Source organism: Caulobacter sp. DWP3-1-3b2 (assembly GCF_049896325.1).
Lineage (GTDB): Bacteria > Pseudomonadota > Alphaproteobacteria > Caulobacterales > Caulobacteraceae > Caulobacter.
The window spans coordinates 1-40,511 of sequence record NZ_JAFCUB010000035.1 but is presented as its reverse complement, the minus strand read 5'-3'; the positions used below and the strand labels follow the sequence as shown (position 1 = coordinate 40,511).

The 40,511-nt window shown below is 67.5% G+C and carries 41 protein-coding genes and 1 riboswitch; of the genes, 26 read left to right on the top strand and 15 right to left on the bottom strand.

The window, feature by feature from the left end:
• Window positions 1-142 precede the first annotated feature (142 nt).
• Window positions 143-1,303: a UDP-4-amino-4,6-dideoxy-N-acetyl-beta-L-altrosamine transaminase gene (pseC, locus tag ACP7AG_RS17695; protein ID WP_426032445.1), complete on the bottom strand. Its 1,161-nt coding sequence runs from the start codon at window positions 1,301-1,303 to the stop codon at window positions 143-145.
• 19 nt (window positions 1,304-1,322) lie between these two features.
• Complete coding sequence (gene pseB, locus ACP7AG_RS17690) at window positions 1,323-2,357, bottom strand: UDP-N-acetylglucosamine 4,6-dehydratase (inverting) (protein ID WP_426010098.1); 1,035 nt, start codon at window positions 2,355-2,357, stop codon at window positions 1,323-1,325.
• Window positions 2,358-2,474: 117 nt separating this feature from the next.
• Between pseB and ACP7AG_RS17685 the strand changes: the two genes are divergently transcribed.
• Window positions 2,475-2,882: a hypothetical protein gene (locus ACP7AG_RS17685; protein ID WP_426032441.1), complete on the top strand. Its 408-nt coding sequence runs from the start codon at window positions 2,475-2,477 to the stop codon at window positions 2,880-2,882.
• An 11-nt stretch (window positions 2,883-2,893) separates the two neighbouring features.
• Here ACP7AG_RS17685 and ACP7AG_RS17680 read toward each other — a convergent pair whose 3' ends face one another.
• From ACP7AG_RS17680 to ACP7AG_RS17670, 3 genes are read right to left on the bottom strand one after another with little or no spacing between them, the layout of a single operon-like run.
• Complete coding sequence (locus ACP7AG_RS17680) at window positions 2,894-3,334, bottom strand: nucleoside deaminase (protein WP_426032439.1); 441 nt, start codon at window positions 3,332-3,334, stop codon at window positions 2,894-2,896.
• Between the two features lie 32 nt (window positions 3,335-3,366).
• Window positions 3,367-3,792 (bottom strand): type II toxin-antitoxin system VapC family toxin, encoded by a 426-nt coding sequence (locus ACP7AG_RS17675; RefSeq protein ID WP_426032437.1) that lies wholly within the window; start codon window positions 3,790-3,792, stop codon window positions 3,367-3,369.
• Window positions 3,782-4,309 (bottom strand): DUF7662 domain-containing protein, encoded by a 528-nt coding sequence (locus ACP7AG_RS17670; protein WP_426010103.1) that lies wholly within the window; start codon window positions 4,307-4,309, stop codon window positions 3,782-3,784. The genes ACP7AG_RS17675 and ACP7AG_RS17670 overlap by 11 nt, the downstream gene beginning before the upstream one ends.
• A gap of 133 nt (window positions 4,310-4,442) precedes the next feature.
• Here ACP7AG_RS17670 and ACP7AG_RS17665 point away from each other — a divergent pair, with 133 nt between their 5' ends.
• Window positions 4,443-5,903 carry a pseudouridine synthase gene (locus ACP7AG_RS17665; RefSeq protein WP_426032436.1) on the top strand — a complete coding sequence of 487 codons (1,461 nt, stop codon included), beginning with the start codon at window positions 4,443-4,445 and terminating at the stop codon, window positions 5,901-5,903.
• A gap of 39 nt (window positions 5,904-5,942) precedes the next feature.
• On the opposite strand, the gene ACP7AG_RS17660 is transcribed toward ACP7AG_RS17665, so the two are convergent.
• Window positions 5,943-6,602 carry a CDP-alcohol phosphatidyltransferase family protein gene (locus tag ACP7AG_RS17660; RefSeq protein WP_426010107.1) on the bottom strand — a complete coding sequence of 220 codons (660 nt, stop codon included), beginning with the start codon at window positions 6,600-6,602 and terminating at the stop codon, window positions 5,943-5,945.
• A gap of 138 nt (window positions 6,603-6,740) precedes the next feature.
• Between ACP7AG_RS17660 and ACP7AG_RS17655 the strand changes: the two genes are divergently transcribed.
• Together ACP7AG_RS17655 and ACP7AG_RS17650 are read left to right on the top strand one after the other, a co-directional pair.
• Window positions 6,741-7,643, top strand: a complete 903-nt coding sequence (locus ACP7AG_RS17655; protein WP_426032434.1) for a phosphatidate cytidylyltransferase — start codon at window positions 6,741-6,743, stop codon at window positions 7,641-7,643.
• 2 nt (window positions 7,644-7,645) lie between these two features.
• Complete coding sequence (locus ACP7AG_RS17650) at window positions 7,646-8,296, top strand: lysophospholipid acyltransferase family protein (protein WP_426032432.1); 651 nt, start codon at window positions 7,646-7,648, stop codon at window positions 8,294-8,296.
• A 1-nt stretch (window position 8,297) separates the two neighbouring features.
• Here ACP7AG_RS17650 and ACP7AG_RS17645 read toward each other — a convergent pair whose 3' ends face one another.
• Window positions 8,298-9,245, bottom strand: a complete 948-nt coding sequence (locus ACP7AG_RS17645; protein ID WP_426032430.1) for a CPBP family intramembrane glutamic endopeptidase — start codon at window positions 9,243-9,245, stop codon at window positions 8,298-8,300.
• 119 nt (window positions 9,246-9,364) lie between these two features.
• Here ACP7AG_RS17645 and ACP7AG_RS17640 point away from each other — a divergent pair, with 119 nt between their 5' ends.
• Window positions 9,365-9,997: a TMEM175 family protein gene (locus ACP7AG_RS17640; RefSeq protein WP_426032428.1), complete on the top strand. Its 633-nt coding sequence runs from the start codon at window positions 9,365-9,367 to the stop codon at window positions 9,995-9,997.
• Between the two features lie 2 nt (window positions 9,998-9,999).
• A complete protein-coding gene (gene rsmD / locus ACP7AG_RS17635) occupies window positions 10,000-10,563 on the top strand; it encodes a 16S rRNA (guanine(966)-N(2))-methyltransferase RsmD (RefSeq protein WP_426032426.1) in 564 nt (187 codons plus the stop codon).
• A gap of 55 nt (window positions 10,564-10,618) precedes the next feature.
• Here rsmD and ACP7AG_RS17630 read toward each other — a convergent pair whose 3' ends face one another.
• Together ACP7AG_RS17630 and ACP7AG_RS17625 are read right to left on the bottom strand one after the other, a co-directional pair.
• Window positions 10,619-12,604 (bottom strand): AsmA family protein, encoded by a 1,986-nt coding sequence (locus tag ACP7AG_RS17630; protein ID WP_426032424.1) that lies wholly within the window; start codon window positions 12,602-12,604, stop codon window positions 10,619-10,621.
• Window positions 12,605-12,953: 349 nt separating this feature from the next.
• Window positions 12,954-13,346, bottom strand: a complete 393-nt coding sequence (locus ACP7AG_RS17625; protein ID WP_426032422.1) for a hypothetical protein — start codon at window positions 13,344-13,346, stop codon at window positions 12,954-12,956.
• A gap of 128 nt (window positions 13,347-13,474) precedes the next feature.
• On the opposite strand from ACP7AG_RS17625, the gene ACP7AG_RS17620 reads away from it, so the two are divergent.
• From ACP7AG_RS17620 to ACP7AG_RS17610, 3 genes are all read left to right on the top strand, one after another.
• Window positions 13,475-14,116, top strand: coding sequence for an HAD-IA family hydrolase (locus ACP7AG_RS17620; protein ID WP_426011275.1), 642 nt, complete (start codon window positions 13,475-13,477; stop codon window positions 14,114-14,116).
• Window positions 14,117-14,144: 28 nt separating this feature from the next.
• A complete protein-coding gene (locus ACP7AG_RS17615) occupies window positions 14,145-14,432 on the top strand; it encodes a 4a-hydroxytetrahydrobiopterin dehydratase (protein WP_426010122.1) in 288 nt (95 codons plus the stop codon).
• A gap of 208 nt (window positions 14,433-14,640) precedes the next feature.
• Window positions 14,641-15,426 carry an SDR family oxidoreductase gene (locus ACP7AG_RS17610; protein ID WP_426010123.1) on the top strand — a complete coding sequence of 262 codons (786 nt, stop codon included), beginning with the start codon at window positions 14,641-14,643 and terminating at the stop codon, window positions 15,424-15,426.
• Window positions 15,427-15,471: 45 nt separating this feature from the next.
• Here the strand turns inward: ACP7AG_RS17610 and ACP7AG_RS17605 are convergent, their stop codons facing one another.
• Window positions 15,472-16,029: an ActR/PrrA/RegA family redox response regulator transcription factor gene (locus ACP7AG_RS17605; RefSeq protein WP_426010125.1), complete on the bottom strand. Its 558-nt coding sequence runs from the start codon at window positions 16,027-16,029 to the stop codon at window positions 15,472-15,474.
• A 90-nt stretch (window positions 16,030-16,119) separates the two neighbouring features.
• Window positions 16,120-17,520, bottom strand: a complete 1,401-nt coding sequence (locus ACP7AG_RS17600) for an ActS/PrrB/RegB family redox-sensitive histidine kinase (protein WP_426010127.1) — start codon at window positions 17,518-17,520, stop codon at window positions 16,120-16,122.
• A 56-nt stretch (window positions 17,521-17,576) separates the two neighbouring features.
• On the opposite strand from ACP7AG_RS17600, the gene ACP7AG_RS17595 reads away from it, so the two are divergent.
• The 9 genes from ACP7AG_RS17595 (at window position 17,577) to mmcB (ending at window position 24,685) form a co-directional block, all read left to right on the top strand.
• Window positions 17,577-18,170, top strand: a complete 594-nt coding sequence (locus ACP7AG_RS17595) for an SCO family protein (protein ID WP_426032420.1) — start codon at window positions 17,577-17,579, stop codon at window positions 18,168-18,170.
• Between the two features lie 87 nt (window positions 18,171-18,257).
• Window positions 18,258-19,514 carry a polyhydroxyalkanoate depolymerase gene (locus ACP7AG_RS17590; RefSeq protein WP_426032418.1) on the top strand — a complete coding sequence of 419 codons (1,257 nt, stop codon included), beginning with the start codon at window positions 18,258-18,260 and terminating at the stop codon, window positions 19,512-19,514.
• 204 nt (window positions 19,515-19,718) lie between these two features.
• On the top strand, window positions 19,719-20,438 hold the full coding sequence (locus tag ACP7AG_RS17585) for a M48 family metallopeptidase (protein WP_426032416.1): 720 nt from the start codon (window positions 19,719-19,721) through the stop codon (window positions 20,436-20,438).
• Window positions 20,439-21,308: 870 nt separating this feature from the next.
• Entirely contained in the window at window positions 21,309-22,436 is a 1,128-nt protein-coding gene (locus tag ACP7AG_RS17580) for a ferritin-like domain-containing protein (RefSeq protein ID WP_426010135.1), read from the top strand.
• A gap of 87 nt (window positions 22,437-22,523) precedes the next feature.
• On the top strand, window positions 22,524-23,063 hold the full coding sequence (locus ACP7AG_RS17575; protein ID WP_426032414.1) for a lipocalin family protein: 540 nt from the start codon (window positions 22,524-22,526) through the stop codon (window positions 23,061-23,063).
• 8 nt (window positions 23,064-23,071) lie between these two features.
• Window positions 23,072-23,617, top strand: coding sequence for a lipocalin family protein (locus tag ACP7AG_RS17570; protein WP_426032412.1), 546 nt, complete (start codon window positions 23,072-23,074; stop codon window positions 23,615-23,617).
• Window positions 23,618-23,668: 51 nt separating this feature from the next.
• Entirely contained in the window at window positions 23,669-23,923 is a 255-nt protein-coding gene (locus ACP7AG_RS17565; protein WP_426032411.1) for a type II toxin-antitoxin system Phd/YefM family antitoxin, read from the top strand.
• The gene (locus ACP7AG_RS17560; RefSeq protein WP_426032409.1) at window positions 23,920-24,186 is read left to right on the top strand and encodes a Txe/YoeB family addiction module toxin; all 267 of its coding nucleotides are present in this window, start codon (window positions 23,920-23,922) and stop codon (window positions 24,184-24,186) included. Before ACP7AG_RS17565 ends, ACP7AG_RS17560 begins: the two co-directional genes overlap by 4 nt.
• Window positions 24,187-24,226: 40 nt before the next feature.
• Window positions 24,227-24,685: a DNA repair putative endonuclease MmcB gene (gene mmcB / locus ACP7AG_RS17555; protein ID WP_426032407.1), complete on the top strand. Its 459-nt coding sequence runs from the start codon at window positions 24,227-24,229 to the stop codon at window positions 24,683-24,685.
• Window positions 24,686-24,700: 15 nt separating this feature from the next.
• Here mmcB and ACP7AG_RS17550 read toward each other — a convergent pair whose 3' ends face one another.
• Window positions 24,701-24,985: a hypothetical protein gene (locus tag ACP7AG_RS17550; protein ID WP_426032405.1), complete on the bottom strand. Its 285-nt coding sequence runs from the start codon at window positions 24,983-24,985 to the stop codon at window positions 24,701-24,703.
• 78 nt (window positions 24,986-25,063) lie between these two features.
• Window positions 25,064-26,890, bottom strand: a complete 1,827-nt coding sequence (gene recQ, locus ACP7AG_RS17545) for a DNA helicase RecQ (RefSeq protein ID WP_426032443.1) — start codon at window positions 26,888-26,890, stop codon at window positions 25,064-25,066.
• Window positions 26,891-27,232: 342 nt separating this feature from the next.
• Between recQ and ACP7AG_RS17540 the strand changes: the two genes are divergently transcribed.
• Window positions 27,233-29,197 carry a transglycosylase domain-containing protein gene (locus tag ACP7AG_RS17540; protein ID WP_426010147.1) on the top strand — a complete coding sequence of 655 codons (1,965 nt, stop codon included), beginning with the start codon at window positions 27,233-27,235 and terminating at the stop codon, window positions 29,195-29,197.
• 168 nt (window positions 29,198-29,365) lie between these two features.
• On the opposite strand, the gene ACP7AG_RS17535 is transcribed toward ACP7AG_RS17540, so the two are convergent.
• Window positions 29,366-30,061 (bottom strand): MarC family protein, encoded by a 696-nt coding sequence (locus tag ACP7AG_RS17535; RefSeq protein WP_426010149.1) that lies wholly within the window; start codon window positions 30,059-30,061, stop codon window positions 29,366-29,368.
• Between the two features lie 87 nt (window positions 30,062-30,148).
• Here ACP7AG_RS17535 and pyrF point away from each other — a divergent pair, with 87 nt between their 5' ends.
• Window positions 30,149-30,838, top strand: coding sequence for an orotidine-5'-phosphate decarboxylase (gene pyrF, locus ACP7AG_RS17530; RefSeq protein WP_426010150.1), 690 nt, complete (start codon window positions 30,149-30,151; stop codon window positions 30,836-30,838).
• On the opposite strand, the gene ACP7AG_RS17525 is transcribed toward pyrF, so the two are convergent.
• Window positions 30,835-31,035, bottom strand: a complete 201-nt coding sequence (locus ACP7AG_RS17525; protein ID WP_426010151.1) for a DUF1674 domain-containing protein — start codon at window positions 31,033-31,035, stop codon at window positions 30,835-30,837. The genes pyrF and ACP7AG_RS17525 overlap by 4 nt on opposite strands.
• A 68-nt stretch (window positions 31,036-31,103) precedes the next feature.
• Here ACP7AG_RS17525 and ACP7AG_RS17520 point away from each other — a divergent pair, with 68 nt between their 5' ends.
• From ACP7AG_RS17520 to ACP7AG_RS17495, 6 genes are all read left to right on the top strand, one after another.
• Window positions 31,104-32,384 carry an RsmB/NOP family class I SAM-dependent RNA methyltransferase gene (locus ACP7AG_RS17520; protein ID WP_426032403.1) on the top strand — a complete coding sequence of 427 codons (1,281 nt, stop codon included), beginning with the start codon at window positions 31,104-31,106 and terminating at the stop codon, window positions 32,382-32,384.
• A 74-nt stretch (window positions 32,385-32,458) separates the two neighbouring features.
• Complete coding sequence (gene rpe, locus ACP7AG_RS17515; protein WP_426010153.1) at window positions 32,459-33,118, top strand: ribulose-phosphate 3-epimerase; 660 nt, start codon at window positions 32,459-32,461, stop codon at window positions 33,116-33,118.
• A gap of 9 nt (window positions 33,119-33,127) precedes the next feature.
• Entirely contained in the window at window positions 33,128-34,900 is a 1,773-nt protein-coding gene (locus tag ACP7AG_RS17510) for a heparinase II/III family protein (protein WP_426032401.1), read from the top strand.
• A 266-nt stretch (window positions 34,901-35,166) separates the two neighbouring features.
• On the top strand, window positions 35,167-37,584 hold the full coding sequence (locus ACP7AG_RS17505) for a TonB-dependent receptor plug domain-containing protein (protein WP_426032399.1): 2,418 nt from the start codon (window positions 35,167-35,169) through the stop codon (window positions 37,582-37,584).
• Window positions 37,585-37,723: 139 nt separating this feature from the next.
• A riboswitch (ZMP/ZTP riboswitch) is annotated at window positions 37,724-37,804 on the top strand.
• Between the two features lie 28 nt (window positions 37,805-37,832).
• Window positions 37,833-39,422 (top strand): bifunctional phosphoribosylaminoimidazolecarboxamide formyltransferase/IMP cyclohydrolase, encoded by a 1,590-nt coding sequence (gene purH, locus ACP7AG_RS17500; protein ID WP_426032397.1) that lies wholly within the window; start codon window positions 37,833-37,835, stop codon window positions 39,420-39,422.
• 117 nt (window positions 39,423-39,539) lie between these two features.
• On the top strand, window positions 39,540-40,289 hold the full coding sequence (locus ACP7AG_RS17495) for a dienelactone hydrolase family protein (protein ID WP_426032395.1): 750 nt from the start codon (window positions 39,540-39,542) through the stop codon (window positions 40,287-40,289).
• Window positions 40,290-40,511 lie beyond the last annotated feature (222 nt).

Here is a 40,511-nt window from a genome sequence, read left to right as displayed (position 1 = left end):
TTTCCAGGCGGCGGTCGCCAAACCGCCCCAGCAGCAGATCCATCGCCATCTCCCGTCAGATGAACCCAATGAATCAGAGCTCGTCCACTCGCTCAATCGAGATGTGTGAACCTGCTAGCTCGAAGAGAGAGGGTTTCGCGCACTACCGCCCCAACGCTCTCGCCAACGCCGCCACAACCCGCTCCACATCCTCATCCGCCATCGTCGGATACAGCGGCAGGGTCAAGCACCGGGCGTACCAGGCATCCGCTCCGGGCAGCTCCAGGGCGCCGTAGCGGGTCTGGTAATAGGGCTGGGTGTGGACCGGGATGTAGTGAACCTGGCTGCCGATCCCCGCCGCCTTCAGGGCCTCGACCACCGCGCGGCGGGTTGTGCCCACGGCTTCGAAGTCGATCAGCACGGTCAGCAGGTGCAGGGCCGGGTCGGACCAGGCGGGGCTCTCAGCCAGGCGCACGTGCGGGACCAGGACCGCCAGTTTTTCGGCATAGAGCGCCGTCAGCGCCCGCCGCCGCGACACGAAGCGGTCGAGCTTGGAAAGCTGCGAGATCCCCAGAGCGCAGAGCACGTCGGGGATGCGATAGTTGAAGCCCAGCTCCGGCATCTCATAGACCCACGGCGCGGCGCCCTCGGGCCGCACCATGCCGTGGCCGCGCAGGGAGCGAGCCCGCGCCGCCAGGGCCGCGTCGTTGGTGGTCAGCATGCCGCCCTCGCCGGTGGCCAGGGTCTTGACCGGATGGAACGAGAAGCTGGCGAAGGCCGAAAAGGCGCCATCGCCGACCCGGTGGACCACGCCGTCAAAGGTCCCCACCGAGCCCAGCGCATGGGGCGCGTCCTCGACCAGCACCGCGCCAATGCCGTCAGCCAAGGCCTTCAGGCCCGGCAGATCGCAAACGTCGCCGCGCAAGTGCACCGGCAGCACGGCTTTGACGCGACGGTCGCCCGCGCGCTTCAGCGCGTCGGCCAGGGTCTCGGGCGTCATCAGGCCGCTATCGGGATCGACATCGGCGAAGACCACCTCGGCCCCGACATAGCGGGCGCAGTTGGCGGTGGCCAGGAAGGTGACCGACGGCGCGATACAGACGTCGCCCTCGCCGACCCCCAGGGCCAGCATGGCCAGGTGCAGGGTGGCGGTGCCATTGGCCACGGCGACGGCGTGCTCGGCCCCGACCTTGGTCTTGAACGCGGTCTCAAACGCCTCGACGGTCGGGCCCGTGGTCAGAAAGTCGGCGCGCAGGGCAGCCGCCACCGCCGCCACGTCGTCGTCCTCAATGGTCTGACGGCCATAAGGGAGAAAGGGGGGCAGGAGCGGCAGGTCCGACACCTCAGGCCTTCTCGGCCAGCATGGCGTTAAGGCCGGTCTCGCTCAGCCAATCGTCATTGTTGTCGCTGCTGTAGCTGAAGCCTTCGTCCACCGGCTTGGCGCCATCGGCCGGGCCGAAACGGTCGCGAGGATATTCCACGAAGGTCGGCTCGATCACGTAGCGGTCTTCCAGCTCGACCGTGGCGCGGGCGTCGTCGGCGCTGATCATCATCTCGTGCAGCTTCTCGCCCGGCCGGATGCCGACGATCTTGACGCCGGCCTGGGGCGACATGGCCTTGACGAGGTCGGGCATGGTCATCGACGGGATCTTGGGCACGAAGATCTCGCCGCCGCGCATCAGCTCCAACGACGACAGCACGAAGGCCACGCCCTCGTTCAGGGTGATCCAAAACCGGGTCATCCGCGGGTCGGTGACCGGCAGCTCGGTCGCGCCTTGGCTCAGCAGGCGCTTGTAGAGCGGCACCACACTGCCGCGCGACCCCACGACGTTGCCATAGCGAACGACCGCGAAGCGCGTGCCGATGTCGCCCGACAGGTTGTTGGCGGCCACGAAGGTCTTGTCCGAGGCCAGCTTGGTCGCGCCATAGAGGTTGATCGGGTTGCAGGCCTTGTCGGTCGACAGGGCGACCACCTGTTTCACCTGGTTGGTCAGGCTGGCCCAGACCACGTTCTCGGCGCCCATGATATTGGTGTGGATGCATTCGGACGGATTATATTCGGCGGCGGGCACCTGTTTCAGGGCGGCGGCGTGGATGACGATGTCAACGCCGCGCAGGGCCAGGGTCAGGCGCTGGCGGTCGCGCACGTCGCCGATGAAGAACCGCAGCTTGCCATAGGTGGCGTCATCGAACTGCTCGCGCAGCTCCTGCTGCATGTCGCTCTGCTTCAATTCGTCGCGGGAATAGATGATGACCTTCCGCGGGTCCGACAGCCGCAGCACGGTCTCTATGAAGCGGCGGCCAAACGACCCGGTGCCGCCGGTCACCAAGATGACCTTGCCGTCCAGATCGAGGTTTTTCGGAGAAAAGCGCCCCAATTTCAATCTCCTGCGCGCCCGCCGCGAGGATCGTGGAGCGGGGCGTTTCATGGTTAACGCCCCTTTGTGCGCGCCAGACGTAAAGAGGACGTCAACCCCGTCGTGTCACAAGGCGTCATGCGCCGCGCCCTCCTGATCCCCGTCCTGTCGCTGCTGGCCGCCGCCAGCCTCGCCGCCACGCCCGCCTTCGCCGGCCACGGCAAGGAGGAGAAGGGGGCGCCCGTGGCCTATTTCGCCCTCGAAACGATCACCGCCACCACCATCCGTCGCGACGGCCGGCGCGGGGTCATGACCCTGGAGAGCGGCATCGAGGCCCTTGATCCCAAGGTGATGGAGCGCGCCAAGCAGTCCGAACCCCGCCTGCGCGCCGCCTTCGCCCAGGTGCTGATGACCTACACCGCCGGCATGCCGCGCGGCGCGGCGCCGAACCTCGACTATCTGGGCTCGCGGATGCAGGAGGCCGCCGACAAGGTGTTGGGCCGCAAGGGCGCCAAGGTGCTTCTGGGCTCGGCGATGGTGAATTAGGGCGCAGAGCCCTACTTCTTTCGCCGCGCCTTGAAGAAGCCTCGCAGCAGGTCAGCGCTCTCCTGCGCCATGACCCCGCCGGTCACCTCGGGCCGCCAGTGGCAGGTGGGCTGGGCGAAGAATTTCGGGCCGTGCACCACCGCCCCGCCCTTGGGATCCTCGGCCCCGAACACCACCCGGCCGATCCGTGCGTGGCTGATCGCCCCGGCACACATGGCGCAGGGCTCCAGAGTGACCACCAGGGTCAGGCCGGTCAGGCGGTAATTGCCCAAGCGCGCGGCGGCCAGCCGGATCGCGGTGATCTCGGCGTGGGCCGTGGGGTCATGCGCGCCGATCGGCCCGTTGCCGGCCGTCGCCACGACCTCGCCCGTCGCCGGATCGAGGATCACCGCCCCCACCGGCGTCTCGCCGCGCGCGGCGGCGTCGCGCGCGGCGTCGAGGGCCAGGGCCATGGCGGCTTCGTCGGTGAGCAGGGCGGCGATGGTCAGGACTCCGGGGTCAGGAGATGGACATGGGCGGAAAACCCGACATCCGCCGCCCGTCTGGCCAGCTTCGCGTCGGCGGTGACCAGACGGAGGCCCCGTCGGAGCGCCAGGGCCAAGTAGAGGCTGTCATAGGCGGAAAAGCCGCGGCTGGTCGCCAAATCATAGGCAGGTCCCGCCAGATCACCCAAGGACGCGACTTGGTCAATCAATCGGGGCAGCCGCTCGACAGCCGCGCGCGCATCCGCTTTCGAGGTCAGGCCACGCCGAACGAACTTCGTCGCGGCCGAAGCAAATTCGGCGAAGATCAGGTCTGGCGCAATTCGTCTCGCACCCAATCGCATAAAGGTCAGCGCCGCCGCCGATCCTGGCCCTGGAAGCAGCCAGTCAAGAGCGACCGAGGCGTCCAGCACGACCTCATCGCTCATCGCTGTCTCGATCCTCCCGGATCAAGTCGGCGCCGGAGATCGTGGACGGCGTTGACGCGTTCTGGAACCACTCGACCATCGCCACGAGCCGATCATTGGCCAATTGGTTCAGCAGGGTGACGCAGGCGCCGGCCCGGTCGCCGCCGTGCTCCTTGGCGTGCTCGTCGATCATCCGCAGGGCGCGTTCGCCCAGGGCGGCGAGCGGAAAGGTCACCATAGCGGGGGCGTCTTGCAGGAACGCCGCCTGCTCCTCGGCCACGCCGGCGGGCGCCGCTTCAGCCTTGACGAAGCCGACGGTTCGCGCCGCGCGATCGAGGGCGGCCGTCTTCCAGCCCGCGTCGAGCCATGCCGCCGCGTGCGAGTGTCCGGCGCGGGTGTTCGACCACCAGGCCGGGTGCTCATAGGCCGAGCGTGGCAGGCCAAAGCCCAGGATGCGTTCGATGTCCGCGAAATCGAGCCGGGTCTCGACCGCTGGGAACAGCCCTTCCAGATGGTGCTTCAGAGGCCCGTACTTCACTGCGCTAACTCCAGATATTATACTTAGTATATACTATTTCTGAACGCGGTCAAACTTGATCCGGGCCGCATTCAGTGCGCATTAGAAAGCTGCCCATCGTGAGATGCGCCTCTCCCCTTGAAGGACCGACGCCATGACCGAGAAATACCAGCCCCACCTGCATGACAACGCCGTCCCCGGTCAAGACGACGGCGAGGGCGGTTCGCGGATCGCCAAGATGCTGGCTCGGGCTGGCGTGGCCTCGCGGCGCGAGGTCGAGCGGCTGATCGAAGCCGGGCGCGTGGCGCTGAACGGCGAGGTTCTGACCAGTCCCGTCGTCAAGGTTCGCGCCGACGACATCCTCACGGTCGACGGCAAGATGATCGACGCGCCCGAGGCGACGCGCGTCTTCCGCTATCACAAGCCCACCGGGCTGATGACCACCCACAACGATCCCAAGGAACGCCCGACGGTGTTCCAGGCCCTGCCGCGCGACCTGCCCCGGCTGATCTCGGTCGGCCGGCTGGACCTCAATTCCGAGGGCCTGCTGCTGCTGACCAATGATGGCGCCCTGTCACGCGCCCTGGAAATGCCCAACAACGCCTGGGTGCGGCGCTATCGCGCCAGAGCGTTCGGCGACACCACCCAGGCCAAGCTGGACAGGCTGAAGGACGGCTGCACGGTCGAGGGCGTCCGCTACGGCCCGATCGAGGCCCGCCTCGACAAGGCCCAGGAAAAGGTCGGCGGCGGCAAGAACATCTGGATCACCCTCACTCTGAGCGAAGGCAAGAACCGCGAAGTGCGGCGCGTGCTGGAGTCGCTCGGCCTGAAGGTCAATCGCCTGATCCGCTTGTCCTACGGCCCGTTCGCCCTGGGCACGCTGATGCCGGGCCAGGTCGAGGAGGTCGGCCCCCGGGTGATCCGGGAACTGCTGGACGGCATCGTCTCCGAGGAGAACATGCCCAAGGGCGACAAGCCGCAGTTCATGGGCGTGGCCGATCCGATCAAGGCCGTGGGCACGACGGGCGGCGGCGAGATGCAGCGGCGCGGCGTGCCGCGCAGCAACAGGCTGACCCAGGTGTCGATCATCACCGAAGAGGAACCGGTGGAAGAGGCGAAGTTCGTCCGTAAGCCGGGCTGGGCCAAGCCCAAGAAGAAGCCGGTGATCGCTGGCCGCGAGCCCGTGAGGGCGGCCAAGAAGTCGCTCGACAGCAAGATGATCGGCCCCAAGCCGCTGTCCTACCGCGACGCCGCCGCCAAGCGCGTGCGCGAAAAGGGCATGGCCAGCAAGAACGCCGCCGACAAGCGCGCGGCCAGCGGCAAGACCGAGCGGCCCGCCAAGGCCGAGAGCGCTCCGTCTTCCAGGCCGCCGTCGAAGCCGAAGCTGGGCGCGCTGCGGGCCAATGGCTATAAGCCGCTGGACGCCAAGGGTTCGGGCAAGCCGGCCAGCAGCCCCGGCGCGCGTCCGGGGAGTAAGCCCAGCACGGTCAAGGCGACCGGCGCGACCAGGCCCGGCGAAGCGGGCAAGGTGTGGTCCAAGCCTGGGATGGCCAAGTCGGCCCCTCGTCCGGGCGGCAAGTCCAGCGGCGCCGGCGGACCACGCGGCAAGCGTTAGCGGATAGGACGGGGACCGTCCGCTCCCCGGCGCTGCGGGCTAGCCCTTGAGTCCCCGCACCAGGTTCCGTGTCCGCCGGACCACAGTGACCAGCGTCCCGATCGCGATGGCCGCCAGCCCCACGACGAGCACCTGCGCCTGGCCGCCCCAAAGGGGCTCAAACGCCGAGATCCCGCAGGTCACCGTCAGAGCGGCCATGCGATGCTGCTTGGCCATCGGGCCCGAGAAATCGGCGGGCAAGCCCAGGCCTCGGCCCAGTTCGCGGACATAGGCGGTCAGCACCGCCAGCACGGCGGCGATCCAACCCAGGGCGTCTGCCCCGACAAGCCCGGCCGTCTGGGCGCCGTAACCCGCTCCTGCCAGCAGGAAGATGTCGGCGACACGGTCGGGCAGTTCGTTCCACACCGGCCCGGCCTTGCTGGCCCGGCCGTGCTCGACCGCGACCATGCCGTCCAGCAGGTTGCACAGCAGCCGGCCCTGGATGCACGCCGCACCCAGGACCAGGCACGCGCCCCGAATGAACCCGTCGAACGCGCCGGACACCGCCAGCAGCGCCCCGCCCAGCAAGGCGAAGGCCACGCTCATCGCCGAGATGGCGTCGGGGGTGATCTTGGCGTCGGCCAGACGCTGGGCCAGGCGCCGGGCGAAGGCGGCCTGGCGCACCTTCAGCGGTCGGCGGTTGTCGAGGTCGTCGGTCATGCGGCGCTCCGGTGGTCGCGAACACGAACTAGGCTATAGCTAAACCCGATCGCCGCCAGGAGACGCAGGACCATTCTTCCGACCATCCGCGCCCTCATCGCCGCCCAACCGCCCGCCCTGCTCGCGGGCCTGGTCGGCGTGGTGATCCTGTTGGGGGTGGCCGGGATCGTCGCCGCAGTGCTCACGGCGCTGCGGCCGGACAAGTCCTATCTCGAACTGCGCCAGCGCATCGCCAGCTGGTGGGTGATGGTGGCCCTGCTAGCCGGGGCGCTGCTGGTGGGGTGGCAAGCCACGGTCGTAGTCTTCGCCCTGATCTCGTTCATGGCCCTGCGCGAGTTCCTGTCCCTGGCCCCGATCCGCAAGGAGGACCGTCCGGCGATCCTGGCGGCCTATCTGATCCTGATCGCCGCCTACGGTTTCGTCGCCGCCGACCAGTACATGTTCTATCTGGTGTTCATCCCGGTCTGGACCTTCCTGGGTCTGCCTTTCCTGATGGCCATGCTGGGGCAGACGCGCGGCTTTCTCACCACTGCCGCGACCTTTCACTGGGGCCTGGTGACCTGCGTCTACAACCTGGGTTTCGCCGCCTTCCTGATGCGCACGCCGGCCAGCGAACCCCTGCCGGCCGGGGCGGCTGGGTTGGTGTTCTTCCTGCTGCTGGTCACCGAGTTCAACGACGTGGCGCAATATGTGTTCGGCAAGCTGCTGGGCCGCCACAAGATCGCCCCCACCGTCAGCCCCAACAAGACCTGGGAAGGCTTCCTCGGCGGCTGGCTGGCGACAGCCCTGCTGATCTGGTTCGTCGGGCCGGTGTTCACCCCGCTGGCCGGGTTGGGCCTGCTGGTCGTCGCCGTGACCCTGCCGGTGGCGGGCTTCGCGGGCGATGTGACCATGAGCGCGGTCAAGCGGGACATCGGCGTCAAGGACACCTCCCACGCCATCCCCGGCCACGGCGGGGTGCTGGACCGCGCCGACAGCCTGACCTTCACCGCCCCGCTCTATTTCCATCTGCTGGCGCTGTTCGCCCTGGTGAAGTTCTGACCATGAAGGGCTGGTTGCGCTTCCTGTTGCTGATCCTGGTGGCCCGCCCCCTGGCGCTGTTCATGACGGGGGCCGATGTTTCGGGGCGCGAGCGCTTGCCACTGAAGGGACCGGCGATCGTCGCGGCCAACCATTCCAGCCATGTCGACACCCTACTGCTGCTGGCGATCTTTCCCTCCCGAGCCCTGGCGCGGGTGCGGCCAGCGGCGGCGGCCGACTATTTCCTCAGGGACCCGGTGATCGGCTGGTTCTCGCGCCACGTGATCGGCATCGTGCCCGTGGCGCGGCGCAAGTTCGGGCGCGACAAGGACGTTCTCGCGCCCGCCCGCGCGGCCCTGGCGGCCGGCGACATCGTCGTGGTGTTTCCGGAAGGCACGCGGGGCGACGGCGAGGGCGACGAGGGCATGGGTCAGTTGAAGAGCGGCGTGGCCCGTCTGGCCGAGGCCTTTCCCGACGCGCCGGTGACGCCGGTCTGGATCCAGGGCGCCGGCCGCGTGCTGCCCAAGGGCGAGACCATCCCCGTGCCGCTGAACTGCGCGGTGCTGGTCGGCGAGCCCCTGGCCTGGGAGGGTGACCGCCACGCCTTCATGACCAAGCTGCGCGCGTCGCTGCTGGCCCTGAGGGCCGAAGCGCCGCCCCTTCGCTGGTCTTAGCCTAGGCGACAGCCACCTGGCTCCACCGCCGCAGCGGCGTCCAGCGGGCGGCGATCTCGGCCATGGCGACGTAGCCGGCCAGGATCAGCGGCGCGAGGATCAGTACTTCCAGCGGAAAGGCGTGCGGCGGCTCGGGCTTCAGCGACATCGGCTGCAGGAACAGCAGGATGAGAATGTTGTTGGCGGCGTGGGCGCCGATGGCGAACTCGATGCCGCCCAGGCGCAGAACGCTCCAGGCCAGGCCGACGCCCATCGCCGCGCGGATCAGGTTGGCGTCGAGATTGGGATCGAAATGCACGGCCGAGAACGCCGCCGCGCTGACGGTCATCAGCACCCATGGCGAGCGTGTGTAGGCGCCGAGCACCTTCAGCATCCAGCCGCGGAACACCAGTTCCTCGGCCGCCGCCGCCAGCAGCAGCAGGACGACCGCGCCGACCGCATAGGCCGCGCGGCCCTCCAGGCTGGGACTGATGGTCAGGATCGGCGCGGTGATGGTCGCGGTCTTGGGATCCAGCGCCACCGACAGCAGCAGCAGCGGCCCGATGCCCGCCGCGAACAGGGCCAGGCCTAGCAGCGTCAACCGCCAGCGGAAGCGGGGCGCGGCGGTGACGTAGGAGCGAAGCCGCCGATGATGCAAGCGCGCCGCGACGGCGGTGAAGGCGGCCGCCATGCCGCCATTGGTGGCCGCCAGCAGGGCCAGGACGAACATCACCATCATGACGTCGCCGCCCAGCGGAACCCGACCGCGCAGGGCGTCCATCAACCGCGCCTCGCCCAGGCCCGCGCCGAACAGGAAAACCAGGAAGACCAAGAGTCCGGCGATCACGGCGGTCAGCAAGGCGGCCACGACGCCCAGCGGCAAGGTCAGCAAGACGCGGCTCACGCGCCGGTCGTCGGGGGTCAGGTCGTCCAGGAACGGTGACCGTTGAAGCTTTGCTAGCACCGTCATTCCCGTTCAAATCCTGGTTCACCGCTAGGCGTTCGCCGCGCGGGACGCAAGGCGCCCAACAGGCGACTTGCCGCGATGGCCGGAGCGCGGCACACATCGGTTCAAAGACGGGGTGCCCCATGACCAACATCGCAGACAAGGAAGAGCAGCACCTCCACCGTCTGATCCTGTTCTCGGACGCGGTGTTCGCCATCGCCATCACCCTGCTGGCTATCGAGATCCACCCACCCGAAGGCTGGGATGGCGAGGTCGGATCCTTCTTCCATCTAATGGCCGCCAAGCTGCAGTCTTATGCCGTTAGTTTCGCGACCATCGGCGTGCTGTGGATCAGCCACCGGCGAACCTTCTCCCGTCTGCGGCGCGCCGACGCCCTGCTGGACGTGCTGAACTTTCTGATGCTGGGGCTGGTGGCGCTGCTGCCCCTGGCGACGCAGCTGCTGTGGGGCGTGCACACGGCTGGGCCGCTGATCCTCTATGTCAGCCTGGTGGCTGTCATCGGCCTGACCCAGGGCCTCATCTGGACCCATGCGGCCTTCATCGGCAAGCTGGCAGAGCCGTTAGGCCTGGGCGTGCGGCTGTTCATCCTGCTGCGCGTGACGCTGCTGCCGGGCCTGTTTTGCGGCCTGTCGTTCCTCAGCCTCGGCACGCACACCCCCTGGGGGTTCCTGGGCATTGGGGCGATCAGCCTGGCCCTGGCCCTGATCGGCCGCCGCCTGCAGCTCAAGCCGGCGCCCCTGCCTTCCGAGGCCTAGGCATGCGCATCGTCTCCGGCCAGTATCGCGGCAAGGCCATCGCCACGCCGCCGGGCGCTGCCACGCGCCCCACCTCCGATCGAGCCCGCCAGGCGGTGTTCAACATCCTGGAGCACGCCGCCTGGGCTCCCGAGTTGCACGGCGCGCGGGTGATCGACCTGTTCGCAGGCTCCGGAGCCCTGGGCCTGGAGGCGATCTCGCGCGGCGCGGACTTCTGCGTGTTCGTCGAGACCGACGACGCGGCGCGCGGCGCGATCCGCGAGAACATCGACGCCTTCGGCCTGTTCGGCCAGACCAAGGTCCACCGCCGCGACGCCGCCGATCTGGGCCTGCGCCCCGCCAGCGTCGGCGCGCCGTTCACGATCGCCTTTCTGGATCCGCCGTATGCCAAGGGCCTGGGCGAGAAGGCCTTGGCCGAACTGATCGCCGGCGACTGGCTGGCGCCTGGCGCCATCGTGATGTTCGAACGCGGCCGCGACGAACTCGACCCGGCGCCGCAAGGCTTCGAGCGGCTGGACGCGCGCGATTACGGCGCGGCGCGGGTGTTCTTCTTCCGACTGGCCTAAAGAACCGCCGGGGACATGGCCATGGGCATGTCCCCGGCCGCACCCCGGCCCAACCCTACTTCTTGACCTTGGCCGGCGTGGTCTGGGTCACCTTCACCGGGGCGCCGTCGCCGCGGGCCTCGGCGACGAGGCTGGCGCAGTCGGCGTCCTTGGCGCCGCCGCCGGTGACGAAGGGGATGATCGCGGCCAGCGGGTTGACCAGCGTTCCCAGCACGGCGGCGATACCGCCCTGGGTCACCGCGCCGCTGGTGTCGAGCCCGACCTTGGGCGCCATGAACGGGCCCTTGATGTTGATCGGAATGAACAGCCGCACCAGGCGGGGCTTCTTGCTCTGGCCCTCGATGCGCAGGTCCAGCTTCTCGTTCTGCAGGTCGATCGTGCCCGTGCCCTTGGCCAGCACCACGCCGGTGTCGGCGACGATCTGGTTGGAGCGCATGATCCCGTCCTTGACCGTGAAGTCGGCGACGGCGCAGCGCACGCTGGTCTGGCGGTTGTCGCCCGACAGCAGCAGGATCAGGCCCTTGGAGGCGTTGACGCCCAGCAGCTCGGCGAAGGCCTGGCGCATCTCGCCCTTGGGCGACACAACCGTCACCTGACCATTGGCGCTGGACGCGGCGCGGTGCACCGAATTGCCGTAGCCGGTCAGCTTGGCGCGGGCCATCACCCCGCCCTCGATCGCCGGCTGCCCACCGCTCTTGATCGGAATGAAGTCCTCAAGCTTGGCGTTGGTCAGCCGCAGGTCGAGATCGGTGCGTGGCACCTTGGGATTGGCGTCGAGCCGGATCTTGCCGGCCAGATCGCCGCGCGAGAAGCTGAAGGCGATCGGGTCCAGGGTCAGCACGCCCTTGTCCAGCGTCAGGTCCAGGCGAACCTTCTTCAGCGGCAGGTTGGGCGCGTTCACGGCCAGGGCGCGGTACTTGACCTTGGCGTCCATGGCCTTGACGCGATCCACTTGCAGGGTGGCGTCGGGCAGAAGGCGTTGGGTGGCGTCGCGCTGTCCGGCCTCGACCTTCTGGCCGGCCGAGGCGGTCTCGCCCCTGCCCGTGGCCGGCGCGGCGCCGACCAGGCTGCCCAGGTCATCGAAGTCCAGCCGCTTGGACTGCAGGTCAGCCTCGAGATAGGGGCGTTCCTTGCCCATCAGCACGAACAGGTCGCCCGAGACGTCGCTGTCGCCGATGCGCCCGACAAGCTTTTGGAAATCGAAGCGCTCATCCTTGCGGCTTAGGTGGCCGCTGATCTTGTAGGGCGGGGTGTTGGGCAGGGTCAGGCCGGTGAGCGCGTACAGCCGGTTGAGGTCCGGACCCGAAACGCTGACCTGGGTTTCGAACCGTCCCAGGTCGAAGGGCTTGGTGATGTCACCCTTGGCGGTGACATGAGTCGGACCCGCATCGACCGTGGCGTCGAACGGATAGGGCCTGCGCGGCGAGATGTTGAGCAGCGGGCCGCCGGTGACCATGGCGGTGAACGGCGAGCGGTTCAGTTGGCCCTTGCCCTCCAGCACGAACTTGCCCCGCCCGTCGCCGGTCGCCTGTTCGTTGGAGCTGACCATGCCGTTGAAGAAGATGTCGCGCTGCTTGTCCTCGTAGCGAAGTTGGCCGTCATTGATGATGAAGTGCTGGATGGCCGGCAGCTTCAGCGGCTTTTTCGGGGCGTTGGGATTGCCGAACACCCAGTTGGCGCGGCCCGAGGCCTCGCGCAACAGGCGTACGTCGGGTCGATCGACGGCCAGAAGCGGCAGGATCACCTCGCCCTTCAGCAGGGGCAGGATCTTGATCTGCACCGCGATGCGGTCGACCTTGGCCATGGGCCGCCCGGCCTGATCCCCTGTCTTCGGCGCCCAATCGGGCTGGGCCACGCGCACGCCATAGGCCTCGACCTTGGGCGAGAACGACCAGGGGTGGACCCGCAGGTCGCCTTGGATGACCACTTCGCGGTTCAGCTGGGCCGAAGCCAATCGGCCCACCGGGCCTCGAAACCAGTTCCAATCGAAGAGGATCAGGAAGACGATGACGGCCGCGAACACCAGGGTCGCGGCGAGCATGCCGCGCCGCGCGCCAGGCGGCAGGCCGCGCCAATGCTTCACCGCCCTGTGATGCCAGGCGGGGTTTTGAGCGGACGTGATCGACGGCGTGGACAGGGCGGGAACCTCCGGTACCCGCCCACAACGCGCAGACGGGGGCCTTGTGTTCCGAACCCGCTCGAAAGCTGGCTTAGTAGACCAGCCTCGAGCTGCTGACGGCGACAGCCGCCAACACGAAAGCGACGATGGCGATGATCTCATATCGCTTGAAGAGCGGCCCGTTAGGCGATCGCATGATGGTAGTCCCCCCGTCCCGAATTGATGCGTCCAGTCCCCCCGGACGCAATCCTCGGGCCAAAAAATCGTGTTCCTATGGCTGCTTGCCTAGCCAGACCAGGAAGCCGTCGCCGTCGCGGCCCGCCACGCGGTAGCGACGATCGTTCGGCCCGGATCCCCACCCGGGCCGATATTCATAACCGTAGCGGCCGCCGCGTTCCGTCCGATTCTCGACGTTCAGCGGACGTCCATGCCCCCAACGATCGAAATCGCTCCAACCGCCGTCGCCCTCGCATTCCACCCGATCCCAACGATAGGCCCCGCCCGGACCGGTGACCCGGCGGGTGACGCATTCGCCCGAGCGCGTGTCGGGCGGCAATTGCTGGGGATCAAGGTAGAGGCCCGGCCGGTCCTGAGCCGTCGCGACGCCGGCACCGAAAGCCGGCGCGGCGAGCAGCAACAGCGAAAGGACGAGGCGGCGCGACATGCGGAAACTCCAGAAAGTTAACAAATCAGAAGCGTAAGGGGCGCGCTCAGGATTTCATCCGCGACGCGAGCGTTGCCATGAGATTTCTCCCGGCCTAGCGTGCGATTAAACAGTTGTTTGAGGGCGATATGGCGATCGAGGCGGTGATCTGGGATTTCGGGGGCGTGTTCACCACGTCGCCCTTCGAGGCCTTCGCGCGGTTCGAGGCTCAGCGCGGCCTGCCCGAGAACTTCATCCGCCGGGTCAACGCCACCAACCCCGACACCAACGCCTGGGCGCTGTTCGAGCGTTCCGAAATCGACGCCCCCGCCTTCGACGCCCGGTTCCTGGAAGAATCCGCGCGCCTGGGCCACCCACTGGCCGGCGCCGAGGTGTTGCCGCTGCTGTCGGGCGACATCCGTCCACGCGTGGTGGCGGCGCTGAAGACCTGCAAGGCGTGCTTCAGGGTCGGCTGCATCACCAACAACGTGGTCACCGGCCATGGCGCGGGCATGTCGGGCTCGGCCGACAAGGCGGCGGCGGTGGCGCGGATCATCGCTGAATTCGAGGTGGTGCTGGAAAGCTCGAAGGTCGGGGTGCGCAAGCCCGATCCGCGCATCTATCAGATGATGTGCGAGGCGCTCGGCGTCGCGCCGGAAAACTGCGTCTATCTCGACGACCTGGGGGTCAACTGCAAGCCGGCGGCAGCCTTGGGCATGACCGCGATCAAGGTCGCTACGGAAGACCAGGCGTTGGCGGACCTTGCGGCGGCGACCGGTTTGGCGTTCTGACTGGGGAAAGCCTTCCGCAGGAGCCGCCATGTCCCGCCCCGCCAAGATCGGCGCGCCCGCCGCCCTCGCCCAGCTGGAGGGCTGGGCCACCGTGTCCGACAAGGATGCGATCAGCAAGACCTTCCGGTTCGCGGACTTCAACGCCGCCTTCGGCTTCATGACCCGCGTGGCCCTGCTGGCCGACAAGCTCGACCACCATCCCGAATGGTTCAATGTCTACAACCGGGTCGAGGTGGTGCTCACCACCCACGACGCCGACGGGGTCAGCGACCTGGACGTGACGATGGCCCGGTTCATGGATGAGATCGCCGGCTGAGTTCCTCCCTCTGTGGGGAGGTGATCGCGAAGCGATCGGTGGGGGAGTTCTGGGATCGAAGCTCGTCGGCCTTGCGGCCTGCCAATCGCTTCCCCCTCCGTCGGCTGCGCCGACACCTGCCTCACAGGGGAGGACTTGCGTTTCCCCCTTCCTCCAGCCGCCCATCCGGTTCAAACTATCGTTTGAATTATAATTGGGAGGACGCCGAATGGCGCAAAGCATGGGCCGGGTCGCTGGCAAGAAGGCCTTCATCACGGGCGGCGCCCAAGGCCTGGGCGCGGCGGCGGCGCGTCTGCTGGCCGAGCACGGGGCCAAGGTCGCCGTGGCCGACATCAATTTCTCCGGCGTCCAGGCCGTGGCCGACGAGTTGAACGCCGCCCACGGCGCGGGCACGGCCTTCGCCTATGAGCTGGACGTCACCCAGGAAGACCAGTGGATCGAGGTTCTGGCACAGGCGGCCGAGGCGATGGGTGGCCTGTCGGTGCTGGTCAACAACGCCGGCATCGGCGGCGATGGCCCCATCGAGAGCCTTGATTTCGGGCTCTGGAAAAAGGTGATGTCGGTCAATGTCGACTCGGTGTTCCTGGGCGCCAAGCACGCCCTGACCCACATGCGGGCCCACCAGCCGGGCTCGATCATCAACCTCTCATCGATCGCCGGCCTGATCGCCAACGGCAATTCGCCGGCCTACAACGCTTCCAAGGCGGCGGTTTGGCTGCTCAGCAAGAACATCGCCCTCTACTGCGCCAAGCAGGGGCTGAACATTCGATCCAACTCGATCCACCCGACCTTCATCGACACGCCGATCCTGGATGGCTTCACAGCGCGGTTCGGCAAGGAGGAGGCCCATGCCAAGCTGGCGCGGCAGGTGCCGCTGGGCCGCATCGGCGAGCCGCTGGATATCGCCAACGCCGTGCTCTATTTGGCGAGCGACGAGAGCAAGTTCATGACCGGCGCGGAGATCAAGGTCGACGGCGGCATTTCGGCGATGTGAGCCATACGATTGGGGACATGCGCATGCGCATGTCCCCATCAGCAGTCACCGCGGCGCGCGCTTGGCCAGGATGCGCTGCAGGGTCCGGCGGTGCATGTTGAGGCGGCGGGCGGTCTCGGAGACATTGTGGCCGCACATCTCGTAGACGCGCTGGATGTGCTCCCAACGGACGCGGTCGGCGCTCATCGGGTTTTCCGGCGGGGTTGGGGCGTCGCCCTTGGCGGCCAGCAGGGCGCGGGCCACGTCGTCGGCGTCGGCGGGCTTGGAAAGGTAGTCGATCACCCCGGCCTTCACCGCCGCCACGGCGGTTGCGATGTTGCCATAGCCCGTCAGCATGATGACCTTGGCGTCGGGGCGCGCATCGCGCACGGCTTCCACGACTTTCAAACCGGTGCCGTCCTCAAGACGCATGTCGAGAACCGCGTGGGCGGGAGCATGACTTCGTAGAGAACTCATGGCTTCGGCGACCGAAGCACAGAGTGTCACCGAAAATCCGCGTTGCTCCAGCGCCCGGCCTAAACGCGTCCGGAGAGGCGCGTCGTCGTCGAGCAGGAGCAGGGACTTGTCCGGCAAGGCCGCAACCAGTTCTACGATATCCGCCATGAACTCAGCGCCTCCCCGCGCCAATACTTAACCTGAACCCCTGGGGGTCATCATGTCGCCCGATTCCATTGGACCGCAAGCGTTTCATGCTCATACGCCCACGAAGCCCGGCGCTTCCAGCGCCGATCGCGGCCAGCGCGCCGCCACAACCGCGCCGCCACGCCGTCCATTCCTGAAATCCACGGTGGCGCCGGTTCGTTCCAGCAGGGTCTTGGCGATGAAGAAGCCCAGTCCCATGCCGATATGGCCGGTGCGCGAGCCCTCCGCTCCGGGGCGCGAGGTCACATAGGGTTCGCCCAGCTTGGCCAGCACCTCGGGCGAGAAGCCGGGACCGTCGTCACGCACCTCGATGACCACGGCGCGGGCGTCGAAACGCGCGATGACGATCACCTCCGCGCGGGCGAAGTCGACGGCGTTCTCGACGATCGAGGTCAGGGCATGGATCACCTCGGCCCGCCGCCAAATGTCGGGCGCCGCCTCGCCGGACGGGCCATTGACCACGGCCTCGACGCGGACGCCGTGGATCATGTGCGGCTCGATGGTCTCTTGGACCAACTGGACCAGGCTCATCCGCTCGTGCACGGCGTCCTTGGCCTCGGGCATCTCGGTCAGGCGCTGCAGGATTTCGCGGCAGCGGGCGGCCTGGCCGATCATCAGCTCGGCGTCCTCGCGGGTCTGCTCGTCGGGGGCGTTGCGGACCATCTCGCGGGCGACGACCGAGATGGTGGCTAGCGGCGTGCCGAGCTCGTGGGCGGCGGCGGCGGCCAGGGCGCCCAGGGCCGACAGCCGCTGCTCGCGGGCCAACACCGTCTCGGTGACATTGAGCGCCAGTTCCATCCGCGCTGATTCCGTCGCCGCCTGCCAGGCATAGGCGCCGGTCAGGGCGATGCCGAGCACCCGCGACAGCACGATGGTCATCATGGTCAGCATGCCGGGCATGGGGCCGGGACCCGCTGCCGAACGATAGGGCAGGGGCAGATGGACGACGGCCAGCACCAGACAGGCCGCCACCGCCAGCGCCCCCATCGCCGCGGCGAACCGGGCCGGCAGGGTGGCGGCCGCCAGGGTCACGGGGGCGATCAGCAGCAGGGAGAATGGATTGATGATCCCGCCGGTCAGATAGAGCATGCCCGTCAGTTGCAGGATGTCGAAGGCGATCTGGGCCGTCGCCTCGCCCTCGCGGGCCATCCGTTGCCCCCCGAACGCCAAGCCGATCAGCACGTTAAGCCAGGCCGACAAGGCGATCAGCGAGAAGCACAGGGTGTAGGGAATCTTCAGGTCCAGACCCGGCCCCGCCACCAACACGGCGATCGTCTGGCCCGCCACCATCAGCCAGCGTTGGGCGATCAGGGTGCGAACCCTCAGGCGCCCACGACGCAGCCCCGGTCCCGCCCAGGACCAGTCCTCGTCTTGCGCCGTCTCCCCGTCGGGCCTATCGAGCCCCGTCCGAGGCGAACTGTGCGGCGCGTTCCTGAACGAAGCGTCTGCCATGTCGCACCATAGGGCCAGACTTTCCCGTCTGGCGAGAACGAAAGGTTCGAGAGCCGATGCCGCGTCATCGCGTAGTCGCCATTCTGGCCGCCATGGCCGCTGTCCTGATCGCCGGAACGCTGATCGCCGGCGCCGGGATGTTCAAGCGCCAGCCCCAACCGGCGCTGATCGGCGGCCCGTTCCAATTGGTCGACCAAGACGGCCAACCGGTCACCGAGAAGGTGCTGAACGGCCAGTGGAACGCGGTGTTCTTCGGCTTTACCTACTGCCCCGACGTCTGCCCCGGCACGCTGCAGGCCCTGGCGACGGCCAGCGACCAGTTGGGTCCGAAGGCCAAGGACCTGAGGATCGTCTTCGTCTCGGTGGACCCGGCGCGCGACACACCCCAGCAGATGAAGGCCTATCTGTCGGCCGACTACCTGCCCAGGAACACCCTGGGCCTAACCGGCACGCCGGAGCAGACCGCCGCCGCCGCCAAGGCCTACCGCGTCTATTCCAAGAAGGTCGGCGACGGGCCGGACTACACGGTCGATCACACGACGGTGATTTATCTGGTCGATCCCAAGGGCCGCTTCGTCAAGCCGCTTGCCTATGGCCTGTCCCCCGAGGAGATCGCCCGGCAGATCAAGGACGCCATGGCGGGCAGATAAAACGTCGCGGCCCTGCAGCGCTACCGGAAGGCTGTACTTTCTTAGGGTGCGGCGTGTTATGTTGCGTTGCAACATATTGGATGCGCCATGCTGTACGCCCTGCACGAGGCAAATTTTTACGCCTCCACGCCCCTCCGTATGGCGGCTCGCGCCGCCCGCGATTTCTGGGGCTCGCCGCTGAACCCGGCGGCGAACAGCGATGTCGGCCGGCGTCTCCACGCCGGCGCCGACCTGTTTTCCAACGTCACCCGTCGCTATGGCAAGCCGGCCTGGAACATCGACAGCATCAAGGTCGGCCAGGTCGATGTGCGGGTGCGGCCCACCGTGGTCTGGGAGAGCCCCTGGGCGCGGCTGATCCAGTTCGACCGCGACATGTCCGACATGCGCCGGGCCGGCAAGTTCAGCCTCGATCCCGCCGTGCTGATCGTCGCGCCTCTCTCCGGTCACTACGCGACCCTGTTGCGGGGTACGGTCGAGGCCTTCCTGCCCGACCACGCGGTATTCGTCGTCGACTGGATCAACGCCCGCGAGGTCTCGGTGCTCGAGGGCCGGTTCGACCTCCACGACTATATCGACCACATCCGCCAGATGCTGGCGGTGCTGGGTCCGCGCCCCAATGTGGTGGCCGTCTGCCAGCCCGGTCCAGCCGTCCTGGCCGCCGCGGCCCTGATGGCCGAGGACAACGACCCTTCGCGCCCGGCCAGCATGACCTTCATGGGCTCGCCGATCGACGCGCGGCTCTCTCCCACGGTGACGAACAATCTCGCCGAGGAAAAGCCCTTCGCCTGGTTCCAGTCCAACATGATCTACACCGTGCCGCCGCCCTATCCGGGCATGGGCCGGCGCGTCTATCCGGGCTTCGTGCAACTGGCCAGCTTCATGAGCATGAACAAGGCCAAGCACCAGGAAGCCCACCAGCGCTACTTCCAGGACCTGGTGAAGGGCGACGGCGACAGCGCCGACAAGCACCTAGAATTCTATGACGAATATCTGTCGGTGCTGGACCTGACCGAGGAATTCTACCTGCAGACCATCGACATCGTCTTCCAGCAGCACCTGCTGCCCAAGGGCGAGCTGATGCATCGCGGCCGCTTGGTGAAGCCCGAGGCGATCACCGACATCGGCCTGATGACCGTCGAGGGCGAGAACGACGACATTTCCGGCATCGGTCAGACCCAAGCGGCCCACGGCCTGTGCTCGGGGCTGTCGGACGATCAAAAGGAAGACTACGTCCAGCCCAATGTCGGCCATTATGGCGTGTTCAACGGCCGGCGGTTCCGCGAGGAAATCTATCCCCGCGTCCGCGACTTCATCCGCAAGAGCGACCCGAATTTCAACATTTGAGGCGTCTTTGTCTCCGGCGCCGCCCCTCCCCCGCCTTCCCGGCGAAGGCCGGGGCCCAGATGAAACCCACGAGCCGCTCTGGGTGAATCTGGGTTCCGGCCTTCGCCGGGAAGACGGATTCGAGTGCGCTTGGCGCTTCCCAATGGGTAGTCCCAGCTTGTCGCCAGCCTTGCGTGACGCACCGCGACGGGCGATCTAGAGGACATGAATCTCTTCCGCCCGCAGCGCTATGCCGACGGTGACCGGCTGGACGTGCGCGGCTGCGCGGTGCGGCTTAAGGTTGATGGCCGGGCCCGGCGGGTGTCGCTGCGGGTCGATCGCGCCAAGTCCGAGGTGGTGGCCCTGGCTCCCACCCCGCGCCGCCTCAGCGAGGCCGCAGCCTTCGCCCACGAGAAGGCCGAATGGATCGCCGGCCAGCTGGCCGGCCTGCCCACCCGCCAGGTCGTCGCGCCGGGCGGCGTGTTGCGCCTATTGGACCGGCCCTACCGACTTGAGGTCGGCCCTGGCCGGCCGAAAATGACCGACGCGGCGCTGATCGCCCCTGACGACAGCACATGGTCGCTGCGCATTCTTCGCCTGGCCAAGCGCGAGGCCCTGACCCGGCTGACCGAACGCACCGCCCACCACGCCGCCGCCCTCAACCGCCCCATGCCCTCGGTGGCCGTCGCCGACCCCAAGGCTCGCTGGGGGTCTTGCCGGCCGGCCAGGCCCGGAACCCCGGCCGCGATCCGCTATAGCTGGCGGCTGGTGCTAGCGCCGTTCGACGTGGCCGACTACGTCGTCGCCCATGAATGCGCTCATCTGATCGAAGCCAATCACGGGCCCCGGTTCTGGGCCCTGTGCGGTCAACTGGCCGGCGATCCGGCCCCCCACCGGGCCTGGCTGCGAGCTCATGCGGCGGAGCTTCACGCGATCTCGGCTTAGGGCGCGAGGGGCTTGGGCGCGCGCAGCTGGGGACATGCACTCATGCCCCGGCCTTGGCCGGGTTGCAGTGGCTTGGCCGTGAGTGCGTGTCCCCATCTTCGCCCGCTGCGTTGGTGGTTGAAGCAGGGATAGTCTTTAAGCGTCCGGGATGACGGTGAGGACACGCACTCACCCCACCGTCCCGACAGGTTTTGACAGGTCGTGGAATGAGTGAATGTCCCCGGCGGGGATCGCCGTCGCGCCATCCCCACAATCGCAACCTCAAACTCCGGCAACTTCAACGCCCAAAAAAATAACCAGCGTCACAACCGCTGGCGCACTCAAACCTCCCGTATGCTGATCTCACCTCGTCGCGGGGGAAGGGCGCATGGCCAGCGACCGATGCGGCGGCGGGGGGCGATCGAGCGGGACTGGGCTGGAGGGGGTTACTCCAGCGCGTCCGGGGAGCCTGGCGTTGCAGGCCCCGCCCGCCGTCGGCGTCGACGGGGAACCAGCGTGCGTGTCCGTTGATCCGCGCCCTCGTCACCCGTTTGGACCGGAAACGGTTCACACGGGATCCGGCTAAGCCTCAACAGGGCTGCCTACCGGACGCGGACGGATAACGATGGCGCCGAGCGATCGGCTTCGTCGAAACGGTACACTGTTCAAAACACTCCGGACGTTGCCCGGCGCTCCGCGACACTTTTCAACCGCTCACAGCCAGATTGGCGTGGGACCACACACTTGTCACCAAGCCACGGCGCGTTTCAAACTTGACGCGGTCGTCACTTTTAATTTGACCCCGCCCGCCCTTTGAGTTGACAGTGTTCAGATAGGCCAGAGACCCGCGTCAGACGGGCCCTGTCCAGCCCCTTAGGCGAGGAGCCCCCCATGACGGACAAGAACATCACCAAGGACGCCATGTACGACGCGGTGGCGCCGGACGACTTCGAGTCGATGCTCGAGCTGGACCGCTACAACAACCGCTCCACGGCCTTCGACAAGATCATCTCCGCGACCCACGACCACTTCTGGGACCCGCTGGACAAGGCCTATATCGATTTCGACGAGCCGTTCGACATGGAGAACCAGGCCCTGGTTCCCGAGGAGCTGGTCATCGCCCTGTCCACCGACTACGTCTCCAACCACCTGTCCGATCCCAAGCAGCGCATCCGCTTCATCAACCAGTCGGTGCTGCGCAGCTTCTCTTCGATTCTGCATGGTGAGCAGGGCGCTCTGAACCTGTCGGCCTCGCTGTGCCACGTGCTGAAGGACCAGGGCGCCCAGGAATACGCCGCCAACCAGACCCGCGAAGAGGCCCGTCACGTCACGGCCTTCGCCAAGTACATCAAGGCCCGCTGGGGCAAGCCGGTCGAGTGCGGCCCGGCCCTGAAGACCCTGCTGATCGAGATCATCGGCGCGCCGGAGGTCTACAAGAAGATCATCGGCATGCAGATGCTGGTCGAGGGCCTGGCCATGGGCGCCTTCGCCACCTTCTACAACCAGATTAACGATCCGGTCGGCAAGAAGATGTTGCAGCTGGTGATGACCGACGAGGCCTTCCACCACAAGTTCGGCAAGATCTGGGCTGACCGCACCGTCCCCAAGCTGAGCCCCGAGGAGCACGCGATCATCGAGGACTGGGCGGCGCACTGCTTCCAGACCCTGCTGTTCAACCTGGTCTCGCCGCACCAGCAGCTCGATCTCTACGCCGAGTTCGGGCTTGATCCCGACAAGGTGGTCGAGGAGTACGGGAAGATCATGACCGACGATGTCCGTCGCGAGGCCATGAAGGAGCAGACCAACATCTTCCGGGTGCTGGTCAAGACGCTGTTGAACGCCGGCATCATCACCGAACGCACCAAGGCGTTCTACGCGATGTATGTCGATATCGATGAGCTGAAGTCCGAAGGCGACCGGATGGTCGGCGACGACATCGCCGAGGAGGGCATCCGCCACCTGCAGGCCATCAACTTCCGGGATCGGCCCTCTGCCCCTGTGACCATCGCCGCCGAATAGGGTCCTCGGTTTGTTTCTCAGCGCCTCGACGGGGAACCCCGGCGAGGCGCTTTGCGTTTCTGGCGTCTTATGAGGCAAGGTGGCGACATGCGCATCCGATCGTTCGTTCTGGCCGCGACCCTGGTCGCGATACTCGCCCCGAGTCTGGCGCCCAGCCTGGCGCTCGCGGCCGCCCAGCCACCTTCCAAGCCGGTTTCGGCGGCCTTCTACACCGGCAAATGGTACGAGGTCGCCCGCACGCCCAATGCGGGCCAGCGCGATTGCCAGGCCGCCACCACCCAGTTCACTGACAAGGGCGCCGAGGGCTTCACGGTCGTCCAGATCTGCCATAAGGGCAGCGCCTCCGGTCCGCCTAAGACCTTCAACACCACGGGCAAGATCGCCGCCGGAAGCCAGAACGCCAAGTTCAGGATGAGCTTCCTGGGAGGGCTGAAGAAGCAGGAATACTGGGTTCTGGACCGGGCCGGCGACCAGTCCTGGGCGATCATGGCCACGCCGGGCGGCAACTTCGTCTGGCTTCTGTCGCGCGACGCCGTGATGAGCCCGGCCGCCAGGGCCACCGCCCTGGCGCGGGTCAAGGCCCTGGGCTACGCCAAGCTGGAATTCCCCAAGCAGCCGCCGGCCTGAGGTCGCTGATGACCCGCCGCCTCCTCGGCTTCGCCGCAGTTCTCCTGACCGCGATCGGTCTCGTCGCCTGCGTGGCCGGCCCCAGCGGTAACAGGAACCCGCCCCAGCCCGCCAAGGCCGTGGATCTCGATCGCTATGCCGGCCGCTGGTATGAGGCGGCCCGCTACGACATGCGATTCGAGAAGGGCTGCGACGGGGTCACGGCCGACTATTCCAAACGCCCCGACGGCCTGATCCGCGTGGTCAACACCTGCCACCAGGGCGGGCCGACCGGACCGGTCAAGGTCAGCGAGGGCAAGGCCAAGGTCGTCGACGCGACTCGCCAAGCCAAGCTGAAGGTCTCGTTCTTCGGCCCATTCTATGTCGGCGACTACTGGGTGCTCGATCACGCCGAAGACTACAGCTGGTCGATCGTCGGCGAGGGCTCGGGCAAGTACCTGTGGCTGTTGACGCGCAAGCCGCCGACACCGGCGGAGCTCAAGACCCTGACCAACCGGGCTCGCGCAATGGGCTACGACACGACGATGCTACGCGTGACGCAGCACACATCTTGATTTGTACGGAATTTTGTACATATTGGTCATCGTCGATCATGGAGGATCGCGATGGACGTGCTCAGCTATTCCGACACCCGCGCCAATCTCAAAGAGGTCATGGACCGTGTCGTCGATGACCGCGCTCCAGTCGTGGTCACCCGCCAGAAGGCCGAGTCCGTCGTCATGGTTTCGCTGTCGGACTGGCACGCGATGGAAGAAACGATCCACCTCTTCTCGTCGTCGACCAATGCCGAACGCCTGCGTAGGTCGATCGCCCAGCTGGAGGGTGGGCAAGGATCTGAGCGGACGCTGATCGAGCTGTGAAGCTCGTCTTTTCGCAGGATGCCTGGGAAGACTATCTGCATTGGCAGGCCACTGATCAGGCTGTGGTGGATCGTGTGAACGCCTTAATCAAGGAATGTTCCCGCACGCCGTTCAAGGGCACGGGCAAGCCTGAGCCGCTGACGGGCGACCTGAAGGGCTGGTGGTCGCGGCGCATCACGCTAGAGGACAGGCTGGTTTATCGCGTGGCCGGTTCAGGCGAAGACCAGAGGCTGGAAATCGCCCAATGCCGTTACCACTATTGACCCCCTTGAAACCCGAACAAAGCTGGAACATGGTTCCGGCATGGACGTCGTCATCGACCTTCGGCCTTCACGGCCCCAGACCACCGACCTGGTGACGCGGGGCGCGGCGCGGTTCCTGGTGTCGCTGGGCTATGCGCCCCTGGCCGAGGTGACCCTGCCCAATGGCCGGCGGGCCGACCTGATGGCGCTGGGCCGCAAGGGCGACGTGCTGATCGTCGAGGTGAAGTCCGGGCTGGAGGACTTCCGCATCGACCGCAAATGGCCGGAATACGCGCCCTATTGCGACGCCTTCTATTTTGCGGTCGCGCCGAATTTTCCTGAAGGAATTCTGCCCGACGATCCAGGCCTGATCGTCGCCGACGGCTTTGGTGGGGCCGTGGTGCGCGAGGCTCCGGTCGCGCCGCTGGCGCCGGCGCGCCGCAAGGCGCTCACCCTGGCCTTCGCAAGGATGGCGGCGCTGCGTGCCGCCGGTGTCAATGCCGAGCGCCTCGCCCTCTAACTTGGCGCTCCCGGCCTAACGGTCGAAATTACGGGCGAGCAGGAAGCCAAACACCAGGCCGGCGACGAAGGTCCCCACAGCCAGGGCGATAGGGCGCTCTTCGGCGACCACATGGGCCGCCTGGGCTTTTTCAAGAGTCCAGGTCTTGCCGATCTCGGCTTTCTCGCCGACGAACTCGGCGGCGACATGGGCCTTCTCGGTGACGGTCTCGACGGCCTTGTCCACGGCGGCCTTGGCGCGCTTGGCGCCGGTCTTGGCCGTGGTCTTCGGGGCTGGAGCCTTGATCGTGAAGTCGGTCATACGAAATCCCACGGGGAAGAGAGCTGAAAGACGTAACGCGCCGGAAGGCAAATCGTTTCGGCCAGGCAACCCGCCAGCCTAGTTGTCGCGCACCACCTTGAGCACGCTATCGCCATAACGGTCCAGCTTGCCCTGGCCAACGCCGCCGGCCTTGGCCAGGGCGCCTAGCGTGCCGGGGCGGGCGGCGGCGATCTCGGCCAGGGTGGCGTCGTGGAAGATCACATAGGGCGGCACGTGCTGCAATTGGGCCGCCTCGCGACGCCAGGATCGCAGGGCCTCGAACACAGCCTGGTCCTCGAGCGGCACGGTCAGGGCCTGGCGTTTGCGGGCCGTCTTGCCCGCCGCCGCGCCGCCGGCGCGGCCAGGCGCCTCGGCGGTGGCAGGCTGCTGGCGCAGGGAGACCAGCCGTTCGCCACGATAGACCTGGCGCACCCCCTCGCCGTCGCCCAGACCGATCAACGGCCGGCCGTCATTGGGATCCTCGCGCAGCAGGCCCTCGAACACCAAGGTGTCGAGCAGCTCGCGCCAGCCTTGCGGGCTGAATTCCTTGCCGATGCCGAAGGTCGACATCTGGGCCTCGGCCTGGGTGACGTCCTTGGTCTTGCCCAGCAGGTGGTCGATCAACCGGCCGCGCCCGAACCGGCCGCCCATGCGGTGGGCCGCCGACAAGGCCTTCTGGGCGGCCTGGGTCGCATCCACGCCAGTGGGGGGCGAAACGCAGATGTCGCAGACGCCGCAACGCTCGACCCCCTCCTCGCCGAAATAGCGGCGAACGGCGGCGGCGCGGCAGGTGACGCCCTCAAGCATGGCGTAGAACTGCCGCAGCTTGCGCAGTTGCACCGCCTTGACCTCGTCGGGCGCGCTCTGGCCGTCGATGCGGCGCACGGCCCAGGCCAGGTCTGCGGAGCTATAGAGGGTAATGCCCTCGGCCGGCTGGCGGTCGCGGCCGGCCCGGCCGATCTCCTGCCAATAGGCCTCTATGGCGGCCGGCGGATCGGCGTGGATCACGAAGCGGACGTCCGGCTTGTCGACGCCCATGCCAAAGGCGATGGTCGCGACCATCACCGCCTCGTCGGCCTCCAGGAACTCCTCCAGCCGGCGAGCCCGGACGGTCCTGTCGAGGCCGGCATGGTAGGCCAGGGCTGGAATGCCCTCGGCGATCAGCTTCTCGGCCAGCTTCTCGGTGGAGTCGCGGCTGCCGGCATAGACCACGCCGGCCCGGTTGGGCCGCTCGGTGACCAGTTCGATGACCCGCTCGTGGCCCTTGCCCTTCTTGCGTTCGGCATTGAGGGCCAGTTCGTGGCGGGCGAAGCTGTCGACGAACTCGGCCGCGCCCTGCAGGCGTAGTTCGCTGCGGATATCGTCGCGGGTCCGGGCGTCGGCGGTGGCGGTGACCGCCAGGCGCGGGGCATGGGGGAAGACCTCGGCCAGGCGACCCAGCATGCGGTATTCGGGCCGGAAGTCGTGACCCCACTGGCTGACGCAGTGGGCCTCGTCGACGGCGACCAGCGACAGGGCCAGGCGCGACAGCCGCTCCAGCATCGACGGCTGCATCAGGCCTTCGGGCGACAGATACAGCAAGTCCAGCACGCCGGCGTCAATCCGCCGCCAGATTTCGGTTCGCTCGGCCGGCAAGGTGTTGCTGTCCAGCCGCTCGGCGGCGACCCCGGCCTGTTGCAGCCCGGCTACCTGGTCGGCCATCAGGGCGATCAGCGGCGAGACCACCAGGCCCAGGCCCGGACGGATCAGGGCGGGGATCTGGTAGCACAGGCTCTTGCCGCCGCCGGTTGGCAGCACGGCCAAGGCGCTGCGGCCCTCCAGCAGTTCGGTGATCACCCCGGCTTGCAGGCCGCGGAACTCGGCATGGCCGAAGGTGCGGCGCAAGACCTCGCGAGCCGCCTCGATCGAGGGCGGCGGCCCAGGGGAATAGCGGTCGAAACTTGAGTCAGGCTGATCGTACACGAGCGTGTTCTGACAGCGCCCGGCCACAAGGCCAAGCGCGGCGCCACGATCTAGCCCCGGAAATTGGCTCAAAAGCCGACATCGGCTTCAACGGCCCTGCAAAGCGGCTCATCACCCTGGTTTCAGCGCGATCGGAAGCTGAAACGAACCATGAACACGCTTGCGCCGCAAGATGGGGAAGACGGCGTTCATGCCTCGTCAATCTTGTCGCGCGTTCTGTGAGCTTCGGTTAAACGGATTTCGGCGCGACCTCGGGACACCCGCGCCTTTCGGGAACAGGACGACATGGCCAACGGTACCTTCGGCGGGAACAGGCCGGCGAAGCCGCAGCGCACGCCTCTGCAGGCGCTGCTGTATTGGACGATCGTGCTCGGCGTCTGGGGCCTGATCTTCGTGGTCGCCTTTTTCGCGGTATTCGCCAGCGACCTGCCCGACACCTCCAAGCTTTACGACGTCAAACGCCAGCCTTCGATCAACTATCTGGATCGCTCCGGCGCCCTGCTGGCCGTTCGCGGCAGCCAATATGCGCCGCCCGTCGATCTGGACGCCCTACCGCCCTATGTGCCGGCCGCTTTCGTGGCGATCGAGGACCGCCAGTTCTACCACCACATCGGCTTCAATCCCTGGGGCATCGGCCGCTCGATCATCTGGAACATCAGCCATCGTGGCGGCCCGCAGCGCGGCGGCTCGACCATCACCCAGCAGCTGGCCAAGAACCTGTTCCTCAGCCCCGCCCAGAACTATCGCCGCAAGGCCCAGGAGTTGATCCTGGCCGTCTGGCTGGAGCTGAAGTTTAGCAAGAAGCAGATCCTGGCACTCTACATGAACCGGGTCTATTTCGGGGCCGGGGCCTATGGCATCGAGGCCGCCTCGCAGCGCTATTTCAACAAGCCCGCCTCACAGCTGACCGTGGGCGAGGCCGCCTTGCTGGCCGGACTGATGAAGGCGCCCGCCCGCTATTCGCCGGTCTCGGCCAGCGACCGCGCGGCTCGCCGCGCCACCATTGTGCTCGACGAGATGGTGCGGATGCGGGCGATCACCGCCGAACAGCGCGACCAGGCCTTCGCCGAACCCGTGCGGGTCTCGGCGACCCTGGCCAATCAGCGCGCCCAATATTTCACCGACTATGTCGACGCCCAGGTCCGCTCGCTGGTCGGCGAACCGACCGAGGACCTGGTCGTCGAGACCACCCTGGACCTGCCGATCCAGGTGGCGGCCGAGCGTTCGGTGCAACTGGGCGTCGAGGGTCATAAGGCTCAGGGTGTGCAGCAGGCGGCCCTTGTGGCCATCGACGGCGAGGGACGCATCCGGGCCTATGTCGGCGGCGTCGACTACAGCGAGAGCCAGTTCGATCGCGCGACCAGCGCCCGCCGCCAGGCCGGCTCGGCCTTCAAGCCGTTCGTCTATCTCACCGCCATGGACCAGGGCCGCAATCCTAGCGTCGTGGTCAATGACGAGCCGGTGAAGATCGGCACGTGGGAGCCCAAGAACTACACCAACAAGTATCTGGGCCAGATGACCCTGCAGACGGCCCTGGCCCAGTCGATCAACACCGTCGCCGCGCGCCTGGCCAATGAGGTCGGCACCAGCAACGTCGCCGCCACCGCCCGCCGCCTGGGGATCACCAGCAAGATCCAACTCGACCCGTCCATGGCCTTGGGCGCTGTTGAGGTCAGCCCGATGGAGATGGCCCAGGCCTACGCCCCGTTCTCGAACGGCGGCTTCCTGGCCAAGGGCTACGGCATCGAGCGCATCCGCACCACCAGCGGCAAGGTTCTGTACGACCACAGTGTCGACAAGGGCCAGCGCCCGGCGGTCATCGGCTCGCCGTCACTGCAATATATGAACCAGATGATGCGCCAGGTCGTGGCCTCGGGCACCGGGGCGCGGGCCAAGGTCGCCAGCTACGACATCGCCGGCAAGACCGGCACCACCAGCGACTACAAGGACGCCTGGTTCGTCGGCTATACCGGCGGCTTCGTCACCGCAGTATGGACCGGCAAGGACGACAATACCCCGATGAAGAAGGTCACCGGCGGCGGCGCGCCGGCCGAGATCTGGAAGACCTTCATGAGCGCCGCCCTGCCGCGCCTGAAGGCCACCCCGATCCCCGGCGGCGTCGTCGAGCCCCCGGCCCCAGTCACCGACGACCCGATCGGAGACATACTGACGGGTCCGGGGACGCCGCAGGGTCCGGCGGCCGAGACCCCGGCTCCCGGCACGCCCCCGCCGGAGCAGCTGCCTTATTGAGGCTAGCCGGGTTGACCGGGGCCATGGCCCCGGCCAACCCGGCTAGCGCGCATTCGTCACCGCCACACGAAGGCTATGACGTCGCAAGCCTCATTTTGATGCGCCAGCAGCCTTGGCTTCGTCGCGCCCGATCACAGGGTTGCACGAGGGGGATGGAGGAACGTTGAGCTACCTGTGCTCCAGGTACGGCGCCTTCGCGTCGGCCCGGATCAGGCCCTTGGTCGCGTCGCCGACACCAATCAGCACGAACTGCACCGCCAGGGCGCAGAGGATCAGGCCCAGCACCCGCACCACGATGCTCATGCCGATCCGGCCCAGCACCCGGCTGATGATCGGCGAGGCCCAGAAGACGGCGACCAGCACCACCGACACCGCCGCGATCACCGCGCAGCCGATCGCCATGCCCGCCAGGCCAAAGCTCTTGGCCTCGCTGGCATAGATGATCACCGTCGAGATCGCGCCCGGCCCGATCAGCAGCGGCATGGCGAAGGGCACGATCAACCGCTCGAACCGCTGCTTGGCATAGACCCGCGCCGACTGGCCCTCGATGCCCTCGGCCGCGTCGGCGAACATGGTGGTGAAGTCGTCGCGCACCATGTCGAGCCCGAGGATGAACAGGATGATGCCGCCGGCGATGCGGAAGGCAGGCATCGAGATGCCGAAGAACTCCAGCAAGGACACCCCGGTGAAATAGAAGAATATCAGGAAAGCGGCGACGAACAGGCCGATATAGAGCGCCACCATTCGCCGTCCGGCTCCGGCCGCGCCCAGGGTGGCGGCGGCGAACAGCGGCACGTTGCCGATCGGGTCGATCAGGGCGAACAGCGCGACGAAGAAGTTGACGGCGAGTTCTGCCTGGCTCATTCGACCTGCTTAGCCTTCAATCCGCGTTTGGTGCTCGCCCTTCTTAGGGTGAAGCGTCGCCGCGCGCCACACCCGGGGACCTCGCCCATGACCGCCGATCCGCGCCTGATCGTCCCGCTCGATCTTCCCAGCGTCGCTGAGGCCCGCCAGATGGTTGAGGCGCTGGATGACGCCGTGTCGTTCTACAAGATCGGGCTGGAGCTGCTGGCCACCGACGGCATGGCCTTCGCCGGCGACCTGAAGCGCCAGGGCAAGCAGGTTTTCCTGGACTGGAAGCTGCACGACATCGGCGCGACGGTGGAGCGCTCGGCCCGGGTGCTGGCCGGCGCGGGCTGCGACCTGCTGACGGTCCATGCCGAACCGCAGGTGATGGCCGCTGCCGTGAAGGCCAAGGGCGGCTCGAGCCTGAAGATCCTGGCCGTCACCGTGCTGACCAGCCTGACCGACGCCGACCTCATCGAGATGGGATACGCCTTCGGAACCCGCGACCTCGTGGCCCGGCGCATTCGCCAGGCGGTGGACTGCGGCGTCGACGGCATCGTCTCCTCGCCCCAGGAGGCCGCCCTGGCCCGCGAGATCGCCGGACCCGACTTCCTGGTGGTGACGCCCGGCGTGCGCCCCTTCTGGGCCGCCAAGAACGACCAGGCCCGCGCCGCCACCCCCGCCGACGCCCTGAAGGCCGGCGCCAGTCACCTGGTCTGCGGCCGCCCGATCACGGCGGCCAACGACCCGCGCGAAGCGGCGCTGAAGGTGGTGGCGGAAATGGAGGGGGTTTAGAAATCCACCGCGACGCCCTTGCGCTCCCAGTCGCCGAACCGCGTCGGCTCGGGGCCGTCTCGACCGCCTTCCTCGGTGGGCAGGGCGGCGACCTGAGCGCCGGCGCGGCGGGCGGCGGCCTCTTCGAGGGCGCGGCGGGCGGCCGGGGTCAGGGGCTTGTCGGGGGCCGCGCCAGGCGGCAGATCGGTCTCGGACATCGGCGCTTCTTAACACCCTTCACGCCAAAAAGCTTGCGCTCGCCGTCGCCTCGGGGCACGGCGAGGCGGTGACTCAGGAACTCAATGACGGCCTCCCCGCACGGGAAGGCGCTCTCGCCCTCATCGAAGCGGCCTTGTCGCGACGCGGGGGCCTCGACGAGGCCGCTTCGGCCAACGCTTTCCGCTTTCTCGAACCGCGGGAGCGGGCCTTCGCGCGCGCCCTGGCCATGGCGGCGCTGCGCCACCTTGGCCCCATCGACCGCGCCTTGGCCGGCAAGCTGGCCAAGGAGCCGCCGCCGCGCGTGCGCAACCTGCTGCGGCTGGGCGCGACCCAGGCCTTTTTCCTGGAGGTGCCAGCCTTCGCCGCCGTCGCCACCAGCGTCGAACTGGCCGGGGCCAGCAAGACCAGCCGACCGTTCAAGGGCCTGGTCAACGCCGTGTTGCGCGGCCTGCTGCGCGACGGCGGCCTGTCGGACGCCTCCGAACACCTGGCCCCGCCCTGGCTCTACGCCCGCTGGGTCAGCGCCTATGGCCGCGACACCGCCGACGCGGTCGCCGCCCAGATCGGCTTCGAACCCGCCACCGACCTGTCGCTGAAACCCGACTTCGACGCGACCGCCCTGGCGGTCGAGCTCGAAGGCGAGATTCTGCCCGGCGGCACGCTGCGCACCGAGCGGCGCGGCGACGTCTCGGCCTGGCCGGCCTTCGAGGACGGCGTCTGGTGGATCCAGGACGCCGCCGCCGCCGTGCCCGCCCGCCTGCTGAACCTCACGCCCGGCGAGACCGCGCTCGACCTCTGCGCCGCGCCCGGCGGCAAGACGATGCAGATGGTCGCCGCCGGCGCCCAAGTCGTAGCCATCGACCGCTCGCCTGCCCGCCTGGGCCGGGTGACCGAGAACCTGGCGCGCACCCATCTGACCGCCGAGGTGATCGCCGCCGACGCCGGGGCCTGGGACGACGCGCGAACCTTCGACGCCGTGCTGCTGGACGCCCCCTGCTCGGCGACCGGCACCTTCCGCCGCCACCCCGACGTGCTGTGGGCCGCGCGTCCGGGCGACGTGGCCAGCCTGGCCGGCGTGCAGAGCAAGCTGCTCGACAGCGCCGCCGGGCGTCTTAAGCCTGGCGGTCGCCTGGTCTATTGCGTCTGCTCGCTGGAGCCCGAGGAGGGCGAGGCCCAGGTCGAGGCCTTCCTGGCCCGCCGGCCGGACATGGCGCTGGACCCGATCGTCCCTGAGGAAGGCGGCGCGCCCGCCGCCAGCCTGACGCCGAGCGGAACCCTGCGCATCCTGCCACACCACCGCGAAGGTGGCCTGGACGGGTTCTTCGCGGCGCGGTTCGTCAAGAAATAGTCGATGCCGCGCCAAACCCGCGCGCGACAACGGGCTCGCTTGTCGCGCGAGGCCAAGCCCGCTAAGCCAAGGTCATGACCGCGCCACTGATCGCCCCGTCCATTCTCGCCTCGGACTTCGCCAAGCTGGGCGAAGAGGTCGCCGCCATCGAGGCGGCCGGCGCGGACTGGGTGCATGTGGATGTGATGGACGGCCACTTCGTGCCCAACATCACGCTGGGTCCCGACATCGTCAAAGCCATCCGCCCGCACGCCACGATCCCGTTCGACGTGCACCTGATGATCAGCCCGGCCGACCCCTATCTGGAAGCCTTCCGCGCCGCCGGCGCCGACCTGATCAGCATCCATCCCGAAGCCGGCCCGCACCTGCACCGCTCGCTCAAGCGCATCCGCGAACTGGGTGCCAAGGCCGGGGTGGTGTTCAACCCCTCGACGGCGATCGACCATGTCGAATGGATCCTGGAAGACGTCGACCTGCTGCTGGTGATGAGCGTCAATCCCGGCTTTGGCGGCCAGAGCTTCATTCCCGGTCAGTTGCGCAAGGTCGAGGCCCTGCGCAGGATGGTCGAGGCCCGCGGGCTGGATGTCATCATCGAGGTCGATGGCGGGGTTACCCCGGCCACCGCGCCGCAGTGCGTGGCGGCGGGGGCCACGGCCCTGGTCGCCGGCTCGGCGGTGTTCAAGGGCGGACCCGCCTTCTATGCCGACAATATCCGCGCCTTGAAGGGCGGCTGATCCAGCAACATGGAGGGGGCTCCCGCGACACCGTCGGTCCGTAAGTCCTCCGCCTTGCTTGGCGGACCTTCCGGGCGTGGCAGATCCCGCGCGGGTCGCACCAAGGGCGTGTTCCTGAAAGCCCTGGGCGCGGCGACGCGGGCCAATGTCGAGCGTGAGTGGTTCGGCTCACCACCGCACCGCGCCCTGATCAGTCGCCCCCGCCCGGTGGGTCTGGCCGCCCATCCGCATGACCCGCGTCCAGTGGACCTGGAGCGGGGTCGGCAATTGCTGGACGGCGTCATGGCGCTGGACGGCGGCGCCCTGCGCCTGGGCGAGACGGGCGACCCCTTCGATCAGCCCAGCCCCACCCGGCAGTTCGCCATCGCTCTGCACGGCTTCAACTGGCTGCCGCACTTGATGTCGGCCGGACCCGGCTCGTCGCGTCTGGCCCTGCGCCTGCTGCAGGACTGGCGAAGGGTGTTCGGCGTCTGGAACGCCTTCTCGTGGAGCGGCGAGCGGCTGGAGCGGCGCACCTTCCACCTGGCCTGCGCGGCCCGGGCCCTGGCGCCGGAAGCGTCGGACGCCGAGATCTCGGCCATAGCGCTCGACATCGCCCGGGGCGCGCGCCAGCTGCTCAAGGCTTGCGACGCACCCCATCGCGCCCTGGAGCGGGCGGTCGTGGTCACCATCGCCGGCTGCGCCCTGTCGGGCAAGGCCAGTGACCGGCTGATCGCGACGGGCCTCAAGCGGGTCATCGCGCTGATGGAGCTCATCGTCCTGCCAGATGGCGGTCATGCCAGCCGTTCGCCCGAGGCGGGGTTGGAGCTGCTGTTCGACCTGCTCACCCTAGACGACGCCTTGAGCCAGCGCGGACGGCCCGCACCCGAAAGTCTGGGGCGGGCCATCGACCGCCTGAGCTCCTCGGTGCGGTTCTTCGTCCTGGCGGATGGCCATCTGGCCGCCTTTCAGGGCGGCGAGGCCGTCGGTCCGCGCCGGGTCGCTGCAGCCCTGGCCCATGACGACCAAGGGCCATGCCCGCCGCAGAGCGCGCCGCATGTCGGCTATCAGAAGATGCAGGGCGGCAGCATCCAGGTGATGGCCGACGCCGGGCCGCCGGCCAAGGGCGTGCTCAGCGTCGCGGCCTGCGCCCAGCCGGCCGCCATAGAGATCGTCTGCGGCAAGGACCGGCTGATCACCAGCTGCGGCTGGAGCCCGGAGGCCGCCGGCGCCAACGCCTTTCGCCTCTCGGACGCGGCCTCGACCCTGTCGGTGGGCGACGGCTCGGCCGGACGCCCCCTGGCGGGCTGGCGGGCTGGCGCGCTGGGCCCCTGGCTGATCGACGGCGCGGCCGACGTCGAGGTCAAGCGCCACGACGTGGCCGACACCGGCGTCTGGCTGGACATCGTCCACGATGGTTGGAAACGCCTGGGCCTGACCCATGCCCGCCGCCTGTTCCTTGACCTCAAGGCCGACGAACTGCGCGGCGAGGACAGCCTGCTGCCGATCGTCTCAGGCGGCGAGGACGGCCCGCGCCGCTATCTGCCGTTCATGATCAGCTTCCACCTCCATCCCGACGCCCGCGCCTCCCTGGCCCGTGACGGCAAGAGCGTGCTGATCAAGGGTCAGTCCAATGTGGGCTGGTGGCTGCGCAACGACGCGGTGGACGTGGCCATCGCGCCGTCCGCCCATTTCGATCATGGCCACGCCCGACGGGCCGGGACGATCGTCCTCAAGAGCCAGGTCCGGCCCGAAAAGGGCGCCAAGATCCGTTGGAAGTTGGCTCGAGCGGCGGACCACTGATCGCGCCCAACCCGCACGACGCGACTTTGCAATAGACGCACGAGACCGCACTCACCGTCATCCACGAAAACTTCGAGTGTTCTATTAAGCGGCAGCGTTAGGCTGCACTTAGCCGAGAAGATCAGCAATTCATTTTTATGGCGCTTCGAAGCCGCATGATGGTTCGAAGAGTCGGCGGCGTGGCCCAACCCTGCAAGTCATCAAGAAAACTTGAGGGGCACTCAACAATGTTTCGCACCAAACGAGCTTTGCTCGCCAGCTTGTCTATGGCCGCGCTATCCTTCGGCGTCGCGCAGGTCGCCATGGCGGCCGAAAGCCCGCCCACGCCCGACAATGACACCGTCGAGGCCGTCATCGTCACCGGCACCCGGGTTTCCGGCCTGAAGGCCGTCGACAGCGCCGCGCCGATCCAGGTGCTGGACTCCCTCGCCCTGAAGGGCGCCGGCAAGCCCGACCTGATGTCGGCCCTGGCCCAGGCGATCCCATCGTTCAACGCCCAGGCCTTTGGCGGCGACACTGCGGCCCTGACGCTGTCAGCCCGTCTGCGCGGCCTGAGCTCCAATCACACCCTGGTGCTGATCAACGGCAAGCGTCGGCACGGTACGGCCAACCTCGCGGTTCTCGGCGGACCCTACCAGGGCGGCGCCGCGGCCGACCTGAACTTCATCCCGCTGTCGGCCATCGACCACATCGAAGTGCTGCAGGACGGGGCCGCCGCCCAGTACGGCACCGACGCCATCGCCGGGGTGGTCAATATCATCCTCAAGAAGAGCGCTTCGGGCGGCTCGCTCGACGTCACGGGTGGCAAGTACAGCGCGGGCGACGGGGAGACGGGCAATGTCTCGGCCAATATCGGCCTGGCGCCGTTCTCCGACGCCTATCTGAACATAACGGCCGAGACCCGGTATCACGGTCTCAGCGACTGGGGCGGCGACGACCAGCGGGTGATCCGCGGCGCCACCGCCGCCAACGGCTGGGCCGCCAGCTTGGCGGGATATCCGCACACCAACAAGATCTCGGGCGACGCCCGCTATCAGCTGACGACCTTCGCCTTCAACAGCGGCGTCGAGATCGGCGACGTGAACCTCTATTCGTTCGGCACCTACGGCCACAAATACGCCGGCGCCTATGAGAACTTCCGCAAGCCTAGCCGCCTGCCACAACTCTATCCGCTGGGCTTCAACCCGATGGAGACCATCAAGGAGGAAGACTACGCCTTGACGGTTGGCGCGGAGGGCAAGCTGTTCGGCGATTGGAACTGGGACCTGTCCACCACCTACGGCCGCGACTTCGCCGCCATCAACATCACCAATTCGGTCAATAAGGACCTCTATCTGGCGGCCGCCACGGTGCCGGGCCACGGCTCGACCCAGTCGGCCTTCCACGCCGGCGCCTTCCTCTCCACCCAGTGGACCACCACCCTGGACCTGAGCCGAGGGTTTGATATCGGCATGGCCGGTCCGCTGAACGTCGCCTTTGGCGCCGAGCAGCGGCACGAGACCTATAAGATCAAGGCCGGGGAGTATTCCTCGCGCTATAATGGCGGCTCGCAGTCCTATCCGGGCTTCTCGCTGACCGACGCCGGCGAGCATGAACGCGACAACGAGGCGGTCTATGTCGATTTCGCGCTGAAGCCGGTCGAGGCCCTCCAGTTGGACGCCGCCGCGCGCTACGAGCACTTCAGCGATTTCGGCGACACCACCGTGGGCAAGCTAACCGGTCGCTATGACTTCACCGACAGCTTCGCCCTGCGCGGCACGGCCAGCACGGGCTTCCGCGCCCCGACCCTGGCCGAAGAGAACTACTCGGCCACCAATGTCGGCCCGACCTCGGCGTTCGTGCAGCTGGCGCCGAACTCCATCGGCGCCAAGCTGGTGGGCGTCACTGGCCTCAAGCCCGAGAAATCGACCAACTACAGCGTCGGTTTCGTGGCCCACCCGATCTCGCGCATGACCGCTACGATTGACGCCTATCAGATCGAGATCAAAGATCGCATCGCTGGCAGCGGCTCGCTGTACGGGGCCGGCGGGGCGCACAACTACGCGGCCGTGTCCGCCGCCATCGCCGCCAACGGCAATTCGATCTCCGACGACGCCACCGACATCGGCATCAACATCTTTACCAACGGCCTGGACACCCGGACCCGCGGCGTCGAGGCAGTGCTGAGCTATTCCAGCGACTTCGACACCTATGGCCATGTCGAGTGGAGCCTGGCGGGCAACTACAACAAGACCGAGGTCACCAAGATCGCGCCCGCGCCCACCCAACTGGCGGGCGCATCATTCTACGACAAGGCCGCGATCTCCGATCTTGAGACCGCTTCACCGGAGTACAAGATCTCGGGCGGAGCGCTCTACTCGCACGGCCCAATCACCGTCAACCTGCACGAGACGCTGTACGGAAAGTCCACCGAATACGCCACCTATGATGGCGGCAAGTACTGGCTGGAAAAGGTCGATTCCGCTTTCATCACCGACATCGAGGTGTCTTGGAAAGTCATGCCGCAGTTCAAGGTCTCGGCCGGCGCCAACAACCTGTTCGACAAGAAGCCGGACAGGAAGAGCGCCGACGAACTCGAGGACGCGGCCGACAACGGCAACGGGGCTCAGGACATCTATCCGAGCTTCTCGCCGTACGGCCTGAACGGCGGCTACTACTACGGCAAGTTCGCCTACACGTTCTAAGGACACGGCGGCCGGCGTTCGCCTTCGGGCGGACGTCGGCTGACGCCGGAAATTGAAGCCTCTTACGGCCCGAGTTGTCACGGCGATGCTTCGCATCTTCAGGCCGTTGTTGACTCCCCCGCCTCCCTCCGTATTTTCGCGCCGTTCGCGTGACTGGCGCTAGTGATGGGCAACCATCGGGGAGCACGAACCTCATCCGCCGCGCGCCTGGGCTCCCTTTCGTCTTTCCATAGACCCGGAGCTCCGCCGTGCCCGCCGCCCCTGACTATCCGTCCGCACCCGATCTCGTCGCCCCCAGGCGCGCCCTGCTGTCGGTTTCCGACAAGACCGGTTTGGTCGAGGCCGCCCGGGTGCTGCACGCGGCCGGGGTGGAGTTGGTCTCGACCGGCGGCACCAAGGCGGCGATCGCGGCGGCCGGCATCCCCGTCAAGGACGTCTCCGACCTCACGGGCTTCCCGGAGATGATGGACGGCCGGGTCAAGACCCTGCACCCAGTGGTGCACGGCGGACTATTGGGCGTTCGTGACGCTCCCGAACACGCTCAGGCCATGGCCGACCACGGCATTGGCGGCATCGATATCCTGTATGTGAACCTCTATCCGTTCGAGGCCACGGTCGCCAAGGGCGGCAGCTACGCCGAATGCGTCGAGAACATCGACATCGGCGGCCCGGCCATGATCCGCTCGGCGGCCAAGAACCACGGCTATGTCGCCGTCTGCACCGATCCGTCGGACCTCTCCGAAGTGCTGGAGGCCCTGAAGGCCGGTGGCACGACCCTGGCCCTGCGCCAGACCCTGGCGGCCCGCGCCTACGCCCGCACTGCGGCCTATGACGCGGCGATCTCCACCTGGTTCGCGGCGCGACTTGGTCAGGACTTCCCGGGCCGCAAGACCATCGCCGGCGCGCTGCGCCAGGTGATGCGCTACGGCGAGAACCCGCACCAGAAGGCGGCCTTCTACACCTTCCCCAGCCCCCGCGTCGGCGTGGCCACCGCCACCCAGTTGCAGGGCAAGGACCTCAGCTACAACAACATCAACGACACGGACGCGGCCTTCGAGCTGATCGCCGAGTTCGACCCGGCCCAAGGTCCAGCCGTCGCGATCATCAAGCATGCCAACCCCTGCGGCGTAGCGGTGGGCGGCAGCCAGCGCGAGGCCTACGAACGCGCTCTGGCCTGCGACCCCACCTCGGCCTTCGGCGGCATCGTCGCGGTCAACAGCCGCCTGACCCGCGAAGCCGCCCTGCAGATGGTCGAGATCTTCACCGAGGTAGTGATCGCCCCCGAGGCGGATGACGACGCCGTCGCCGTGTTCGCCGCCAAGAAGAACCTGCGTCTGCTGATCACCGGCGGCCTGCCCGACGCCCTGTCCACCGGCGACACTTTCAAGTCGGTGGCCGGGGGCTTCTTGGTCCAGTCTCGCGACGACGCCCGGATCACCGCCAGCGACCTGAAGATCGTCACGAAGCGTCAGCCGACCGCCGAGGAGGTGGCCGACATGCTGTTCGCGTTCACCGTGGGAAAGCACGTCAAGTCCAACGCCATCGTCTATGCCCGCGCCGGCCAGACCCTGGGCGTTGGCGCTGGCCAAATGAACCGCAAGGACTCGGCCCGGATCGCCGCCCTGCGCGCCGCCGACTTCGGCTTGGACCTCAGGGGCTGCGCCTGCGCCTCGGAAGCCTTCTTCCCGTTCGCCGACGGCCTGATCCAGGCCGCCGAGGCCGGGGCCACGGCGATCATCCAGCCGGGCGGCTCGATGCGCGACCCCGAAGTGATCGAGGCCGCCGACAAGCTGGGCCTGACCATGGCCTTCACCGGCGTGCGGGTGTTCAGGCACTAGGGCATTTTTCGAGCGAAGTGGTTCCGGTTCGCGTGAAGAAAAATGCGTCAAAACAAAAGATTAGAGCTCACGGCCTGACGCAGTCAGGTCCGGAAATGCTCTAGGAGGGGAGATCGCATGCACAGCGCTGAGTGGGGCGCCAAGGTCGCCGAGGCCTCGAAGGTCTTCAAGCCGGTTGGGCGTGGCCCCTTCCCGGTTGCCTTGATCCTGCACGGCTGCGGCGGCAAGACGCCGTTCCTGGAAGACTACGCCAAGGTCGCGGTCCAGGCCGGCTACGCGGCGGTGGTGGTCGACTCGTTCAAGCCGCGCGGCATGTCGACCATGGACGCCAAGCTGTTCGTCTGCACGGGCATGGCGGTCCAGGGCCTGAAGCGCTCGGCCGACATCTTCGCCATGTTGGCCTGGCTGGAGGGCCAGTCCTGGGCCGACCATCGCAAAGTTTTCCTGGCGGGCTGGAGCCATGGCGGCTGGGCGATCATGGACGGCTACGCCATCGGGTTGAACGCCTCCCGCGCCACCGGTCTCTCCGACGCAGACCCTATGCGCCTGCGGGCCCAGGTGAAGGGCGCACTATTGGTCTATCCCTATGCCAGCTACCCGTCCCTGACGTCCAGCAGGGGCTGGGGAACCTATGGCCCCAAGGTGTTCTCGGTGGTCGGCGGCAAAGACCAGGTGGTCGGCTGGAAATATCCGCAGAAGGCCCTGGAGCGGCTGAAGCGCGACGGGCTGTCGGTGGACACGGTCTTCTATCCCGACGCCACCCACGCCTTCGACGACGACCGCGCCAACGATCCCCGCGCCAAGTACCGCCCCGATCTGTTCGCCCAGACCAAGGACTATTTCGCCAGGGCCCTGAACGCGATCTAGACTCCATTCCGCTCATCGGGGCGAATGCCGAGACCCAGATGGAGGCCGCCGAGGCGAACTCCAGGGGCGCCGCGCTTTTCCAAACGCTCTACTGCTCCGGGACCTGGGTCCCCTGAGTTCACAAACGAAGTGCAACACTCTCTGACCGAGGTGTTGCGATGGGACAAGCCTATGATCACCTCACGCTTGAGGAGCGGTGTGAGCTTGCCCGGCGTCGTGAAG

Coding starts and splice junctions, on each gene's coding strand:
- ACP7AG_RS17675 (WP_426032437.1), bottom strand. CDS start 3,792: ATGAGCGATGAGGTCGTGCTGGACGCCTCGGTCGCTCTTGACTGGCTG.
- pyrF (WP_426010150.1), top strand. CDS start 30,149: ATGACCGCCGATCCGCGCCTGATCGTCCCGCTCGATCTTCCCAGCGTC.
- ACP7AG_RS17640 (WP_426032428.1), top strand. CDS start 9,365: ATGACCAACATCGCAGACAAGGAAGAGCAGCACCTCCACCGTCTGATC.
- mmcB (WP_426032407.1), top strand. CDS start 24,227: ATGGACGTCGTCATCGACCTTCGGCCTTCACGGCCCCAGACCACCGAC.
- rpe (WP_426010153.1), top strand. CDS start 32,459: ATGACCGCGCCACTGATCGCCCCGTCCATTCTCGCCTCGGACTTCGCC.
- ACP7AG_RS17540 (WP_426010147.1), top strand. CDS start 27,233: ATGGCCAACGGTACCTTCGGCGGGAACAGGCCGGCGAAGCCGCAGCGC.
- ACP7AG_RS17525 (WP_426010151.1), bottom strand. CDS start 31,035: ATGTCCGAGACCGATCTGCCGCCTGGCGCGGCCCCCGACAAGCCCCTG.
- ACP7AG_RS17495 (WP_426032395.1), top strand. CDS start 39,540: ATGCACAGCGCTGAGTGGGGCGCCAAGGTCGCCGAGGCCTCGAAGGTC.
- ACP7AG_RS17625 (WP_426032422.1), bottom strand. CDS start 13,346: ATGTCGCGCCGCCTCGTCCTTTCGCTGTTGCTGCTCGCCGCGCCGGCT.
- ACP7AG_RS17630 (WP_426032424.1), bottom strand. CDS start 12,604: ATGCTCGCCGCGACCCTGGTGTTCGCGGCCGTCATCGTCTTCCTGATC.
- ACP7AG_RS17645 (WP_426032430.1), bottom strand. CDS start 9,245: ATGACGGTGCTAGCAAAGCTTCAACGGTCACCGTTCCTGGACGACCTG.
- ACP7AG_RS17510 (WP_426032401.1), top strand. CDS start 33,128: ATGGAGGGGGCTCCCGCGACACCGTCGGTCCGTAAGTCCTCCGCCTTG.
- ACP7AG_RS17600 (WP_426010127.1), bottom strand. CDS start 17,520: ATGGCAGACGCTTCGTTCAGGAACGCGCCGCACAGTTCGCCTCGGACG.
- ACP7AG_RS17660 (WP_426010107.1), bottom strand. CDS start 6,602: ATGACCGACGACCTCGACAACCGCCGACCGCTGAAGGTGCGCCAGGCC.
- ACP7AG_RS17650 (WP_426032432.1), top strand. CDS start 7,646: ATGAAGGGCTGGTTGCGCTTCCTGTTGCTGATCCTGGTGGCCCGCCCC.
- ACP7AG_RS17585 (WP_426032416.1), top strand. CDS start 19,719: ATGAATCTCTTCCGCCCGCAGCGCTATGCCGACGGTGACCGGCTGGAC.
- ACP7AG_RS17550 (WP_426032405.1), bottom strand. CDS start 24,985: ATGACCGACTTCACGATCAAGGCTCCAGCCCCGAAGACCACGGCCAAG.
- ACP7AG_RS17620 (WP_426011275.1), top strand. CDS start 13,475: ATGGCGATCGAGGCGGTGATCTGGGATTTCGGGGGCGTGTTCACCACG.
- ACP7AG_RS17615 (WP_426010122.1), top strand. CDS start 14,145: ATGTCCCGCCCCGCCAAGATCGGCGCGCCCGCCGCCCTCGCCCAGCTG.
- ACP7AG_RS17505 (WP_426032399.1), top strand. CDS start 35,167: ATGGCCGCGCTATCCTTCGGCGTCGCGCAGGTCGCCATGGCGGCCGAA.
- ACP7AG_RS17665 (WP_426032436.1), top strand. CDS start 4,443: ATGACCGAGAAATACCAGCCCCACCTGCATGACAACGCCGTCCCCGGT.
- ACP7AG_RS17680 (WP_426032439.1), bottom strand. CDS start 3,334: ATGGCCCTGGCCCTCGACGCCGCGCGCGACGCCGCCGCGCGCGGCGAG.
- ACP7AG_RS17535 (WP_426010149.1), bottom strand. CDS start 30,061: ATGAGCCAGGCAGAACTCGCCGTCAACTTCTTCGTCGCGCTGTTCGCC.
- ACP7AG_RS17610 (WP_426010123.1), top strand. CDS start 14,641: ATGGCGCAAAGCATGGGCCGGGTCGCTGGCAAGAAGGCCTTCATCACG.
- ACP7AG_RS17565 (WP_426032411.1), top strand. CDS start 23,669: ATGGACGTGCTCAGCTATTCCGACACCCGCGCCAATCTCAAAGAGGTC.
- ACP7AG_RS17575 (WP_426032414.1), top strand. CDS start 22,524: ATGCGCATCCGATCGTTCGTTCTGGCCGCGACCCTGGTCGCGATACTC.
- ACP7AG_RS17595 (WP_426032420.1), top strand. CDS start 17,577: ATGCCGCGTCATCGCGTAGTCGCCATTCTGGCCGCCATGGCCGCTGTC.
- ACP7AG_RS17605 (WP_426010125.1), bottom strand. CDS start 16,029: ATGGCGGATATCGTAGAACTGGTTGCGGCCTTGCCGGACAAGTCCCTG.
- ACP7AG_RS17590 (WP_426032418.1), top strand. CDS start 18,258: ATGCTGTACGCCCTGCACGAGGCAAATTTTTACGCCTCCACGCCCCTC.
- ACP7AG_RS17570 (WP_426032412.1), top strand. CDS start 23,072: ATGACCCGCCGCCTCCTCGGCTTCGCCGCAGTTCTCCTGACCGCGATC.
- ACP7AG_RS17580 (WP_426010135.1), top strand. CDS start 21,309: ATGACGGACAAGAACATCACCAAGGACGCCATGTACGACGCGGTGGCG.
- rsmD (WP_426032426.1), top strand. CDS start 10,000: ATGCGCATCGTCTCCGGCCAGTATCGCGGCAAGGCCATCGCCACGCCG.
- ACP7AG_RS17685 (WP_426032441.1), top strand. CDS start 2,475: ATGCGCCGCGCCCTCCTGATCCCCGTCCTGTCGCTGCTGGCCGCCGCC.